Below are 56785 nucleotides of genomic sequence, written 5' to 3' on the forward strand. Positions count from 1 at the left end.
TTGCTGCCATGAATCAATTTAAACCCTGTTATGCTTCTGGATGATTTAGCTTATTTACTACTTGCTTATTCCGGAAAGTGACAGAAGAGGGATAATTACCTTCTAGCAAAGTCCAGAAATAGCCATCTGGCGCAACAAAGGAAAAACTAGTCTCGCCAAACTCATTACTAATGATGTCTGTAACTTTTTGTACATTACTTGCTTTGATGCGATCGCAATACTCCTGTATTCCCTTAACCCGATAGGTATATAAAGACATACCCAAGCTACCTGGTTGGGCTGCCTCAAAGCGCGATTCTAAATTAATATCTTCTGGGAATCGAATGATGTAAAGCCTACCACTGCGTGCAGCCATCAGGTCAGACTTAGAAGAACGGGGATCATCAAAGGTAGTGACAATAAACTTTTCACCAGGGTTAAGGTCAAAAATATCTCGACCGGCTGGCGAAGATTCATAGCTAGTTTCGACATCATCACGCACACGCAGCAAACCCAAAACTTCTTCATAAAACTTCAGGGTTTCTTTGCTGTCATCTTGAACGATGATCCCCATATGGGTAAATTGACTAACCTTGAGAGCAGCATTGTGGTTAACTTGTCCGTAATTTGGTAGTGTATAGCCAAACCGTTGAAATAAAACCTGGCGAGCTAAGGGTTGCAGTAGTAGCATTTCGCGCACACCAACTGCTGGCTCAATAAAAGGACGGCTTTTCCTCTCTTTGTTGTAGATGACTTCCCAATAAGGGTTAGTATGCCGAATAGGCAAACCTGCGGCTTTTGCATCCTCTATATGATTTAATATACTTAACAAATCTGCTGTTAAGCTTGTCGCCCAACGGTTTCCCTTAATTTTCATCGACGCTGTTCCTAAACCTTCATGGGTAGGATTTTGCCAAACCATCAGCCGAATCAAACCATGATCTGCATTTTGGTGGTAGAGGCGGATTGAGCGTAAAGATGAATTCACACCATATAATTGATTGGCTACATCTGCGGTTAATTCACCCACTTGACCAATGCGATAGCCAAATTGCTCCCAATACTGAATTGCAGAAATTGGCTCTGGGATGCCGATACACACTTCATAGATACCTTCTATTGCGGTTTGTTGTTCTTGAGTCATACGAATTTTGGATTTTAGATTTTAGATTTTAGATTGGGTCAAAATTATCAAAATTACTCGTTTCCTCGTTCCTCGTTCCCATGCAAAGCATGGGAATAGCTGATTAGGGGCGCTGCCTCTAGTAATATATTGAGTCAGAGCCTCAATGAATGCATTCCTATGTAGAGCATAGGAACGAGAGAAAGGGTTTACAAAAGTATCTCAGAAAGGATCTGAAAAGCAACAACTTTATTTTGTAGCTTATGATGTACCTACAAAAGTGAGATGCGACTGAATATAGAGTTTTTCTGATTGCACGTCATCAAGAATCGCCATGATGAGTGTCCATCTTTGCTGCATCACCTTCGCTGTGCCAATCTGATGCTCAAAGGGGCACAGAATATCCATCCCCGTGCGACTGCATTAGGGTTTGCTCATGGATTATGGGTGCGATCGCCTTTTTGTGACTTACCTTTAGCTGAGTGGACATTCCGCCTATCTGGAGAACTCTGCTTACAAGGAGCCTGTGAAAAATATATCCTCAAGTGTGCTGTAGAAAATTGGCTCCCGCCGGAAATTGTCTGGCGGCAAAAACGTGGTATGGGGGTTCCCTTAACTTCTTGGTGTTTAAATGATTTTTGGCATCAGCTGGGTATCTGGCTCAATCCAGAGATACTTCGCACTAACAATCACTTTTATCCGCAGATCGCAGCTCAAATCGTTGGAGGCAAACTAGGAGCAGCTATTCAAGGCCGTCGAATTGGTGAAACACTCTGGTTACTTATTATGTGGCAACTTTGGCGATCGCATGTTTTAAATGAAGAGCTAAACAAACAGTCCTGGGATCATCCGTTTTGGTTACCTCGTTGGCTATGGAGGAGTTATAAGCGATGGCAAGGTTAGATAAAAGTGAGGAGTTAGGGAGTAGAGACGCGATTAATCGCGTCTGTACAAGAGATACGATTAATCGCGTCTGTACAGGAGTTGGGAGTGAGCAATTAATCCCCCAATCTTCCTCATCTACCCTATTCTCCAGGGAACTTGCCCAGGAGTTACTAACTATCTACGGTTCTCCGCTTTATGTTTATCAGGGCGATCGCTTGCACGAAATTATTGAACGGATTACCAAAGCAGTCAGCTATCCGCGCACGCAATTTCGTTTTGCGAGTGTTACTAATGGCAACATTGCACTGTTAAAAATTTTTCACTTATTTGGGTGGGGACTTCATGCTAATACGCCAGGAGATATTTACCTGGGATTGCAAGCTGGTTTCGATCCTAGTGAGATTGTTTATAGCGGCAGCAATTTGAATCGGGCTGAGATGGTGCAAATTCTGAATTGGGGAGTTACAACTCTCAATCTTGATAGCCTTGCTCAGTTGCAGTTGTGCTGCGAAGTTTTGCCCAAAGGCACAGAGAAATCTATTCGGCTAGGTTTACGCCTCAATTTGCCGGAAATTAGCGGGGATAGCCGAATTGGTGTGCGTCCTGAAGAATTTTGTGATGCGATCGCTTTAACTGGTGAGGTTGGACTAAAGCTGAGTGGTTTACACTTTTATCGAGGGACTGGAACTAATGCTACAGCCGCTTTCACCCAGGTGATTGATACAGTAATTGCCACAGCACAACAGTTACCAGATTGGGAATATTTAGATTTTGGTGGTGGTTTTGGCTACCCTTATCATCACAACAAAGCAGCCTTTGACTGGGAAATCTTTGGGGCTGAGTTAACTCAGAGATTTACTAGTTTAGGACGGGAAATTGATTTAGTGATTGAACCGGGACGAGCTGCGATCGCCGGATGTGCAACTTTACTTGCTCAAGTTGTTTCTGTGAAATGGCAAGGAAAAAAACAGATTGTCGGAGTTAATACCACCATTGCTAATCTTTCAGTACCCTCAGTCCACGGCGGCTACCGAGAAATTGTCACTTGGAAGCAAGCAGACAAATCCCTAATTCCTCACTCCTGTACAGACGCGATTAATCGCATCTCTTGTACAGACGCGATTAATCGCGTCTCCTTATTTACAACTGATATTTGTGGTAACACCACATATTCACGAGATTATCTGGGGAAAAATTGTCAACTCCCAGTACTAGAAATTGGTGATATCGTTGCTATTTTAGATGTCGGTGCTTATGGTTATGCCATGTCATCTCACTTTTTACACCGCCCCAAACCTGCGGAAGTCTTGCTAGAAAATGGCACACATCGCTTGATTCGCCAACGAGAAGACTACAGTGTTCTATTAGCAAATCAGGTATTAAGTTAAGAACTATTTTATATCTTAAATTTGGGAGAGATAGTTACATGACTTACGCACAGGTAACGGAAAATCGAACCACAGAGTCCGCAGAGGACACGGAGGAATAAGAGTTTGAGAGGTTTTTTGCGTAAGTCCTAAGTTAGATTTAAAGAATAACGAATTACAAAGAAGATAAATAATTTTTTCCTGGCTCTTAATAACTAATATAAAACAACTAATATGAAGTGTATTAACTGCGGAACTGACAATAAACTAAAAGACCGGACAACTAATCAAGGTCGGTGTATAAAATGCAATCATCCCTTTGCATTTGAACCGACCAGTATGAGTAATGTTAAGATTACTGACCCTTTTTTTGTAAAGGCGATCGCTGACATTTCTGCAAACAATACCTTATTTTTTACACCAAAGCAACTGTTGTACTTGTTAGATAATCGTCTGAGAGCTAAATCATTTTCAGGATTTATCTGGTTGGTTCCATTTCTAATCCTTAGCTTTTTTACGGCGATTCCTAGTTCTTTTACAGTACCGTTTATTTTAAGTTTGATTCTGATTCTAATATTTTTAAAATCTAGTAAGTCTAGGAAGCTCAATAACAAAGCTCGTCAGGCAAATGCCAGGGCTTTACAAATTCTTGGAGGAATCATTTTTGTGGGAGAAATTTTATTTAGTATAACAGTAAATTTATTTGCTATATTTGTCATCGGCGTTACTATAGGAATGCTATCGATATACTTAGGAACTCGACAGTTAGGTAGAATTAGATTAATAACACAGGAATTGTTATTTTCTCAATCTCAAGTTAAAGATTGGCTAAACAGCTGGTAGCAAATCAATGGTTCAATTCTCAAAATTCTTCCTTCTTCAAACCAGGAGAATACACCAGCTACGGTTAATCCTGATGTGACTGCTTACAGTTTTGATAGATTAGTCGTTTGTGATAGTGCTGCCATTGCTCAACTATTAATTGCTAATAATTTTCACTTTGAAAATAACTGTGCAATTCTCAGCATTACTGGATATCCTCAAAGTATTTTTGACATTACAATGCAAATGCTGCGCCGTAATCCCGATTTGAAAGTCTATGCATTGCATGATTGCAATTCCCAAGGAATTGGTTTAATTCATAATTTGCGAACTAACGCTAATTGGTTTCTCAATAGTAATATTGTAATTATTGATATTGGACTAACGCCACGTCAAATTATCGCTACTAAGCGCGGAATATTTATTCAATCCTCTCCAGAATCAGCACAAGTAGCTAAACAATTGCCTGAAGAAGTTCGTCAAAGTTTATCCGCTGAAGAATTAGCATGGTTAGAATCAGGAAAGTTTGTGGAATTAGAATCTTGCACTCCCCAAAGAATAATTAAAGTTCTCCAAAAGGGTATTACTGGCAATCTAAATTTAGAAAGTGATGATAGTAGCTTGCTTTTAGTAGGTGATACGGGTAATGATATGTATATTGTTCAAAGTTTTGGTTGATATAGCCCAATACGCTTGGGTTAGCGCCAAAAACCTTAAGCTGTGTAGCTGCGTAGGTTGGGTTGAGGAACGTAGCAAGATCCCGCAGGGTAACCCAACATTTCCGGGGCTTTGTTGGATTGCGCTTTGCTTAATCCAACCTACAATATCAGGCGATGGCGTAGCCCAGAGCAGGCATCACACTTTTGATCTCAATGTCTGAGTCGTCCCCCTTGTTAAGGCTACGGTGTATACACAAGTTTAAAATAGCTTTAAATCTGGGTTTAGACTCTCGTATTACCCCACCCTAACCCTCCCCTTATAAAGGGGAGGGAACTAGATTTTCGGTTTCCCCCAATATATCGGGGGGATTAAGGGGGGTAATTCGACTTGTATATACACGGTAGCTTACCAAAGGGGACTACAGGGGGGTTAAAACGATCTCAAATTCTCACGAATGATTTAAAGACTGCTATATAAGCAACAGATACCTCGAAGTCATGTTGAGGTACTTGATAGTCGTGTTGAAGTACTCCAAAATCGTGTTGAGGTACTCCGAAGTCGTGTTGAGGTACTCCGAAGTCGTGTTGAGGTACTTCAAACTTTGTTGCACCGCGATCAAGTACACAGGTGTAATCGCTTTCATAAATCTCCACAAACAAAGTGATGTCTAAGACGGGTTATGCCTACGTTTGACTTTTAATACAGTTGCTACAATTTTTGACAAAGCCAAGCGTATTGTGATATAGCCAAAATGCGTAGGCGTAGCCCGTCGCAGCGATCGCATCTCAAATGTGCAAAATGCCCCTCAGACTGGAAATTGCTGGCTCACAACAGAAAATCTTATTCCTGTTAGAGAGCATTCGCCTTTGGAGGAAAACTTTTCGATTTACTGAAATTATGCAGAAATTGGAGTTCAGATGTAGTGAGATCGCGCCATTGACCCAATTGTAGGTCATCTAATTGTAGGTGGGCGATGCTGACTCTGACCAGTCGCAAAGTTGGAAACCCTACAGCCGCAGTCATGCGCCGTACTTGGCGATTTTTTCCCTCTGTCAAGCTCATTTCCAGCCAAGCTGTCGGGACATTTTTGCGAAATCTAATCGGCGGGGTGCGTTCAGGTAGCTGTGGCTCTGTTGGTAAGAGCCTAACTTCTGCTGGTTGAGTGCGGTAATCTTGAATTTCTACACCTGTTTGCAACCTTTTTATCGCATCTGCATCTGGAATTCGCTCTACCTGCACCCAGTAAATACGTTTATGACCAAAATGCGGATGGGCGAGGCGATGTTGCAATTGCCCATTGTTCGTTAACAGCAGCAACCCTTCACTATCCCAGTCTAAGCGTCCCACAGGATACACATCAGGTACATCAATATAATCTTTCAGGGTGCTATGTGTGGGAGCATCTTTTGTAAACTGGCTGAGAACGCCATAAGGTTTGTAAAAAATAATATATCGGTAATGATTTGTCATTGGGCATTGGGCATTGGGCATTGTTATTCTTCTGTTACTCTTCTGCTCCTTGCTCCCTGCTTCTATTCTCTAACGGAACTTAAACATTTTTGAGTGGAATAGGACTTACGCAAAATATCTCTGAAACTCTGATTTCTCTGTGTCGCGCCAGTTGCTTTAAGTCGGGGAACCACAAGGGCGCACTGGCTTCTCTGCGCCTCTGCGGTAGCCTGCGGCAAGCCGCTTCTCTACGTTCGCGCAGCGTGTCGCAGACAGACGCTCCGCGAATGCGTCTACGTTATTCGGTAACTGGTGCGTAAGTCCTATGGAAAATAAGCCTTCAAATACGCCCCCACATTAAGATGTGTTTATAGGGGAAAAAGAACGGACGCTCATCTCTAACGATTATTATTGCAGGTTGCTACAATTAATTTCCCTAGCGAGTGGGGAGACGAGCCGATTGTCATTAAAAGCTCTCCTCGCTGCTTGTTTCCATTCAATTAATTTCCCCAGCAAGTGGGAAGCTGAAGATCGGGGCGCTGGATCTGCCGTCAGCAGAATCCTCAGCCGACGAAGCGCGAAGGCGCCGGTCGCTGGCTCGCTGATCGTCGTCGTGCCGTCAATCGGTGCGTAGCACTCGGATGAGCTCTTCGGCCACGAGGTCGGGACGGGACAGAAACGGGTGGTGGCCGGCGGCAAGGTCGATCGAGCGAGTGGCCCGACCGGCGTGGAAGCGCTGCAAGGCGAGGGAGGTGCTACAGTCCTCCGTGCAGACGAAGTACGTCGAGAGCCTGCCCCGCCACGCCGCTCGGGTCGTCGGCGTCCCGAAGGCGCCTACCGATTGTGCAGTGAGACGATCCCACGCCTTGGCTCGGGTCTCCTCGTCTGTCAGGTCCTGCCAGAAGCGATCGCCGAACGATGAAGCAGTGTAGCCGGCGATGCGGACTGTGCCGTCGTCGTCCGGCGCAACCCCGACCGGGTCTTGCTCGCCGCTCATGATGTCGGCCTGCGACTGCCCCACGTCCGGCAGGTACGAGGTGATGTACACCAGGTGGCGAGTGGCAGGGTGGTCGGCGCCCTCCGCGATCACCGTGCCGCCGTAGGAGTGCCCGACGACGACGGCCTCGTCCACGTTATCGAGTGCGGCGCACAGCGCCCGAGCATCTTCGAGCAGATCGGCGGCGCCGGGTATGGCGCCCTCGCCGCAGGACGGCAGCTCGACCGCCCGGCTCACCGTGCCGGTTCGCTCATGGATTCGCTCGGCGACCCGCTGCCACCACCATGCGCCATCCCGGACGAGTGCGCCGTGCACGAACAGGATCTCCACCATCTCCGTCTTCTCTCCTTGCTCCGGCGCGGATCTCCCGGGCGGTGTTGTCAGTTTCCATTCAATTAATTGTAGCAATGCGTCTGAAAGTCCATCAATCAGGTTCTTTAGTACATCTCGCATTGAGTCTTTAGACCACAAACTCATTGCTATTATTAGACAAATTATCAGTTGTGCTGGTAACGACCGATGGCGTTCTTCTTCGACTTTGGTTTTAGCGGTAAGCGTTCGCGGAGCGTCTGTCTGCGACACGCTGCGCGAACGTAGAGAAGCCATGCCGTAGGCTTATCGCTTGTTCGATTGCCTCTGTTGGGATGTCTATCTCTATTGCTTTGAATATCTCAGTAGCTTGTATCTTGGGAGACACGAGTGAGAATTCTTTGAGATGCACTATATTTTATTTCCATTCTTGGTAATACCCTTTAGTCTATATGACTTTGAGGCTTAACTGAACCGTATTGCTCTATGACTAACTACTTTCGCTCCAATGTTAATGCAATGGCTAGCTACATTCCCGGTGAGCAGCCCCAACGCGGTACACAGATTATTAAACTCAACAGCAACGAAAACCCCTATCCTCCTTCCCCTGCTGCATTAGCTGTATTGCAAAATATTGATGGCGAGTGGTTGCGGCGGTATCCAGAACCTTTCGGGGAAGAATTTCGGCAAGCTGCAAGTAAAGTTTTAGGAGTTCCTAGTGATTGGATCATTGTTGGAAATGGCAGTGATGAATTGTTGAGTGTGGTGATTCGAGCCTGTGCAGAACCTGGCAAGAAAGTAGTTTATCCGATGCCAACTTACGTGCTATATCGCACATTGGCAGAAATGCAAGCTGCGGAAATTATTGAGATTCCCTACAGCGAAGAATACAATTTACCTTTAAAAGAACTGGTTGCTGTCGATGGTTCTGTGACATTCATTGCGTCACCTAATAGTCCATCGGGGCATGTGGTAGCAACAAATGATCTGCGAAAATTAGCCAGCCAGTTATCTGGAGTTTTAGTGATTGACGAAGCATATATAGATTTTACCGAAGAGAATGCATTGGCTTTGGTAAAGGAATACGAAAATATCATCGTAATTCGCACACTTTCTAAAGGGTACTCATTGGCAGGATTGCGTCTGGGGTTTGGAGTCGCAAATCCCAAACTGTTGCAAGGATTGTTTAAGGTGAAGGATAGCTATAACATTGATGCGATCGCTTGTGCAATTGGCACGGCTGCGATTACCGATCAAGCTTATAAAAATGCTTGTGTGGCAAAGATTAAAGCATCACGGACTAAGTTAGCAACAGACTTAAAACAATTAGGTTTTTATCTTTGGGATTCTCAAGCTAACTTTTTGTTAGCACAGCCAAGAGAAGAAAATGCAGAATATCTCTATCAAAAACTGAAGGAGCGGAGAATTTTAATCCGCTACTTCAAGCAGCCTGGACTAGATGATAAATTACGCATTACTGTTGGCACCGATGAACAAAATCAGGCTTTAGTGGAGGCGTTGATTTATTTGTTAGAGACTGATACCAATTCTGTATGAAAATGCGCCAAACTATATAAGAAACGAACCGCAAAGGGCGCATACTTCTACGGAGAAGCAAGCTACGCGTAGCGTCTCGTAGAGAAGGACACAAAGAAAGAAAATTTGGCGCAGCCTCACAAAGAAATGCTATGAGAACAAGAGGATCTAAAACCTCGGCTACGCCTTGAATTTTGACTTCTCTGTTTCTGATAAATTGCTTGTTGCATGAAGTTTACTTTCTGAGCGCTGCACAGCATATATATAGTGCGGTATATCACGCCAGAGTGTCTCTTGAACGACCTTGAGACCGTTCTTTTCAGCTACACGCCGAGAGGGAATGTTTTCTGGACGAATCAGGGAAATGACACGATCGCTGCGACCCAGGATGTTAAAGGCGTAGTCCTGGCAAGCATATGCAGCTTCAGTTGCGTAACCCTGCATTTGTTGGTCACGGCGGACGTGGTATCCAATTTCGAGTTCTTGGTGTCCCTCGATTTCCTGCCAAACTAGTCCGCAGTCGCCGATTACCTCGCCCGTCGCCTTGAGAACCATCGCCCACAAGCCCATGCCGTGCTGTGCGTAGTTGCGGCGCTGCCGATCAATCCACTTTTGCACCATCTCGCGGTCAAACGGCTTTGGATAGTAGCGCATCGACTCTGCATCACCGAGGACAAGCAGTAGCGCATCGAGATCAGAAAACGTCATTTCCCGCAATAGTAGGCGATCGGTTTCCAATATCATGAGAGTTCAATCCAATCTAAGTACAGCATTTCATTAATTCGTAGCGAATTAAATTTGGCAATACCCTGCAATGCCAATGCATCGGCTTGCATTGTTAATGCGTCGGCTGCATTGTTAATTTGTTGGAATGCATTGTTAATGTATCCCGATACAATGCCAATGCATTTCAAACAATGTTAATGTGTTCCCCTGCATTCAAAATGCTACGCTTCTGTGCAAAACTGTATTAAGCCCAGTTGCTTACTACAACAATCTTGAACTTACTTTCACCAGACAAATCGTAGTCTAAAGAGCCGTAGTGTTGCAAAGCCCAGTCTTGCAAATCTTGAATTGCACGGGCAAAAATATCATCTGGGATGTGCCAGGTATTGCCATAAACCTTGTTTCTATAATATTCAAGCAATTTACCTACAGTCAGTTCAGATCGCCATTTGGCTGCAACCACTGTTTCCAAATTTGCTCCTTGTTCGTGCAACTCACCTAAAACCTCTTCTTGTGTTGCACCATAGCCAGGTAAAGGGTAATCATAGCTAGCAATAATATCTTGCCAACGTTGCTGAAAATCGAACCTACCCTGATTCACATCTTCATTAACTTTGCTAAAATTCATATTACCGTGAGTGTAGAGGTAAATTCCCCCTGGTTTGAGAACTCGGCGAATTTCTGCTAGTGCTTGCTTCCAAGCAGAAACTAAGTGAAACACATGAACTGTCAACGCCACATCGAAAGAGTTATCAGCAAATGGTAGAGAAGTTGCATCTCCCTTGATTGCTGTAAGTTGGTGAGACACACCCTCTAGCTTTTGGTGCAACTCAGCTAGCATTTTTTCAGAGATATCGACACCAGTGTAAGAATAGCCTCTTTTTGCGATCGGGATAGCAATTCTACCAGTGCCGATACCTGTTTCATAGAATTTGGTTTCTGCTGTTGGTGAAACTAGATTGAGGATAAAATCTGTGATTTGCTCGGAAATACCTGGGGGTAGTGCCCGTGTAGCATCGTAGATATCAGAAACGCGATCAAATGAAATTGTTGCAGTCATATATCTTTTATCCTTTTGTGATGGTTATTGACAAAGGCAAATACAGTCAGAAGACTAAGAAAATTGCACTTTACCAAGTTTTTTTAGAGCAAAGAATAATGAACTAATATGTAATGTTTGCAGCAATATACCATTATCAATATTTTTGATTAGCTTTTCTATAAGTAATAAAACTACATCAATTTGTTCTGTAACGTCTAACTTCAAATCAGCTACACATTCTACATCTGTTGCTAAAAAAAAATGGGTTAGATTAGTATGATTCGCTGGGTTTGGTGATAGTATACCAGTTTCAATAAAATTATTGCTAGTGTAACCTGTTTCTTCCAATAGTTCGCGTTTTGCTGCTGCTAGTGGCGAAATATCTTCTACCTCTAAAGCACCGCTAGGCAATTCTAAAATTGTTTTTTTCAGACCGTGACGATATTGATTTACTAATACAATTTCCTGATTTTTTGTTAAAGCTACAACATTTACCCACGTTGGATATTCCAGAACATAATAGGGGGCAACTATTGTTCCGTTAGGCATTTGGCAAATATCAGACCGGACTGAAATCCATCTGTCTTTCACTACATGCCTAGATTTTAATAAAATCCAATCAAATGAATGCACCATATTTAAACCTATATTTGTCTGCTGATGGCATTAATTATTTCTAATAATTTTAAATCTAGTAAAGGTAGTACTATCGCCACCCACTATTTTTTCTGAAAGCGAATGTTTAACTATAACTAGTCTTTGTACATTTTCCCTTAAAGCCACTGTCATGTTTAATTCATTGAATGCATGTTACTAGAATCACTGGATTTTTTGCTGTCACGCAGATTTTTGTGGCAGCAATACGAGGATTTGAAATTCACACTGGCAATAATGAAACATGGGCTGAAACCACTTTCCATCCTTCGGTAAACCTATACCAAGTCTGGCTTTGTCGCCCGAAACGTTCTACACCATTAATATTGCGGTAAAACTCTAAAGTTACTGTTGCTGCATCTTTCCCAAAGGTTACAACCTTGAGATTTGAGATTTCTCGCTCTATTTTCGGGCTTGGACGAGAGGCGCGAAATTTACGAATTTCATCACCGCCATAGAGGTTTTCTGTGATCCCAAACCGTACCACTTCTGCCCCATCCCAAAACAAGCTATCCATCACCTCCAAATTGTTATTACAAAGAGCTTCTTCATACTTGAGGTACAAATCAGTTACTTCAGTTACAACAGTAGGATCATTTACGGTAGTCATATCGCTTCGCTCTAATTCGTAATTGTTAATTCGTAACACGTAATTGCACTCTGAGCATAAGGGACTTCCAAGAAATAAATTATCCAAATAAACGTAGACGCGCAGCGGCTTGCCGCAGGCTACCACTCCAGACACAGAGAAGCCAGTGCGCCCTTGCGGTTCCCCGACTTGTTCGCGCAGCGTCTCCGATAGGAGAAGCAACTGGCGCAACACAGAGAGAGGAGAAATGAGAAGGTTTTTGCGTCAGTTTTAGGACATTTTTTTATTTGGAAGTCCCTAAATCGATACGCTTGGGTTAAGGCTAAAACAATGAATAGGGGGCGATCATACCTGAATTAATTACGAATTATTTGGTCACGAAAGATGGAGATTTGCTGCATAAAGAAAATTGAGCCTGCAATACAAATACTTGCACCAAGGATGACAGTATTGCCACTAGCAATTTTGCTTGCTAGTGCGCCAGCTATTAAGTTGCCTATAGCTACTGCGCCTGTAGATGCCATAACGTAAAGACCTGTAATTTGCCCACGATTTTCATCGCTCACCAACAATTGAAGTAAAGTGCGTCCGGCAATTAATCTGCAAAATAAAGCCGAAACCAGCTGCCAACAAGGAGAGCAGCGAAAGCCAGAACATACGGGATAGGGCAAAGACAATCAGGCTTACCCCCATAAAGCCTATGCCCAATGCCAGAACTTTACCCAACTCCAGTACATTGTTATGCCTAGTTAAATAGATACCACCAGCTAAGGTTCCCACACTGGAAGCTGTCATCAAGAAGCCGAAGCTGTTAGGCCCGCCCTGCAAAATCTCCTTAGCAAAAATCGGCCCCAAAGCTAAGTAAAATCCCCACACACAGCAGACTAAAGCTGAACCAATCAAGACTGATCGAATTGGCAAAAATCCAAAGGCATAGTTAAAACTAGTTTTTAATTCTTCTAAAGGTTTGCGCTCAGAAATGACGTCTGTTTTGGATGTCAGTTACATTCCCAGGAGGGCAATAATTACGGCAACGTAACTGATAGTATCGATCAGGAAACAAAGCCCCGATCCCACCGCCGCAATTAACAAGCCTGCGTAGCTTGCCGCCGTAGGCATCGCAGGCCCAAGCATTACTGAAACACTAACCAGGGAGGAGTACAAGGCGATCGCATTACCAAGATTTTCCTTACTGACCGTTTCTGGTAGAAATGCCTGTCAGGTAGGAATATCGAAGGCGTTGATTATCCCTTGCAACACACCAAGAAGTGCAATCTGCCAGACGTTAATAGTACCATTCAATGCCAGCCAAGTCAGAGCTGAAGATTGAAGCATCCCTAGAATTTGGGCGACAACCAAAATGTGGTGACGGTTCGTGCGATCGGTGATAATTCCACCCAGAGGAATCAAAACAAGAGTGGGAATTTAGCTAGCAAAGCCCACCAGGCCCAGCAACCAGGCGGAATCGGTGAGGCAATACACCAGCCAACTAGTAGCCACTTGAGTCATTGACGTACCAATCAGAGAAATTGCTTGACCTATGTAGTACAGGCGAAAATTTCTGGAGCCAAAAGCACGAAGCATGACCTGTGATTTTCTTGATGCTTCCATACATCACCCCTCAGTAGTTCCCAGTCCTTAACCGTGAATAAAAAAGTAGGCAGTCATGCTAAAGGCAACAATCATGACAAATTCCGAATTAAGTGCGGTTCAAGTTTACGGGCATAGTGGGCGCTTAAGTAACCACCGAGGGAGCCACCCATGGCCATTAAAATCACTTGATGCCAAGCAATCACACCTGCAAAAATAAATGGAACGATCGCAATACCATTGACACAACTCCCTAAAAATGTCTTAAAAGCATTCATTGGGTGAATACTTTTGATACCTAAAAATGTCAGAGTCGCCAGCATTAAAATCCCTAAACCTGCGCCGAAGAAACCGCCATAAATTGCGATCGCTAGTTGAGCCAGTACCAAATTAAACAAGGGTACAGACTCAGGCGATGACTTCTGGTTTTGACGCTGCAACCACTTTTTGAAAGGTTCACCAAAGGTAAACACCAGGGTTGCTAACAGTAACAGATAGGGAATAAGCTTTTTAAACACATCTGGTGATGTATATAACAAAGCTACGGAGCCGATTATGCCACCAACTAAACTGACACCACATAAAAGTAAAAAATCTCGCCGCTTGATGTCTAAATCTTGACGATATGCTCCAGCACTTGCTAGAGCAGCCACCCAAATCGCGGTATTATTCGTGGCGTTAGCTGCGATCGGGGATACACCTGTAAAGATGAGAGTTGGAAAGGTGATAAAGCTTCCACCACCCGCGACAGCGTTTAACCCGCCTGCAATGAAAGCGGTACTAAACAGAAGTAAACTATGGAAAAGTGTTAAAGATGGCGGCATTATTTACGAATTATAAGTCTGGGAATATCATTTGGAGAATGGGCAATCAAGTCAGCACCATGAGCTTTTAATTCCTCCTCAGTTCCATAGCCATAGGTAACGCCAATTGAAGCAATGTGATGGTGCTTGGCTCCAATGATGTCATGTGAGCGTTAGCGTTCGCGCAGCGTTCCGCAGGAAAGCTTAACAAAGTTATCGCCTACCATCACCACAGTGGAAGGTAAAAGTTTTTCTGTTAATAAAATATGGTGAATTAAGTCGCCTTTAACGCTTCAACTTCCGTCAAGTTCACTACCATAAACATCATCAAAAAGCAACGGCAAGCCAAAATATTCAATAATCCGCATAGCATAAATGTATGGCTTGGAAGTCGCAACAAAAGTTTTATAACCAGCAAAACAAATGGCTTTTAGAATTTCTGGAATCTGGGGATAAAGGGAGTTTTCAAATAATCCAATGGTGGCAAAGCGACGACGATACAGTGAAATAGCCTGTTCAATTACTGTGCCATCTAAGGTCTTCAGTAACTGCGAAAAGCTGTCTTTCAGTGGTGGACTAATACACCAATGCAATTCCTCAGCATCTGGTAGTTTGTAACCGAGTTCAGATAGAGCATACTGAATGCAGCAAGTGATACCAAGCTTAGGATCTGTTAATGTCCCATCTAAATCAAAAAGGACAGCGGAGTCAGGCATATTTTATATAAATTCGTAATTAACAAAGTCAAATTTGTTCTGGATTTACAGGAGAGCATCTGTAGCTTGATTTTGGATAATTGATATTACATAAAATATTCTAAAAGCTCCAATCCCCGCTCTCCAGTCCCAGCTTGATCACAATTTAACTCCTATTTTTGAGCGATTTAACAAAACCTTCGGCACTAAGTAACGCAATCCCCAATGTGACAATACCAATCCCCACGCTCTGAATCACGTTTAAAGTTTCGCTAATAGTTACCCATGCAACTAGTGCCGTCAATGCTGGACTGCTAGAGCCAATTATGGAGGCGGTAGATGCGCCAACCATGCGAATCCCCACATTGTTTAGAGTGTGTCCAATAAAGCTGACCAGACCCGAAAATATGCTGCCAATCCATAGGGGTGTCCAGTCAAGTTGGGCGCTTTTAGCTGGCCAGAACAGTAAGCTAGCACCGGAGAGCAGTAGAGTGCAGGCAAAACTGATCCAGGTAAAGGGAACTGGATGGAATTTTTCTAAACATTTTTGAGCAATGATGCAATAAAAGGCGTAAACGATTCCAGCACTAACACTAGCGAAAATGCCGATCGCAATGGTATGACTGCTGTAGGTGGCAGAAGATTGGGGAATGGTGAGAGCGCTTCCCACTAGAATAATACCGATCACTAGCCAACGGAACAATGTGGGGCGATCGCCAAAAAACCTCCAAGACAGCAACGCTGTAAATACGGGATAGGTGAAGAACAGGGTCAAGGCAATGCCTGTGGGAATTAAGCCAATAGCAATGTAGAGTGAGGCAATATACACAAACATCAGTACCCCACAGCCAAGAGCTTGGATTAGAATATCCCTGCGTTCATGTAGTGCGCCGGAGGCATCGCGATTGAATAAGTATTTTAATTCTTTAAGAGCAGATGGATATAGCTTAAATGATAGAGATGCCATGAGTGGAACCACTAACAGCATTCGCATGAACATCAGCAAGAATGAATTCTGCAAATCCGGTTTAACGTATCCACCAAGTAAAAATAAACCCAGTACAAGATGTTCTGAAAACAAAACTCGGACAGTAACGTTGTGAAACGTCAAAACAAAGGAGGATAGTAGAACCGTTAGGATGCCCAACACGATAAAAAGTTTCCCTAGAGAAGACCTGATTGTATTGTTAAAACCTAACAAATCAGATAAAGTTTGAGGAAATCAAAGCCGTCGCTTCAAAAACACTGCCAGTTATTCAATCAGAACTTCTATCCCATATAGCGAAACCATCTGCGAGGAAAACCATGTCAAATTTGCCTCGTTCAGCCCTCTGTGCCAGCAAAGGGGAGTGGGGAACAGGGAGAGAAGGCAGGGGAGTAGAGTTGAAAGACTCATTAACGGAGTTGAAAGACTCATTCACGGAGTTCAAAGACTCGTGAACGGAGTTGAAAGACTCGTTCACGAGTATCAAAGACTCGTTCACGAGTATCAAAGACTCGTTCACGGAGTTGAAAGACTCGTTCACGGAGTTCAAAGACTCATTCACGAGTATCAAAGACTCATTCACGAGTATTAAACACTCATCTGTGAGTATCAAAGACTCGTCAGCGAATATCAAAGACTTGTCGGCGAGTATCAAAGACTCATCCCCTATTCCCCATGCCCAATGCCCAATACTTCTTTACGAGAGGCTGCGCCAACGACCCCGGCTCCATCGAGCGTACCCCTACGGGGAAGCAAGCTACGCGTAGCGTCTCGTAGAGAAGCCGAGATGCTCAAGTATTACGCAGTCACAGCCTGGTGTCGGTTGTACTGAGAAGCGTCTCCCTTGATAGCTTCACTTTGTTTACCATCGATGCCAACTGGGAGGTCACCGACAATTGTGACTCGTTGAACGTGGCGGGGCTGGTCGCCGTAATCTGCGATCGCATAATGTTGAGTAGCTCGGTTGTCCCAAAAGGCTACATCACCAACTTGCCAACGCCAACGGACTGTGTTCTCAGGACGTGTTACATAGGCTTGTAACAGTCGGAGAATATCATCTGATTCAGTTGTTGATAAGCCACGGAACTGGCGCACAAATCCGCCGATGAATAGCCCCCGCTCTCCAGATTCGGGATGGATGCGTACAACTGGGTGCAGAGTTTCGTATACAGTCGAGGTGAAGACAGCCCGGTAAGCCTTGGCATCTTCAGGTAGGTCGAATGCAGTTGCATAGTCGAATTTGTTGCTGTGTACTGCCCAAAGTTGGTCTGCGAGATTACGCAGATGGGTAGGTAAATCTTGGTAGGCAGTTACTGAGTTTGCCCAGATTGTGTCGCCACCAGTCGGGGGAATGTCAAGCGATCGTAAGATAGAGCCGAGAGGAGGACGGTCTACAAATGTCACATCGGTATGCCAGTTATTGGCGCGGGAAGTGGTGCGACCATAATTCAGGTCTAAGATTTCTGGATTTTCTGGCAGCGCTGGTACAGTGGGGTGGGCTGTAGTGACTTCACCGAAACGACGAGCGAAGGCGACCTGTCCAGCAGCATCAAGTTGTTGCTGACCACGGAAAAAGATCACTTTGTATTTGACTAGAGTCTTGCGAATATCGCTGATGATGTCATCGCTGAGGTTAGAACTCAGATTAACACCAATAATTTCAGCACCGATACGTCCTGCAACTGGTTTGATATCAAAGTATTGAGAACCCATGTTTTTTATCTCCAAGAAGTTTATGTTTGGGACTAGCCTTTTTAAGGTGGGTGAAAATTTGGATCAAAAAACTCCTCTTTAACCTCTTATATCAAGTCCGGGTAATTAGTTATGATTCCCACAATCGTTGCACCCCACCCCCAGCCCCTCCCCGCAAGCGGGGAGGGGAGACAAAGCGTAGCTTTGGCGGGGTGGGGTTCTTGGGGTTTTATAAGTAATCAAGCGGACATGATATTAACTCTGTGTCGCGCCAGTTGCTTCTCCCTACAGCCCTTTGGGCATCCTACGGCAGGCGCTAGCCTCTCCCTTTAGGAGAAGGGGAGACGCTGCGCGTAGCTTGCTTCCCCGTAGGAGTACAAGTCGGGGAACCCGCCCAACGCACTGGCTTCTCTGTGCCTCTGTGGTTAAATAAAAGATTTTTTAACCGCAGAGACGCAGAGGGCGCAGAGAGAAAAAAGAGATTTTATAAGTCACCTTGCAAAGACTAATGTTTTTATTTAGGTAGTCAGCAGCCATTCAATTTTGGATTTTAGATTTTAAATTTTTCCTTCAATCCAAAATTTAAAATTCAAAATCTAAAATTGAATGATTCCTTTGAACTGCTAAACACCAGGGGTAGATCCGCCATCAACGATAATCTCTGTTCCTGTAATCGATGCAGCAAGATCAGACACCAAAAATAATGCCAGCGCAGCAATTTCATCTGGCTGGGCGATTCTTTTTAAAGGAATACTTTGGATATTTTGTGCCTTCACTTCCTCGACAGTGATCCCTTGCGCTTCGGCATTCTGCCGAGCTAAAGTCTCAGCACGCTCAGTAGCTGTAGCACCGGGCGATATGGCATTAATGCGAATCTTGTACTCGGCTAACTCTTTAGAAATGCCCTTTGTGAAGTTGAGCAGAGCTGCATTGCTTGTGCCACCAGCTAGGAAGTTAGGACGAGGTGTCCGTTTTGCACCGCCAACTATATTGACAATCCGCCCATCACCCCGACTTTTTTGATGGGGGACGACGGCTCTAACTAGGCGGATATAGCCCAATAATTTTAAGTTCCAAGCATCCAAAAATAAATCATCAGTTGATTCTAGGAAAGATCCAGCACGGGCTGAACCTGCATTATTAATCAAGATATCAATCTGACTTAACTGGGCCAAGGTAGTTGAAACAACTTTCTCAACATCTTCAGCTTTAGTCAAGTCGGCGCTGATAGCAATTACTTTCGCCCCTAGTGTGGGTAGAGACTGGATGTCAGCTACTGCATTTTCTAGTCTTTCTTGATTGCGGGCTGCGATCACTACATTCACACCCTCACTATAGAGTGCTTTGGCGGTGGCTAAACCAATTCCGGCACTTCCTCCGGTGACGATTGCTGTTTTACCTGATAGTTTTAGCTCTAAACTCATACACAGTTACGCTCAAAAATGTAATTTACTTGCGAACCAATAATATTGCCGATTGAGAGCCTGTATTGTGGATGTCCAAGATGACTTGGCTTTCCCCTGATGTACAACCCAGAAGTATTTTGATTTCTGTATCCCGTTTTTCCAAGTCAACACTACAAATGACGGCGGTGACTTTTTTACCAGACAAACTACTTATCCAGACATCGATATCGGCTTCATCTCCAGAGCGAGTATTTTCCAAGTATCCATAGTCCAGTGGATAAACTAAGGATGGATAATGTGGATGTGATGTCCCTTTTGGGCGATCTATCTTGAGATTACTAGCGGCTACAAGCTGATCTAGTTTGAACCAGAAGTCAGCATAATTCGTAATACTCAATTGGAAATGTGCAACACAGCTTTGCCAGGAAAACGCCTGTCGAGTAGTTGTTGCGCTACATCAGCTATTTGTGTCCAAGAAGCTTCTAAATCAATGTGAGGACGCAACTGACCTGCTTCTACTAGACTCAAAAGCCGTTTTAGACCGACTGCGGCTGATTCAAATCTCAGTTCATCGAACAGACGTAAACCATACAGGCTTACACTACCAGTCCCAAAGAATTGGGCAGCGTTGAATGTCACTTCATCTCCCCCAGACACTCCATACAACACAGTTTTTCCATCCTGTGCCAGTAAGCTAAGGGCTACCCCCAAAGTCTTACCACCCACTGACTCTATAATTAGATGATAGGGGCCATACTCGCTTGCGGGTGAGAGGTCTTCGCTAATCACCACCGATTGTGCCCCTGCTTCCTTGACCAGAGTCTCATAGCCAGCCTGCCGAATGTGTGCCACGACGTGCGCCCCTGACAGCCGCGCCAATTGGATAGCAAAGTAACCAACACCTCCTGATGCACCTGTAACCAGAACTGGGCGACCTAACAACGAACCGCCTTTAAGCACAGCATGATAAGCGGTTAAACCTGCTACAGGCAGTGTGGCAGCTTGAGCAAAGGATACCGATGGTGGCAGTTCTGCTAAGGCGTTGGTGGCAACAGACACGAGTTCTGCCCAAGCACCGGCACGGCGAAAGCCAACTACACGCGCCCCTTGGGGAGGCCCTGAACCATCGGCAGCGGGGGTTTCTACCACACCTGCCAAGTCCCAACCAGGCTGCCAACCAGCCTCAGCAGAAGTTGAACGTTTCACCTCTCCCCGATTCAGGGAAATTGCTGCTACCCGCACTAAAGCTTCATCTGGAGCGGGCTTTGGTGCAGTCACTTCACTCAGTGCCAAACGCCCCGGCACATTGGGATCAACAATCACAGCACGTATTTTGCTCATAAGGTTGCCCTGGCTTAGAGATTAATTTCTAGTTCGTTGGTTCGCAATGTACTGCCTGCAATAGATAAGCTCGATAGATTAACTATTTCTTCTTAACTGCAAATCCTGTAACTAGGTTAACAAAATTTCATAAACTACGGTAACTTAATAGGCTTATAGTATTTTGTAGAATGTAAAAAGAAACCTATCACAGACAGCCGAAAGAATCAAGCACCTTGCAAAAAGATTTGTTTCATGAATGCTTGTATCTATTGGTGTGTTGTAAGCTAGTCGCTGTCAACCTCCTACCTGACTACGAGAAGTCGCCTTTTAAGCGTCTATGGATTCTGGTGTGAAGTATGAGGAATTTAAAATTAATAAATTTTATCTGTCTTATCCGATAAAACTCAAGCGTTATTTATGGATAAATATTTTAGCCCTTACTGTATTATTGGCTATGATTATGCTAGGAAAAACTCTGTAAAATCCGTTATTAAATATCCTATTTTCAACATTTACAATTAGCGCTCTGGCAGGATGAGTTTTTGACGGTAATACTAATTTTAAGCAGTTGAAAAAATCCGCTGGTTTTGGTTTGGGATCAGTAAATTCTCTTGATGGAGAAATGATTAGATTTGATGGCAAGTTTTACTAAGTAAAAGTTGATGGAGTTATCACAATTCCAAAATGCTAAAGTAGAAGTTGATACTCTATCAAAAGTTGAGATAAATTTGGTCGTTTTGGGCAAATTTGACCAAGCTGATTTGGGAGATGGCAAACCTACTAAAATCAACAGAGTTGAACGGTAACTAAATATTTTTGGATTAAAGCTATGTCACTATCAGAAACTATTGCAAAACAAAAGGATACCCGTCCCCCTGTGGCGATTGGTCATGTGAGATTACATGTGAGTAATGTATCGGAGGCTAGCGATTTTTTTATCAAGATAGGGCTGCGGCTAATCACCCAATCAGAACAATTAGCTGTTTTAGAATTACGGGGAGGAACGCACTTAGTTTTGAGAACAACTTCAGAGGCGATCGCTCCTGGAATGAATGCGCCTTTTGATCTGATGGTAGATGATGTTTCTGTCACCAGAGAGACTTTTAGGAAGTGGGGACTGACTGTTTCTGAGATCGAACCAGGCAGAATCCACAGTTCATTTACCTTGACTGGGCCAGACGGCTATCTATTGAAGTTGACTTCTTCACATACAGGTGGTAGAGAAGTTTAACAATGTTAGTCCAGGGTTAGATCACAAGATGAAAATATACTCTCAACGACTCTGTTTAGAACCACTAAAACCGGATCATGCCGAACTGCTTTTTGATGGATTACAAAGTGCGAGTATATACGACTTTATTGAAGATATACCGCCACAAAGTGTTGAATCGCTTCGCGATCGCTACATCGTGTTGGCACGTCGTCAATCACCAGATGGAACAGAAATTTGGTTGAATTGGGCTGTCTGGTCTTTTGTAGAGAAATGCTACGTTGGATATGTTCAAGCAACAATTACTGTAGATAACAGTGCAATCCTTGGATATGTGTTTTTTCCTAATTCATGGGGAAAAGGTTATGCACGCGAAGCGGTGAAGTGGATGATTAATTATTTAGTTGAGACATACCAAAATCTTAATTTTTGCGCTGAAGTTAATGTTCAAAATCACCGTTCTATTGCTTTATTGCATAATCTGGGATTTGTCCGCTCGACATTTTTTCAAAATATTCAGTCTAACCAAGATGAATTTAACCACGAAGTACAGTATCGAAAAGGCTGATAGATAATTAAATTCAAATTAGATAAATCTTAGAGTGTTTTGCATTTTTCAACACCAGGTTTGCACAACATGACCCTTCAACTGTTGTCCTAACCAAGGTGTATTTTGTGAAAGTGTATAAAGGCTTTTCCGTTCGACTTTCCAGATTTTCTGGGGATCAAATAAAGTAAGTTCCCCTGGTTGATCAGGTACGATCGCACTGATTTTCTGCCCCAAACACTCTGCTGCACGGCTACTCAATGCCCGCCATAATTCTAAAGCTGTAAATTCCTCAGTTTCAACGAGATGCTGCCACAGCAAGGGTAATGCTAACTCGAAACCAATTGCCCCAGCCGGTGCTTCGGCAAAAGCTTGGACTTTTTCTTCGTAGCTGTAGGGTGTGTGGTCAATAGCGATCGCATCTATTACACCCGCACGCACCCCTGCACGCAACGCTACAACATCACTGGGATTACCTAAAGGCGGGTCTAAATGCAAGCTGGTGTTATAACTCTTAACTGCTTTTGTATCAAGTAAAAGATGCATCCATGTAGTGCTGGCGGTGATGGGTAAACCAGCAGCCTTAGCTGAGGCAATTAATTCCACGCTGCGAGATGTGGAGACACGCATAATATGGACTGGTGTGCCTATGGTTGCAACCAATTCTAACAAAGCTGCGATCGCAGTAGTTTCAGCGCTGGCGGGTATTGGGGGTAAACCGAAACGCAGAGCATCAGGCCCTTCTCTCATTACACCATTTGCTGCTAATTGGCGATCGCTAGGCCAAAATGCTACTGGTTTACCTAACGGCTGGAGATACTCTAACACTCCCTGCACCAGCGCCAAATTTTCTAAGGGCTTACCATCCGTAAAACCAACAACTCCAGCAGATGCTAAATCTGCCAATTCCGTCATTTGCTTCCCAGCAACATCTAGGGTGATAGCACCCCAGAGATGAAGCAGGGGGAGAGGAGAAGATAAGGGAGAGGGGGGGGACAAGGGAGAGGGGGGAGACAAGGGAGAAAAATTGCCTCCTTGTCCCTCTCTCCTCTGCTGCAACTGTGCCACAAGCGCAGGGTTATCAATAACTGGGGATGTATCGGGTAAAATGTTAACTCTGGTAAAGCCGCCAGCAGCAGCAGCTTGTAAAAAAGATGAGAGGGTTTCCCGTTCTTCAAACCCTGGTTCACCAGAGTGGCTATACAAATCCACTAATCCAGGACCAAGAACTAATCCCTGACAATCTCTGATTTGAGTATCAGAACTGATATCAGAAATGCGCGAAGCCACAGCTTGGATATAACCATCAGCAATCAGCACATCAAAGAGTTCGTCGATTTCAGAAACTGGGTCAATCACCCGTACTTGTTGCAGCAGTTCAGTCATAAAACTTTTTAGTTATGAGTTATGAATTAGGAGTTAGGAGTTAGGAGTTATTTGTTCCTCCCTCATCACTTCTCACTTTATTTGTCACTCCTGTACAGACGCGATTAATCACACTTTTGTACAGACGCGATTAATCGTACTTTTGTACAGACGCGATTAATCGCGTCTCTACTCCTAACTCCTAACTCCTAACTTTATTACAATGCCCCTGCTGCTGTTTTATCTAGTAAGCCTCCACCCAAGTGAGTGGTGATGTTCATCGCTTGCAATACTGGTAAACCATCGATTCCAGAAGGGTAGTCGATAACACTGACTGCGCCATTACCTTGGCGAAAATTCCAGAAATTTTCCAGCGATAAACCCAGAATATAACAAAGCAACGTTTTGTTAGTAGCGTCATGAGCTACTACTAATACAGTTTTAAATTGATTACTTGATGCAGCTTGCACAATTGATTGCCAAGCTGCAACGCTGCGCTCCCACACTTGTTGCAAATTTTCCCCTTCAGGCATTTGCACTTGGGCCGGTACTATCCGCCAGCGCTGCAATTCTCCCGGAAACTCTTGCTCTATCTCTGTTTCTAATTTCCCTTCCCAGAGTCCGTGGCTGATTTCTCTCAAATCATTTTGCAAGTCTAACTTTACATTAGGATGGTGTTTTAGAATAATCTCTGCTGTTTCTTTAGGACGTAGCATTGTGCTACTTACGGCAAAATCAATCGCTACCTCTTGAAGAAATGCGCCTGCTTTTTGCGACTGTTGTCTGCCGTTGTCGTTGAGGGGGACATCAATTTGCCCTTGAAACCTGGTTTGGCGATTCCAGTCGGTTTCGCCGTGACGCACCAGTAATAACCGTATTCCTTGATGATCCGGTCGTAATGAGGGTAAAGATTCTCCGGTGTGTTGCGTCTGATTTAACGACTCTAGCTGGACTGGTTCGCCCAATCCCCCAGCAAAATTTAGTACGGTGATGCCACAGTTAGATTGCTGTATTGAATGGTACCGACTTGCAGGGATGGATAGCGCTGTGCTAATCAGGGCGCGATTAATGCCGTTATGTCCCACAATGAGAATAGTTTCGCCTTGATGGTGGGATAAAGTTTCTTGCCAAAATTGCCGTGCTTGTTCGTATAAAGCAAGAACGGGAAAATGTTCTCTTGTCCCTTGTGCATCATTAAGCAGCATCCGTAGTTCGTCGGGGCGTTCGTGCCAAGTGCGGTAGTCTTCGGCAAATTTATGTTTAACTTCAGCAGTCAGCAGTGCTTCCCATAAAGGTAGATCAATTTCCAGCAGCAAATCAGAAACTTGGAGTACAGCAGACTGTCCAGAATGAGTAACTAACTCACTATAGATAATATCTGCTGTGTGTTTGGCTCGTTGCAAGGGACTGCTGTAAATGGCATTAAATAAAATATTGCTGAGGGCTTTGCCTACTTTACTGGCATCGTTACGACCTTTTTCGGTTAATATTGACGCATCAGTGCGCCCTTGGATACGCCGCTCGGTGTTATAACCACTTTGACCGTGGCGCACAATGATGACACGAGTCATCTCAAAGCCCTCCTGTATTTAGACGATTAATTCTACTGCAAAATGATTGCAGAATTATCGACTCAGGAACGCGGATTGAGTCAGTTGCAAAACTTTATTCTCGTAGGGGAAGCAGAATCAGCAGCAATAACCGCCGTTGTATTAACGATTTTCCCTAATAAAGGTGTTTTTAGTCAAGCATAAATATTGACTCTAATACCATTAACAAAAATCTTTACAACAGATGAATGGCTGTAGGGGCGTACATTTGTCATGCGTGTCAACTTAAGGTTAAAACTCCTTTAAAATCTCGTTTCCAGTCTCTGGCTGGAAATGTACCTCATAGCGGCTCTGCCGCAAGTCTTGAGGCAGCAGCCCCCGATTAGGCATTAAGAGTCGGAGACTTCTTCTCGAGGCAATTTCTGAAGGACTTATATCATGTCCGCATAATTTAGTTATGCTAACCACAGTCATTGCACCCACCTCCAACCCCTGCCCCCTAGTATCACACAAGTCAAATTACCCCCCTTAATCCCCCCTTATAAAGGAGGGAAATAGGAAATTTGGTTCCCTCCCCTTTATAAGGGGAAGGTTAGGGTGGGGTAAAACCTTGGTTAATCAGCTATTTCAGACTTGTGTGTAAACCGTAGCCTTAATAAAGAGAGGGATTAAAGTTAGGATAGGGTGAGGTTTTGGAGGACTTTTGGGTAATTAGATAACTTGTGTACACTACCGTAGCCATGAGCGACTGGCGTGGGTTAGGAGGGATCAATTACACTCAAAACTACAGCGTCAACCTTTATACCTGATTATTTTCTTTGTATATCTAACTGCACTTGTAATCCATCATTGTCATTCCCAGACTGAGCCGGTGTTAAAAAAACAGAAGTGTCTGGCTGTGATAATGATTCGTTAAAGCGGAGTTTGACTGGAGTTTTATTGCCTGTTCTATTATTGTTTGAGATGCTTGCTGGATTAGTTCGCTCAAAAAAGCTTCCAAAGTCATCTTGGGCTGTTCTCCGATCAATTCCAACTAGAGAATCACCAGTTAATCTGTATTGTTCTCGATTTGAGCTTGATACTGGTGACTGGGCGTATACTTGGCTTCCTAAGCTTGCAAAGGCTGCCGTAATTCCCAACAAAGCAATAATTTTGGTGTTCATTTGTTTTATCCAAATTATCTTTAATATTGCTTGTCTTTATTCTCTGGGTAAATTATTTTAATTAACTCTATCTTAGGTTCTATTACAAATAATTGTATTGCGTATACACTTAGCTTGTCAATGATTCCTGCTCTATACAAACCTACTTACACTGTCTTCAGATTGTTAAATTTATACAAGTTGAACAGTAAGTTTATCTGGTTTAGTTTCCAAGCGATCGCAGTTAAGTTCGTTGAGATATGCCAGCATTAAATCAAGGATGTTATCAGGTAAATCAATGGCATTCCCTTCTTTGGTGGTAATCATTGTCTGATGACAAGCTGCTTCTCTACGCAAAGCGTAGAAAAGCTTGTGTACTGGCGTGCTTCACGTTCATCTAGCAAAACTTGCCATTCTCCAGTTTCTAGCGCTAAGGCAATTGCTTTGCGTTCAGCATTATCTAATTCTGGTGGGATATTGAATGTTATTGTTGAAACTGAGATAACTTGCAACCATCAAGCAGCGATCGCTGGCAATATAGCAGTCCTAAATCATTTATAAAAAGTTAGATCCCCGACAACTTTTACGAAGTCAGGGATCTGGACAACGCAAATTTTCACAAATTAGATAGGATTGCAAGGTTAGTAGATTGCAAACTTTCCTCAAAAGTAGAATCACTTCATAAAATCTAGAATCCAGTTGAGGCAAAAAAGCGATCGCTTTATCTTGTTGGTGGTAGGAATCTTTGCTACTTTTAGAGGACTTACGCAGAAGAGATCCCCCAACCCCCTTAAAAAGGGGGCTTTTAAGATTCCCCCCTTTTTAAGGGGGGCTAGGGGGGATTAAGCTTTCAAGTTTTCAGTGCGTAAGTCCTGTTTTAGAATAAAAGGATGTCTAGCCAATGCCTAACGTTGAGAAAATCAGTGTTGCTCTCACACCAGAAATGGCTGCTTTTGTCCGTGATGTAGTGGAATCTGGCGAATATGCCAGCAGCAGTGAAGTTATCCGGGAAGCATTAAGGGACTGGAAGCAGAAACGTCTATTGCAGTTACAGAATATTAATGAAGTACGCCGTCTTTGGCAAGAAGGAATTGACAGTGGTGCTGGGCAGTATACAAATATTGAAGTTATTAAACAGGAAGCCCGTAGGCGTTTAGGTCAAGTTTCTCAATAAGGATGCGTGATTCGTGGGACGTTTTATCCGCACTGCTAAAACCGAAGAAGACCTGATTGAAATATGGATTTACATTGCGGCTGATAATCCAACAGCATCTGACAGGTTACTTTACCAAATTGATACAAAATGTCAAATGCTAGCTGACAACCCAGAACGTGGTCAAGCACGTCCTGATATTGCGCCAGGGTTAAGGTATTTCTCGGTTGGTCGCTATCTGATTTTCTACCAGAATATCAGCAAAGGTATTGAAATTGTGCGCGTTGTGCATGGTGCAAAGTATTTGCCCGGTATTATTTACTGATAAACTAATTGTTTTCTCCAATCTCAATCGCCATCACCAATCTTTTAATTACGAATTAGTTGTTTAATTAATCGCCATAGCACAGAAAGCGATGAAATTGCGACGCCGAATAGCCCGTCATAGTGCTGTTGTTATATTAATACCTCGTGCTAATAGTAAGGTGGCAATTAAAATATCTACATCTTCATCAACATAAACCTGAGCAAAAATCGTCATTTTTGATTGAGTCTGGCTTTGATAGCTGGATGGACTAATTCATCAGGAACATGATTGCGCTCGATATATTCATTGATTTCTACTTGATTGTCTAGATAAAAACTCAGAGCATCAAAGACTTGGGCTAAAGTTAAATGAGGTAAATGTAGCGGAATTTCTTCTGGTCTAATCCCTAAACGCCAATTTTCCACGATCGCTCTCACAGGTGTTCTCGTGTTTGCAATAATTGGTTCACCAGACAAAATTTCAGTTTGCCGAGTGACCTAGCGAGAGGTGGTTGTACTGGTCATACTGATTAAGTTTTTGCAGTATTTTTCTTAAACTAGCACAGTATTAATTGAACAGCGATCGCTCAAGGTTAGTAGATCGCAAACTTTCCTCAAAAGTGCGATCGCCTGAGAAAATCTAGAATACAGTTGAGGCAAATAAACGTAGATGCTTCCTTAGCCAATACGCTTGGGATAAGATCCCCCCGCCTGCGGCGACCCCCTTAAAAAGGGGGTAAATAGGAGACAAAGCCCCCCTTTTTTAAGGGGGGTTGGGGGGATCTCCGAGAGCCAAACATACATATTAACCGAACCGTATTGCTTCCTCGGCTTGTCGTTAGACATCGCGCAAAGCCAATGTTTTAATTACGAATTAATTTTTTAGCCAATCGCCACAGCAGAGAAAAGGGTAAAATTAGTATCGCTCTTAATATTTGCACAAACTGAGCTAATCGACGTTTCCTAATAGCAGGGGGAGTAGATTGGCGTTGCAGTATTGCTAGATTTTCTTGAACCGTTACCGTACTAGGATGATTAACGCCTAACACCCGTTGGCACATTGCCAAAGCTTTTGTGTACAGAGGTTCGGCTTCGCTGTAGCGTCCTTGGTTATTGTAGAGCAAAGCTAAATTGTTCAAGCTAGTAGCCACATTGGGATGGTCACCAGCAAACAGGCGCTTTCTCATTGCCAAAGCTTTTGTGTACAGAGGTTCGGCTTCGCTGTAGCGTCCTTGGTTATTGTAAAGGAAAGCTAAATTGTTCAAGCTAGTAGCCACATCCGGATGGTCGCCAGCAAACAAGGACTGGCAAACATTTAGGCATTCTTCACCCCAAGGTTCTGCTAATTGATATAATGTTTGTCCCTCGTAAAATCTTTTTATCCCTACAAATATCCAAATTACTTCATCGCTGGGAACTGATGCCAGAGAAATTATCTGTGCCTGTTTTGCTTCTTTTCTCTCTGCAATTAAACGGTTTCCCAGGTCTTCGAGATGGGGAACGATATCTTTGATGCTTTCAATCTGCTCAGAAGTGGCAGAATAAGGAAGGATTTGAGCTTTGGCTATCATAGCACTGGCGAAGGTTGTTTCCAAAACTGATTTCATCTCGCCAGCATCGGCTAACTGCGCTTGCAAAAACCACCGCACTAACGCATGAATTTTATAATATCCTGCTCTTTCTTCTACCAGTTGCAGCAAGTTGCGCCCGTAAAGTTGCTTTTTAGCTGCGTTTAATTCATTTTCTGACCAAGTTAGCTGTCTTTCTTCCTGATTTTCTGCTTCCCCTCCACCTATCGCTACCCAAATAACCAAATCCCAAAGAATCAGTGTAGGAGAAAATAAACTCAAAAATATTCCTAGTTGTTGCGCCAGTGGGTCGAGTTCTGACCAAGTTAAAGCAAAGGCAGCTTTGACTCCCAGTTGAGTTGAGTTGAGAGTTTCCCGGTCTTGTAAAGCTGACTCTGCTAATTTATATTCTTGCAATCGTCCAAACATGATATTTAAAGATATGTTCGGGTCGCCTAATAAATAACCTCCTACTAACTCTATGCCCAAAGGCAAATATTCCAGACATTCACATATTGCTGTTGCGGCTTCTGGTTCGTTTTCAACTCGCCTATCTGTTACCCCCAACAGTCGTTTTAACAGTTCTAAAGCTTTGCCTGGTTCTTTTTGAGGCGAGAGAACATCTAAAGAAATCTCTTGAATAAAATTCGGGTCTAAATGCCGCAGTCGAGTAGTAATTAAAACTCGGAAACGGTTATCTTGGGGAACGACTTGGCGGAGGTTGTCTAAATCAGTTACATCATCGAAGACAATTAAAATCGGCAAGTTAGAGTTAGGATATCTAGACCAACACCAGGCGACTTGTTCTTTAAGGCTTAAAAGTGTTCCTCCTAATTCTTGGGGAATTTCAAAACTAAACTGCAACCGGAAAACCTCTAAAACTTCGGCGGCGAGATTGGTTTCTCTATCGTTAAACCAGGTAATGCCACCATAATATTCTTGATATCGTTTTGCATATTGGGTGGCTAATTCAGTTTTGCCCACGCCACCCATTCCCGCTATTGCTACATAGTCTTTGCGCTGCAAGCCTTCATGCAGCATTGTCAGTTCCGTTTCTCGCCCAACGAAATGAACAGAACCGCGATAAGGAATAGATTTTGTGGGAGTTAGCTGTTTCTGCCCGTTAATAATTTGAGTGCCAATATTAACTTGAGCACCAGGGGCAGCAAAAGCACCAATTTTTTCGGCGAACTTCCCGGAGTCTTCAGGCATACATAGTTAAATCTTGCTGTTCACAAGAATTGAAAAACCTCTCTCCGAAACGGAGCTATCGTGTATACACAAGTCGTATTACCCCCCTTAATCCCCCCTTATAAAGGGGGGAAACCGAAAATCTAGTTCCTTGTTTGGAGCCAGATGAACAGGCTCAAAGCCGAAACTTCCCTTATAAAGGGGAGAAACCGAAAATCTAGTTCCTTGTTTGGAGCGAGATGAACAGGCTTAAAGCCGAAGTTTCCCTTATAAAGGGGGGAAACCGAAAATCTAGTTCCCTGTTTGGAGCGAGATGAACAGGCTCAAAGCCGAAGCTTCCCTTATAAAGGGGAGAAACCGAAAATCAGTTCCTTGTTTGGAGCGAGATGAACAGGCTCAAAGCCAAAGCTTCCCTTATAAAGGGGAGAAACCGAAAATCTAGTTCCCTCCCCTTTATAAGGGGAGGGTTAGGGTGGGGTAATACGAGAGTCTCAACCCAGATTTCAAGCTATTTCAGACTTGTGTATACACCGTAGCCGAAACAGAGAAAGGCTTTGAATCTTACTCCTCTTCCCTTGTAGGGAAGGGGCTGGGGGTTAGGTCACACGATAACTTTTGCTAATAATTTAAAAAGACATATTTTGAATATTTCCTGTTCCACCTGGCATTACTACCTGACCAATTTTGTCTGCCAGTTTTTCTAAGTTCGGCATAGCTAGAATTTCAGCTAATTTAGGATTTGGTTCCGCTTTAGCTGCATCTGCCAATTCCTGTGCAGCTTGAGCCACTTCAGGATTAGCTTGAGCGGCAGATTGCACCTCTAGTACAGCTTTGCCATAATCAAGTGGTTGTTCTGGTGCTTTCTCTATCGCAACTACAGTATGGGGAGAGTGTTTTTTGAGGGTGACGAGAAACTTACTAGTCTTATCCAATAAAGTTTCTGTTACTTTTTCGGTTGTTTTTTCTAAAGCTTTAGTGGCAATTATAGTGCCGATCGCGATCGCCGCAGTTTCAAGTATCATAATCTTGCTTTGACTATGTGTATCCTATTTACTTCTTAACACACCGCCTTTATTTTAAATTCCGCAACTAAGTTAATAAATTTAGATTTAGCTGAAGTCTTTCGGGTATTTAGATATTCCAGTATTGCTTTTTCTACACACTGCGTGTAATGTCTACTCTTTTTGAGTGTCTGGCGGTGCATTAGACTAAAGCTGTAACGCATCCTACTGGCTCTAAGAGGTTGTTTGAAAAGTGTTTCGCTGTGACTTTAGATTCTTATTGATCCCCCCAACCCCCTTAAAAAGCTACGGTGTACACACAAGTCGAATTACCCCCCTTAATCCCCCCGATGAATTGGGGGGAAACAAGAGATTCTCGTTCCCTCCCCTTTACAAGGGGAGGGTTAGGGTGGGGTAATTCGAGGACTGGTAGTGATTCGATAACTTGTGTGTACACCATAGCCTTAAAAAAGGGGGAACCAGAATCAAAGTCCCCCTTTTTAAGGGGGATTTAGAGGGATCTATAACTTTTGATACCGACAAGAGGACTTTTCAAACATCCTCTAAGTATAAAATTACGATTTTCATCAACAAAATCGTGATTTTCATCAACAAAATCACGATTTTCATCAACAAAATCATGATTTTCATCAACAAAATCACGATTTTCATCAACAAAATCACGATTTTCATCAACAAAATCATGATTTTCATCAACAAAATCATAAATTTTGTGATAAATACTGACGCTTACGTCATCTTAGATACTATTTTATGAGGATTTTACTGAACTAAGATCCAGCTTTAGTAAGGCAAACTAGCTTTAAAGCAGAATGAAAGGGATACATTTATGCCTCGTCAAAAACGTACATACCGCGTTCTAGAAAAAGCTGAATTCAGAGCGGCGGGACTCAAAGCAATCGATCCCAGTATGGATTTTGGAAATGCTCGCAACTTGCAAAGCATGACAGAACTAATTGAGCACTACCGTAACAAAATAGATGCTTATAATACTGCTCTAGCCGTGATAGACTCTTCTAGAACTGAGATGGACGAATTGGACAAAACCTTAAGTGACCTCACTGAGAAAATGCTGATTGGAGTTGCTTTTAAATACGGCAAAGATAGCCGTGAATATGAAATGGCGGGTGCTGTTCGGAAAAGCGATCGCATCCGTAAAAGTACAGCAACACGCTTAAAGGCGACTCCAGAGGAACCAGTTAGTAATAACTCTAAAACTGCATAATCTTGTCTGTATTTAAAGTATATTCTTTGATGCCAACTTAATAGCAATTTTCAGGTAATTAAAGTATATGGTAGGGTTACACAACTAGCAGTGCAACCCTACAGGAGATTGTGTTTCAAATAGATCAAAAGACAATTCTGCTCATTGGCGATCGTATACTTCCAAAGTCAACGCCACAAAGTCAACCTCAGAAACTTTCTCTGGTTGTGAGTGGAACAATAAATGCTAATCGCTGTCATTCTTGAATTTTGCATCTTTTTGTTGTTTAGAGCCGCAATGAACATAAAACTCAATGATTTTTGCTGCTTTGTACTTAACTTTAGTCATCAGAATGTTTACGGAACTATATTAATTTAAATCTAAATAAAATCGGTAATTTTCATGAGGTATTACAGATAAAAGCTAATTAAAATCAACTGTAAATATGCTCAGATTTTTGTTAAATCAAGCAACAATAATCAGGTAAGCATAAAACTTTTGCTTGAATTAGATGCTATAAGATAATAGTATTCCAATCTCTTTTGCAGTTTACCTTATATCAATGCCAAAATATCAATATATATTTTCAACAAAAATAATAGTAAGCAACCATGAAAGTGAGCCTAACAGTACTACAATTATCGGGAATTTTAGATAGAACTAGAGGTAATGAACTACGTCGGGAAATTAGTGGACTTCTGGCAAATGGAACCAATATTTTTTTGCTTGATATGAAAGAAATAAAGTTGATCGATAGCACTGGTTTAGGTGCTTTAGTCTCAGTAATGCAAATGGTACACAATACTAATGGTAAACTTTTCCTCTGTTCTATTAGCGATCAAGTCAGGATGTTGTTTGAAATGACTAAAGTGGATAGAATTTTTAAAATCTTCACTGACCAAGAGGAATTCAATCGCAAAGTATTGGTAATCTTGAGTGGGGACAAAAAGGGCTAGTACCACAAGGCGGAAGTTACAGCGTATTTCAGGTAAGTGAAGTACACGGGGGTAGGGGCACAACATGTTGTGCCCCTACGATTATCTGTACCTCACCTTGGCGTAGCCTAAGAGGATGTCTGAGAAGTATCAAATATTTGTTGATCCCCCCTAACCCCCCTTAAAAAAGGGGGATTTAGGGGGATCTCCAAGGGTTAGATGTATACAAAAAAACTTTTCAGACATCCTCTAAGAAGAGAAGTTGCAATCTGCTGTATCATGAGGTGTAGGAACACGGCAATGCCCATTGGTGTCAACTTAAAAAGATTTTGCCCATATTTGTTGGGTGTAAGCGTCAATCTCAAGGGTGGCACTTACGCTTAGTTTTAACTAATCCAAACAGCTTTTGATGTTCCAGAAGATAAAGAACCGCCTCACTAGCATCACCACGGAGAACAGTTTGGAAAAAATGGTATAAACTGCGAAAAACTATCTCTGTAGAAATCAGGTCTAGGGTTGATTCAATGCAAGAGTGCTTCCCTTCGGGAGGCTGCGCCAATGCGATCGCTGCCATCCTGGCTTTCTACACAAGTAAAATCATCACCCATCCCATTAACACGGTGATGAATATTGCCCAAAGAGTTACCTAAGAAGCTAATTTTGATTTGCAAGCACCTGTCATTGTAGTAGAAAAACATCAGGGTAAAATTACTTGCCAATCTGAGTTAAATCGAGGTACAGAGTTTGCGTTGGCTCTACCGATTTCTCATCCTTAAGCTAGTAGCTTTTAAAATTTTATTTGTTCATGATGAAGCTTGCGTGTTTTAATCTTTTAGTAGACTTACGAAAGTCCGCCTACACAAAAGACTTCAAGTCAGTTTTGGCAAGCTTTTTGAGAACAAAGAGAGAAACAAACTTATGGGACTTTTCGATCAAATTCTTGGTGCCGTCGCTAATCCTAATCAACAGGGCAGCTTAGGGCAACTTGGAGGTATCATTAACACTGTACAGCAGTTGAGCGATCGCACTGGTGCAGACCCTTCTACCATCCAATCAGTCTTGTCTATTGTCGGTGGTCAAGTGCGTTCTGCTTTACAACAAAAGCAAGCCACAGATGGTAATGAAGCTGCACAAACTCTAGTGAATCAATATGCTGGGACTTCACCTAACCCCGAAGCTGTCGATTCGCTGTTTTCTCCTCAGATACAACAGCAGGTAGCTGAAGTTGCTGCCCAGCGCACTGGATTGGATGCTGGTATAGTTCAACAATTGCTGCCTTTAGCAGTACCTTTGGTGCTGAATTTTTTGCAATCAGGTGCTAATGCTCAGAATCCCCAAGCTGGCGGGAATCCTGTACTGAATTCTTTTTTAGATGCTGATGGTGATGGTGATGTCGATATCGCTGATGCCATCCAAATGGCTAGTCGCTATATGAGACGGTAACAATTCCTAACTCCCTTAGATGTCATTTATAAAGTAAAAAGAAAATTACTGTCGGGTGTATTAGGCGCATATTTTGATATGCTTGATCACAAAAAACATTACTCTCGGCGATCATGCACTGCTATAGAAAATGGTGCGTTAGGCTAAAGCCGTAACCCACCCTAACTTTTGATTTACTTTATAAATGGTCTCTTAGACATTGGCAATTAGACCTTGCTAGATATTTAGCTAAGACATAGGCTGAGAAGATAGGAAATTTGCAAATATAAATCAGACAATCTATGTCTAAATTTTTTGACTCTATCACTGACGAACTGCAAGACTTTATTGCTGCCCAACACCTTTTCTTTGTTGGCTCTGCACCCTTAAGTCCTACGGGTCATATTAACATGTCTCCTAAAGGTTTAGGCTGCTTTCGCATCCTCTCTCCCAACCGAGTTGGTTACTTAGACCTCACAGGCAGCGCTAACGAAACATCAGCCCATTTGCAAGAAAATGGGCGGATAACCTTCATGTTTTGTGCCTTTGAGGAACCCGCCTGTATCCTGCGTCTTTACGGTCAAGGAAACACGATTTTACCGAATTCTCCAGACTGGAATTCCCTGTACTCTTTGTTTTTGCCGATACCTGGAACTCGTCAAATTATCGTCGCTGACATTGAACAAGTACAGACTTCCTGTGGTTTTGGCGTACCACTCTATGAATATCGAGGTGAGCGCCAGACTCTAGTAAACTGGGCTAGTAAAAAAGGTGAAGAGGGAGTTCGAGAATATCAACAGCAGAAAAATATCGTCAGCATTGACGGTTTAGCAACACCACTGAGTAAATTACCCTAAATTTGACAAAAGCGGACTTTAGGGCAGTGAGACAATCAACTGAGTTGGTGGCATCTCTTTCAAAATGAAAATTGATTTTTAAGCTCATAGCCCTTCGCTTGTAGGGTGCATTATGGCGTTAAGCCTAACGCATCGCCTAAGAGTTAACAATTCAAAATTCAAAATTCAATTTGAAATTGTTAACAAGTTTTGGGGGTTTAATTTAATATGCTTGGGTTAAAAAGAATAGTAGGTTGGGTTTCGCTGTTGCTCAACCCAACAAAATTTTGATAATGTTGGGTTTCGTTCCTCAACCCAACCTACAGATATTATAAGTGTTTAACCGAACCTAATATAAATCCCCGTCACCAAACGTAATTGCGAATTAGTTTATGACCCTTTTGGGTTGGTGTCACCACCAATTATTACTTGGAACAAGTTTCCTAGTAAAGAGAAAAACGCTGAAACTAACACTACCAGCATTAAACTAGCAAGGGCAGCAAACGGAGAGATGATGAATAAGAGTAAGAGTGCAAGCATCAAAATCGTTAGTAATGTCTTATTCATCTTTTTTCACCTTTAATAGTTTCTATTCTCAAGCTAACCAACTAAGCCATGAACTTAACCACAGTCTACAGAAAGAATTAGTCTTAGTTCTCAGGTTAGATTTTGCAACAAAATTTAGTGCCATAGTTTAATTTCTAAATCAAGCATCTGTCACCTGCCCTCTGTTCGACTTAACCTGTCCGCGCTTACTTTTGTAATCAAGGCGCTTTCTTTGAGAACTGCGAGTTGGTTTGGTGGGTTTGCGTTTTCTCGTCACTACAACTGCGCTTTGAATGAGTTCTTGAAGTCGTTTCAACGCTGACTCCCGATTGTTCTCTTGGCTTCGGTGTTCCTGCGCCTTGATTACGATAACTCCTTCTTGGGTGATGCGTCGGTCATTCAGCTTTAAAAGCTGTTGTTTATAATAATCTGGTAATGATGAAGCCATAATATCGAAGCGCAAGTGAATCGCAGTGGAAACCTTATTCACATTTTGGCCTCCCGCTCCTTGCGAATGAATCGCACTAATTTCAATATCACTCTGTGGGATAATAACTTTGTTGGAAATTTGCAGCATTACTCACAAGGCAAAAGAGGAACTTTGAAATTTGGGATAAAAATCCTTTACTCAGTTTGTTCGGGAAAATCTATTACTACGTCTTGGTCTTCATTGTTGTTCAAATTCACCTCTAAAGTCTGTCCTTCTATTGTCACTTTATCACCTGGTACTAATCGCCGTCCTCGTCGGGTTTCCAGCATACCATTTACTTGGACATCGCCACCTTGAATCATCAGCTTGGCTTGCCCTCCAGTTGGCACTATACCCATCAACTTTAAAAATTGATTTAACTTAATTGTGTTATCTCTGATTTTCTTCATAGTAAATAAAACTACATCACCTTAATTGTATCGTGGCGTTATCAAGGCAAAGCGTAAATCTGTTGCACCATATAATCAGCTAAGTACAGCATTTCATTAATTTTAGGACTTATGCATTAAGAACGTAAAAACAAAGTTTGAAACTGCTTCTCTACGAGACGCTACGCGATCACTATCGTTGCGTATGCCTTTCAGGCACGCTACGCGATCGCAATGATATAATTTCGTCACGGTGTGTAAGTTCTAAATTCGTAGTGAATTAAATTCGGCGATACTCTATAATGCCAATGCGTCCCTTTAGAATGCCTTAGCGAGTCTTCTTACAAGCGGAGACGCCAAAGGCGATAGCGTAGCGAAAAGCCTGCGGCATGGCAACTCTTAGAGACGCTACGCGTAGCTTGCTTCCCCGTTCGCAAAGCGTCCCGTAGGGAAGGGGTACGCTTAGAGCGAGTCATCGTCATCGTTCGCGCAGCGTCTCGCAGAGAGCGTCACGAACGTCATAGCCCGTCGTAGACATCGCTATAACGACAAAAACAGTAATACCAGTTTATTATCTATAATGTTGATCGACAAAACTGTCAGATATAGGTTAAAAAACTAGTCTGGAAAGTTCTTTTAGTGTGTTCAGGGGACTGGATCTATGATTAAGCTTGGTTTATTAGTACAGTCCCAGAATAACTCTTTGGGTATAGGAAAAGTTACGGAAATATCTGATCCCAATGCGAACGTTGAGTATTTCTGCTCAATAGGGCAACGTCTCCAAAAAACTTTACCTTTAAATTCGCTATCTGAAGTCAGGCTTGAACCCCAGGCTCGATGCTATATCAAGTCCCAAACCCAGGATAAATGGATAGTTGGCAGGATTTTTATCTGGGATGAAGACACAGAAATGTATCAAATTGATTTACCAGATAAGAAAACTGCGATCGCTTGTGAAGAAGAAATTTACGTTCGTTGCAATTTACCCAACACAGACCCCATCGAAACTCTAGCAATGAAGGGTCACGAAACGCCTTACTTCCACGACAAAAGACTGGCTTTTGTGAAATCCTTGATTCAGCAACGCGCTGTCAGTCGGGGGATGACGGGACTGATTTCGGCAAATATTAATCTTTATCCTCACCAAGTTGAAGTTGTGCGGCGGGTACTGGAAGACCCAATTCAACGCTATTTGCTAGCAGACGAGGTGGGACTAGGAAAAACCATCGAAGCAGGTGCGATTCTGCGTCAATTCCTCCTCGATGAACCAAAAAAAGGTGCGGTGGTCATAGTTCCGCAATATTTGCTCAAACAATGGCGGCTGGAGTTAGAAAACAAGTTTTACATTTCCCATTCTGGCAAACGGGTAGCGGTGCTAGCGGTTGAAGATATTCATAAAATCAACCTGAAAGCGAGGATAGGCTGCTTAATTTTAGATGAAGCCCATCATATCGCAGCAATGGCAACCTCTAAGGATGCAGCAGTACGCCAGCGTTTTGAGACTTGCAAAGATATTGCTCATAAAAGCGATCGCTTACTTTTATTATCTGCCACTCCTGTTCTCAATCATGAGCAGGATTTTCTGGCGATGTTGCACTTGCTCGACCCGACAACCTATAAACTTGGCGATTTAGCAGGTTTTCGTGCCAAGGTCGAAAGCCGTCAGCAAATTGGTAAAGTTCTGCTTTCTTTTAATCAAGGTGCAGAACCTCTTGTTCTCAAAAACAACTTGCAGCACCTGCGAAACCTGTTTGCTGAGGATAAGTATTTACTGAAGCTGGCAGATGATTTAGAAAATTTACCAGCAAATTCTACTGAGCAAGACCAAATAGTCCAAGCGATTCGCATCCATGTCAGCGATACCTATCGACTACATCGGCGAATGCTTCGCAACCGTCGCGCTGCGGTGGAAGATGTCATATTTGACCGCAATTTTACGCCGAAACAAGAGTATGATTTAGACGAGCGATCGCCTGATATCCACGAACTGCTCAATCAATGGCGTAGTGTTGCTCCTGGTGAAAAGCAATATCAGCGAATTTTTCTGCTGTTATTCCTCGCTTCTGGTACTTGGTTAGGCATTTTAGAACAGGTAATTACTGCGCGTTTAACTGGTAAACCTGATTCTAAACTCATCCAGGAGTTTAATGAAGATGATGTTCGCCTATTAACTACAGCCCCTAAATTCTCAGGGGAAGAAGAGATTCTGCAATCCTTACTAAAAATTATTCGTCAACCTCAAGAAGACGGAGAACGGACGGAAAGTTTGAAAACAGTGCTGCTGAATCAGCTAGGTACGCACTTCAAAATTCCCGCAAACGTTCGGAAGAATCAAAACGAATTCATCACGAGAATACAGCAGAGAATTCTAAGACCAATTACTGGCGATATTCTGCCCAAATTTATTGTATTTACGAGTTTTGTCCAAACTTGTGCAGAAATTGTCCGGTATTTGTCTGATACCTTTGGTGCTCAGACAGTAGCCAGCCATCAATTTGGGGAATCACCAGATAAGGTTGAGGAAGGCTTAAATAGGTTCAAGAATAACCCAAACTGCTTTATTTTAGTATGCGATCGCTCTGGAGAAGAAGGACGTAACCTCCAATTTGCCGATTGGTTGATTCATTTTGACCTTCCTTGGTCGCCTAATCAATTAGAACAGAGAATTGGCAGACTTGACCGCATTGGCAGCAAAATTGGCGTCCAATCCTGTGCCTTGATTGGCCCCTATTTAGAAGATAGCCCTCACAATGCTTGGTATCAAGTATTGAAAGATGGGTTTGGTATTTTCCAACAATCAATTGCCAGTCTCCAGTTTTATGTGGATGAGAAACTTGCAGAGTTAGAAACAGTTTTGTTTCAATCAGGTGCTGCTGGATTGTTAGAAATGATTTTGCCGATTCAAAAACAAATTGAAGCTGAAATAGCAAAAATTAGCGAACAGAATGCTCTAAATGAAATTGACGCTAACGACGAAATTGCAACCCAATATTTTCAAGATTTAGATAATTACGATGCTTGTCATCTAGAAATTAAGCGAGCAATTGAAGGCTGGATTTGTGACGCACTAGGATTCAGGGCACTCAATAACCCAGATTCATCGGAAATCCGACGTTATCAACCGACAACGCGGACATTGGTTCCCATAAATGAGTTAAAAAATCGTTTTGCTGAGAGTTCTTTAGACCAATTTGGTACTTATAATCGCAGGGTAGCAAATCAGAATTCTGGTATTAAACTCTTTCGGATTGGGGAAGGATTTGTCGAAGCCCTCTTGAACTATATAAACTGGGATGACCGAGGTGAAGCCTTTGCGATGTGGCGCACTGATACATCTTGGGATGCTAAAGAAGGGAAGGAGTGGTTTGGTTTCCAATGCAATTATGTAGTCGAGGCAAATTTAAAAATTGCCAAACAAGTTTTAATCAATAACAAACTAGATAATTCTCAATTCAAAAACTTGCAGCGACGTGTTGATGCTCTATTTCCACCAATTATAGAAACTATCTATGTTGATGGTCGCAAGCAGCCAATACGTGTTGTTGAGGATAAAGCCCTCTTAAGCATCCTGCAACGTCCATATAAAGATAAAAACAATAATCAAGGACGAGATTACAATCTGGCAAAAGAGCGCTTAGGAATTATTGACGATTTTGTTGACCCTAGTAAATGGCAAAATTTTTGTTATCAAGTGCGGAACACTTCTTCAGAATTACTCTCCAATCGCCCCGATTTTATTGACTTATGTCAAAGTTGTGCTCAGGTTGCCGAAAATAAATTAGCCAATAGAGTAGAACAATTACACCTGCGCCTGAACCAGCAAAGTTGGGATAATGCATTAGCTGAAGAATTGAAGATAGAAACTGCTTTAAATGCAGCCATTCTAGAGGGAATTCGCCAACCTCAGATTAGACTTGATTCTGTCGGTTTTATTATTGTATCGGGGCGATCGCTTGTGCAATTTGAGTGATATGGTCTCTGGTTAGATAGCCATAATACCCGCATTAACCCCGCCTGCAAAGAGGGGTTAATGCGGGTTTATATTATCGTTATCGTTAGCATTATGTGTTCGCACCAGTAATTTACTACGGAATATAGAATTGGTTAGATTTGATCAAAGAACAAACAGAATCGTAGTTTTGATCGGTGAAACAATTCAGGTAGAGATTCTTAGGAATGGAGAGGAGATTATCGGATGAGCGACTATTTAAATTTGTCAGAAAAAGAACTGCGGGAATACGTCAAAGCCAACCCCCAAGATGAAGAAGCATTTCAACATTTCCTCAGTATTATCAGAGCCAAGCCAGGGCGAGTAGTGGTCAGCACTGATGAATAGCTAGAGGCAGAGCTTAAAAAAAGACTGGCATCCTAAAATCGCTAAAAAACTCCTACAAGGTACGATCAAGCCCTAGAGAGTACATCTGTAGGGTTTTTTTGGTTTTAAAGGGTGTGGTCACTAACCTGGAATGGTCTACTACGGTGATGGCAGTGGGGAATTGAATTTTGTTATTTTTGACTTTACCTGAAAAATAAGTAAGTATTAACACTAGTGATACTGAAATGAAGTGATTATAGTAAAAGTCAAAAATGAAACGTTCAAATCGCCTTGCTTGGATAGGAGCGATCGCACTAGCAGCGATCGTTTTACTTAGTTTGCTCGCGGCTCCCAATAATACTAAACTTAACACTGGCTCTACCTATAATCGTGCCTCTGATGGCTATGGTGCTTGGTATGCTTTTATGCAACAGCAGGGTGTTTCTATCAAGCGCTGGCAAAAGCCTTTTAGTGATATTCAGCCAGAGAACAGCCCAGTTACTGTTCTACAAGTAAGCGGCTATCCAAGGGAGACGATACTGGATAGTCAAGAGCGTGAATGGGTAGAAAAAGGGAATACTTTGGTAATTTTGGGTGCAGGGGCGCGGGTTACAGAAGCAGAGTTTAGCACCATGCAGAAATCTCCCCAAGGTGATATCAAAATTGATACACATAGACGATATAAGAAAGCTAACTCCCAGCAAGTTGATTTAGGCGATCGCTTTGGTGCTGTTGTCTGGGAAGAAAATTACAAAAAGGGAAAGGTGATTTTTTCTACCACTCCTTATTTAGCTGCCAACGCTTATCAAGATTATTTAAGTAATTTCAAGTATCTGGCTAATTTGGTTACTGAAAAAGGTAACACAGTATTTGTCGATGAATACATCCACGGCTATAAAGATGCCGATGTTAGGAAGAAAGAAAGCGAAGGAGATTTATCTAGTTTTTTTGCTAAAACTCCTTTATTTCCAATATTAGTGCAAGTAGGTATCCTACTATTGATCCTAATTTGGGCGCAGAATCGCCGCTTTGGCAAGCCAGTAGCTTTAGATACACCCGTTGTAGATAACAGTGAGGCATACATTCAAGCTTTAGCTGGAGTCTTGCAGAAAGCTGATACCACCGACTTTGTTGTACAGATGGTGGGTAAACAAGAACAACTACAACTCCAAAAAGCTTTGGGATTAGGACAAGTACTTTTAGAACGTGAAGCCTTGATCAATTTCTGGATAGAAAAAACAGGTGCAAGTGCAGCAGAACTAGATGCAGTTTTAAAGCTACAATCTGGCAAACAACCCATCAGTGAACGAGACCTGTTAAGCTGGTTGGGGAAATGGCGAAGCCTGCGGGAAATTCAAAATTCAAAATGACGCTCTCTACGAGACGCTGCGCGAACGCAGACTCTCGTAGAGAAGCCATGCCGCAGGCTTTACGCAGCACTAACAAAATTCAAAATTAATTTTTGGAATTATGCATAATATTTCTGCATTAGTTATTTATCAATAAAAAAATATGAGCGAAACTCATCCTATCTTAATTCGTCTTGGTCAAGGTCTTAATCAAGTAATTGTCGGACAATCTAGCCTAATACAGCAACTTTTAGTAGCACTGCTAGCGGGTGGACACGTAATTTTGGAAGGAGTACCGGGAACTGGTAAAACCCTCCTAGTAAAAGTGTTAGCGCAGTTAATCCAAGGGGAGTTTCGCCGGATTCAACTAACACCAGATGTTTTACCTTCAGATATTACAGGTACAAATATTTTTGACTTGAATAGCCGCAATTTCACTTTGAAAAAAGGGCCAATATTTACTGAAGTGCTACTAGCAGACGAAATCAACCGTACTCCTCCTAAGACACAAGCGGCGCTACTGGAAGCCATGGAAGAGATGCAGGTAACGTTGGATGGTGAAAGTTTGCCTTTACCAGATTTATTTTGGGTGATTGCAACCCAAAATCCCCTGGAATTTGAGGGGACTTATCCCTTACCAGAGGCGCAGTTGGACAGATTTTTATTTAAGCTAGTGGTAGATTACCCCGATCAAGCTGCTGAAAAGCAAATGTTACTTAATCGTCAGGCGGGTTTTGCAGCACGGCGTTTGGATATTAGCCGTTTGAAACCAATAGCAACAGTAGCCGATATTTTGCAAGCACGACTTGCAGTCAAAGAAGTTAAAGTATCAGAAGCGATCGTTGATTATTTGTTGGCGTTGGTTAGAACATCGCGTCAATATCCTGATTTAACTTTGGGTGCATCGCCTCGCGCCGCCGGTGCATGGTTGCAGACATCTCAAGCCCTAGCGTGGTTAGCTAAAAGAGATTTTGTGACGCCAGATGATGTTAAAGCAGTTGCATCGCCGCTGCTACGTCATCGCCTCATTTTGAAACCAGAAGCGATGCTGGATGGTTTACAAATGGATGCGGTAATTGCGTCGGTAATTAATCAAGTACCAGTTCCAAGGTGAAAAAATTCTTTGTAAGCCTATACAAGTATTTGGGTAAAACGGGTGTGAGCAAAACGAGCGGGTATGGTGCTGTTGAGCAAACCTATAATCAAATTATCGTTTCAGCGATCGCCTTATGCGACAATTGGTGCTTTACAGCGATCAAATTATCGCAGCAAATCAGCAGGTGGATTGGTATCTGCTTCAACTATTAGGCACGACTACCGCACGCATTGGCTATATTTCCTCGTCAAGCGATCCAAAACGTCAGTACTTTACGGTAAAACAACAGTACTATCAACAGTATGATCTCGAACTCGCGCTCTACGTTGAACTCGATGTGGCATACAAAGCTGACCTTCTTGAACCCTTGTTCGCCTGTGATGCAATTCATTTATCTGGCGGTAATACCTATTACTTCTTATACTGGCTCCAGCAACGCAGTTTGATGGAACGGCTCCGGCACTATGCTCTCCATCAAGGCATATTAATTGGCATTTCAGCTGGAGCAATTATGGTCACACCGCAGGTATCCTCGGCGCGGCTGTGTGGTGATGCACCGTATGCACCGCTTGCTACCTACCAGGGATTAGGTTTAGTAGACTTTGCGTTTGTGCCGCATGTGCAGGATACATCAGAGGATTATGCCCGTATGCAGGCATATGCCAACCACCAGCAACGAGTGCTATACGGTTGTCATGATGGGGATGGGATTGTAGTCACTGGTGAAACGGTTACGTTGGTTGGTAATGTTGTAAGCATGACACCAAAAAGTGCATGAGTTCGGTGACTATGCCTAAAATCTGTTCAATTTCTGGCGCTATCTGAAGTTACCTGAAATACTCTGTAAATAAGCTTTTTGATCGGAAGTTCATTAGCGATCGCAGCCCCACACTTTGGGCATTTGGAAAGTAGCCGCAAAAGGAAGCTCAAACTAACTGCGTCCACAAGTTATAAAGTATGTGTAAATAAAACAGCGAGTATGTTGAGAAGAAAATCTGTATGACAAGCTCCCAAGAAACCGTAACTAGTAACGAATCCATTAATGAGCTAATCGCCGAGACGACAAGCATCAACCATCTGGAGGTAATTGAAAATGTCATTGATTCTTTGGAACAAGACGACAGTGCAATGGTTAGCCGCACTCCAGAGGGTGGTTATCTCTGGAAGTTTAAGTACGGAAGTGTGCAAGTCTTTGTCCAACTCAACGGCACAACCGATGAAGACACCATAACTGTTTGGTCTGCGGTGCTAAATTTACCTGCTAAAGATGAACCCAAGTTGATGCGGTATCTTTTGGAATTAAACTGCTCCAGTACTTTTGAAGCGCGTTTTGGTATTATTGAAAACCGAGTGGTTGTGATCTCAACACGCACTTTAGCGGAATTATCTCCTGGCGAAGTGTCTCGGCTGATTACCATTGTGGCAACGATCGCTGATAATAATGATGAAGCTTTACAAACTGAATTTGGTGCTACTTGACTAATCGCTTCAGTTAGTAGTTTTGAGTGGTAAGTTATATAAACTTTTTAATTCAAAACTCCTAACTCCAAATTCCTAACTCCTAACTTTTAACTCCCAACTCCTAATACCAATTTTAAAAAAGAGTGCGACACATAGTTAGGTGAAAGTCAGTCTGGGTAGGACTTTCTCAATCCAAAATCTAAAATCTAAAATCCAAAATGGTATAACTTTTGAATTCTAAAGTGTGGCGACTAATTCCTTTGCTAGAGGCGGCTGGCAATGTGCAGATGGCGATTGACCGCTGGTTACTAGAACAGCACCAGTCGGGAAAACATCCGCCAACTCTGCGCTTTTATACCTGGTCGCCACCTGCCATTTCTCTCGGCTATCATCAACGCCAATACCCTGAATATTGGCAACATTTAACTTGGCTTGGGCAAAAACTGGATTTAGTGCGGCGTCCTACTGGTGGACGGGCGGTGCTACACCAAGGTGATTTAACTTACGCTATAGTCACATCTGGACTGACGGGTAGTCGCGTCCAGGTGTACGAAAAAATTTGTGAGTTTTTGATTCAAGGGTGGCGATCGCTCGGCGTAGAATTAAATTACGGTACGGCTGGGCGAGGTTATATCCACAACCCTAACTGTTTTAGTACCGCGACCAGTGCAGATTTAGTTTTGCCAGATGGTGCCAAACTCATTGGTAGCGCTCAACTGCGACGTAATGGCGTAATTTTACAACATGGTTCAATCCGTTTACAACCGGATGCTGAACTGTTTGCTCAAGTATTTGGTACAGAATCTTTTACGACGGTACTACTGCCTCAAAGTCTGAGTATGGAAAAGATTATTGCAGCTTTAATTACCGCAGCTAGTAATTGTTTTGATATGCAGATAGAGGTGAAACCCCTCTCACAATCTGAGTGGGAGGAAATTTTGGCGAAACCGATTTCAGAGGCTAATTCTCAGCTCATTTGATCGGATAGAAAGAGAACATAATTTAAAAATGAGCACAAATTCAGTTCCTAAACAAATCATTGCAATGGGCGGTGGAGGCTTTTCAATGGAACCTGAAAACCCTCTGCTGGATCGATATATCCTGGGAATTATCCAAAAAGAAAAGACCAAAGATTTGTTTTATTCCTACAGCAAGTGGTGATTCTGACAAATATATTGTAAAATTCTACTCGGCTTTTGTGCAGCTTTTATGTCAGCCATCTCATTTGTCCTTGTTTAACCCATTTACATCCGACTTTAGGTCTTTTGTTCTTGAGCAGGACATTTTGGGGCATATTCTGCTAATACAATTGCCATCACTGCTAAATGCCAAGAGTGTTCGGCATTATTTTTTTGGCATGAACCATCAGTGAGTAGAGTTTGCCAGATCACCTGTTTGAGTCGATCAATCTTGATGATCAACTGAATTTGTTGAGTCAGCCGATTGATTTGCACCTAAATTTCTAGTTTTGATTGTGGGTGGGGTTGACTGGATTTTGAACTTTAGGTGATTATCTCAATCATTCCAGGGAATCTGCAAAGACTTTTTTCTGCATACCAATTAAAAAGCGCCTGGGAGTGTTGCCGTGTTTCCACCCCAAACGCTTTTTATTTCTAACTTGCTCCTCACACAAATAAATAGTATCACTGCTTCTATCAAAAGGTGAGTATAGTGAGTGACACTTTCAAAACTGCACCTCTAATTTAATTTCTGATCCCATTTCACTAAATTCCTGCAACAAATACCTTGGAAACGCTATGACAAGCAATCTAATCTTTATTTTTCTATATATAAATTAAAAAATGCCTGGGAGTGTTGCCGTGTTTCCACCCCAGGCATTTTTTATTCTCAACTTGCTCCTCACACACAAATAAATAATATCACTACATCTATCAAATGGCAAGTATTTTGAGTGACACTTCTAAAATTGCCCAAGTAATCCAATTTCTGAAAAATTAAAAAGCGCTTGGGAGTGTTGCCGTGTTTCCACCCCAGGCACTTCTTAATTTTTAACTTGCTCCTCACACACGACTCTACGATATCACTGCCTCTATCAAAGGGCAAGTATTTTGTGTGACACTTTAAAAACTGCACACTTTACGGTCAATAATTTAGTGTAAAAAGTGACGTACACCAGTTAAGACCATCACCAAACCCAGTTCGTTAGCAGCTTTAATTGAATCTTTATCGCGCAAGCTTCCCCCTGGTTGGACAATGGCTGTAATTCCAGCTGCTGATGCTGTTCTGACTGAATCATCAAAGGGGAAGAATCCATCACTGGCGAGAATTGCACCTTTGGCTTTTTCTCCAGCTTGTTCTAGGGCAATTTTAACTGAGCCAACGCGGTTCATTTGACCAGCACCCACTCCTAGTGTAGTGCGATCGCCTGTGACAACAATGGCATTAGATTTAACATGTTTGCAAACTTTCCAAGCAAACAGCAATTCTGCTAATTCGTTGGTGGTGGGTTGACGTTCGGTGACTACTTGCCATTGACTGGTATCAGCAATGATGTCATCACTAGCTTGGACAAGGAAACCACCTGCGATCGCTTTCACTGTATCCTTAGGGCCACTGCTCAAATCAGGTAGAGTTAAAACCCGCACGTTAGATTTCTTGGCAAGGATTTTTTGAGCTTCTGCATCACAACTTGGTGCAACCACACATTCTAAAAATGTTTTAGTTAACTCGCTAGCTGTAGCCGCATCAATCGGATGGTTGAGTGCGACAATCCCACCGAAGGCAGAAGTAGAATCAGCATTAAAAGCTTTTTGGTACGCTTCTGAAATAGTACTTCCTAGTGCCGTACCACAGGGATTTGTATGTTTGATAATCGTTGCTACTGGGGTATCAGCGAATTCAGCAATAATTCGGCGTGCGGCTTCTAAATCAACTAAGTTATTGTAACTAAGTTCTTTGCCTTGTAGTTTCGTAGCAGCTGCCCATCCCGTCGGGGTAGTACCAATTTGATACCAGGCAGCAGGTTGATGGGGATTCTCGCCGTAACGCAGAGATTGCAATTGTGTGCCGCTAAAGATGTACTGCTGTGACTCTGCGAGGTAAGATGCGAACTGACAAGTCAGCGCTTGCGCTATCGCTTGATCATAACTAGCAGTGTGCGAAAATCCTTTTAATGCCGCCTTTTGGCGAAACTCTAGGGATGCTTCCCCGTTATTTTGGCGCAATTCCTCCAAATACTCGTCATATTGTGCTGGATCGGATAATACTGTCAGATGGGCGAAGTTTTTCGATGATGCCCGTAGCATAGCAGGGCCACCAATATCAATTTGCTCAACCGCTTGGGATAATGTCACCCCTGGTTTAGCAATAGTTTCCTCAAAAGGATATAAATTCACCACCACTAAATCAATCGGGCGAATTTGGTTATTTTCTAAATCTGTAATATCTTGGGGAACATCTCGCCGGGCCAAAATCCCACCATGAATCCGGGGATGCAGCGTTTTGACTCGGCCACCTAAAATTTCTGGAGAACCTGTGTAATCTGCAACTTTGGTAACTGGGAGTCCCGCATCTTTGAGGGCTTGGGCTGTTCCCCCACTGCTGATTAAATCAAAGTCAAATTCTTCAACCAAGCTACGGGCTAGATCAATTAAACCAGTTTTGTTAGATACACTCAGCAGGGCTAGACGCGCCATTGATAAATTCCTTAAAAGTAGGCTCAAAGCGAAGGATCTCAAGTTTTGCATAACCCTTGCTTAACTTCAAGGCCATTAGTAATGATAACCTTAATAACTAAATCTCCACTCGAAAGGTATATAATCATGAGATATAAATCTTTCATTACTCGCTACGCCCGTTACATTGAATCACGGGGGGTTTTCTCTAAAGTTTGTGCAGAGGTTAAAGGTGAAGAATTTTCACTCTCTAAAAGGTTGGAAAATTTTCTTTCAGCATTTAGTGGTCAAGATAAACCATTATTCAAGCTCTGTCAGGCATCATCTTATACCGATCATCTGATTAAAGTGTTACGCGCACGTAAGCGATTAGAAGGAAGTTGTAATGCTAGAGCGATCGCTGTCACATCTAATGGTATTGAAAGTCTTGCTGCTCAATTCTTCGGTGTGGAACCTGAACCAGATACTAGAGCCAAGTTAATAAAATCATTGGGACAAGCATATTGCAAGGCTAAACATTCAAAGGATGATGAGCCACTCGATCTAGATGCAGAAATTCGTTTGGTGTTCAAGAAACTCTTGGGAGGACTACCGTCTGCTTTTAAAGAACAAGCACAACATCTAGCTGAAAAACCAACTCTAGGTCAATACTCCCATTTTCTTTTTCAGGAGAATGTGACGGACTTCTACAACCCAATGGGTGAAATTAGCAAGGCTGAGGCGATTGCATCTATTGAAGATAACGACGTATTACTTGAGTTCTTTGGAGGCAACCCTGTTACACGAATTGCCGATTGTATTAATGAAATCAATCCCGATAAGGCAACAATTCCTCTGCGACAAGTACACGAGGCAGCAGTATTTGCTGGTATAACTGCTGCTCAAGTCGGTAAAATTAACGTCCTAGCTTTGGAAGGGAATCCGGGTATTGGTAAAACCACTGCTGTGATGAAATTTCTCAAACAGCAGACTCAAGGTTTCTTATTTTTGTATCTCAGTCCGCGAGTTGTCATTAATCGAGATGTCACCGACAAACTTGCTAGAGACAACAATCGTCCCACTGGGATATTAACCATCACTAGTAATAAAAATTTGATTGTTGCAGCTCCTGAATGGTATAAAAAACAGGTTGAGGAAAACAATTTTCCATCTCACTGTATCGACAGTGCTGTTGTTGTCGATGGTATTGAAAAACTCACACTTCCTGATAGCAATATCTTCTTTCTCAATCCAGAACAAGAACATGATATTGATTGCAATATAGTCGGCTCGACTCGGTTTAAACGCCGTCTTAACGAAAGGGATTACAGCGTAGAATCCCTTAACAGTCCAGGTGTATTGGGTACTATAGCAAAGTCAGCCCAAATATTGCTCGAAGCCAATCCCAAGGTTAATCAACTGGTGATGACTGCTGCTATCCAAGGTTATCGGACGCTCAACGATCAATCAACCACAGTTAACGCCTTCAGCAATTTGTTTGCAAAAAAAGCTGATACTAAGCCTGGAAAAAAGGAACGTTCAGAATTTGCAGCGCGGATTCCCACTAAAGTTGTCATGGTAGATGAACTCGCTGGTGATGGTGCAGGAGCGCCCTTTGTCCGTAAGTTAGCAGAATAGTTGGAACAGCAATTTATTAAACCTTTTGATACAAATCCATCTCCGTTTAAAATTGTGCTGATTCTTGCCGATGCCTCACTCAGCAATGAAGTTGTGTTGGATAGATTCTTGAATTCAGGCGATCGCGCTCCTGATAAAGTACTAATAAGTCAGAGTCGAGGTGAAGCACCGTTTCGGGTGACAGGCACTTGTACAAAAATTGGCCTCAAAAAACACCCAACGCTACACGTCATGACAAATAGCTATCCCGCCAGTCAACTCAGTATTGATTATAGTATTAGGCTGTCGCCCATTAAACCAGGTCAAAACAGTGACGGCACAGAGCAGACAATTAGACAAGCAATTCGAGAAAAATCAGAAGAGGAATCGCTAACAAATGCCTACTTATAAATCAAAGGTGGGTTACAACATGGAGCAGAGTAGTTAATTTTCTTTGCTCAGAATAAAGCTTTTCTACGTCAGTTGCAGGAAAAATTAACCACTGGTAAAGAAGCTCTCCTACACAGAGAACAGGTGGAGGTTTTGGATCAAAGTGTATCACCCGATCAGCGATTGAAATTAGTAAAGCCGCCACGACGAGATGAAGTCCGAGTTTTTCTCATGACTTCTTCAGGCACAAGAGGTATTTCTTTCCCCAAAACAGATTGGATTATAGCTGCAATTCCCCGATTTAATATCGAAGCCGCTTTAATGGAAGTCGCGCAATTAATTTACCGGGGTCGAGGAATGTATACAAATCCAGAAACCGGAATAGAAGTTTCTGGAGATAACAAAGATAGACGGTTAGTTATGCTAATCAATGATTTCATCATTGAAAGAGAGGATATTGACTCCAAAAGATTATGGCTGCGTCAGTCCAGCGATTTATTGACTTTGCTGGTAATGTTACGCTCCACAATTTACACTCGCATCAAAGGTGATGCAGGACTTAATAAAAATCGAATTGCATTTGTACCCGTTGGCTCTGTTGGGGATGAAGAATTATTGCGTTTGATGTCTGATGATTTATTAGACTTCTTGCGTGAAGCCAAAGTTTTTATCAGTGATAGTCACCCTCAAGAAGCAAAAGCAATTGTGAAAAGGGCGGAGCAGTTAACTGCAAACATCTTTAAACATTTTGACTTAAGAGGTCAATCATTAGACAAAAATACTAAGTCGTATGCAAATTATCAAACTTTACAAGCTTTGGTCAAAGCTGTCTCTAGGATTTCGAGCCGATTATTGCCATCTTTAGACAATGATGCGCTACAGATACCAGATAGTCTAACTTGTATAGGCCCTTACTGGATTGAAGACTGGAGCGATCGCCAAACTGAAGAAATATTTAGCTTTGAAGCATGGAAAGATGATATTAAAGAAAATAGCCGTCGTCTTTTAGGATCACTAAAAGAAATTGCCGAAAGCAACAAGTTCAAATTTCCCTCAAAACTCAAACGTCCTGCCAACGAACTGTATAAACTATTGAGTCGGGAACAAGAGGGATTTGTTATTGAATCTTCCACACGTCAAGCATTGAAAACTAAAAACATAGTTATTGGCTTACCTCTGGATTATCCCCATTTCTGGAATGAACAATCAGAAGATGACATCCGCCAACAGGTATTAGAAGATCCGCAAACTTGGAGAAGTGCGTTAGGACGTTCTTTAACTCCTCAAGGCTTAATCATACCTGTAGTACCTCACTATCGAACATTTCCTTGGGTAGCTGTGGCAGGTAGACGGATTTTTACACAATTAGAAACAGTTTTTAGCGATCGCTACTTCATGGCATCCAATGAATTGAATCTTCTGAATACCATCCTGCTTGAAGATGAAGCAGATAAGTAGTAAGACAAAATTAATTACACAAATTTCAACCTGAAACCCTTATGTAGCCTAAAACCTGATGTGTAAATATTTCTGTCCAATTACTTAACAAATAGTTAATGTACGCTTAGAAATTACTTAGCGCTCATAGAGTTTTTACTGTAATCTTTAATAGCATAAGCTTTCATAGTTTTGAGCCATTGGAGAGTTTTTTCGTCTCTTTCTAAGATTCGCATTGCGGTGATAAATGACTGACAAGAGCCGTTATATCATGTCTGGTAAATCACCCATAATATAAATCTAGGTGCATTATTGGTGCAATCGCAATGCCAAAACGAGTAACAATCGAGCCACATCTGAGCTTAGAAGAGTTGGAGAACGGTTATCGCCAAGCCAAAGAGCAAGTAAAGCGTATACATCACCAAATAATCTGGTTGTTAGCTAAAGGCATACGGACTCAAGAGGTGGTAGCAATTAGATGCTATAGCCGTAGTTGGATTTATGAGTTGGTTTGGGGCTACAATTGTATTGGAGCGCAAACTTTAGGAGACCAATGTATCTCAAATCAAGGAAGTAGCGAACCACTTTTAGATAATATGATGTACAACAAGCGTTATTGTGGCAGGCATTACAAGCGGCTCCAGCACTTATGAGGGCACTGGAATGGTAGAAAGGTAGCAGACTGGATTGCTGATTTAATTGGTCGTACCGTTAGTCGTCAACGAGGATGGGAATCTCTTAAACAATGCGTTTTCGTCTAAGAGTACCTCGACCAGAGCATAGAGAGTCCAGCCTTGAAGAACAGGCTGAGTGGAAAAAAAATTTGGTAACCAAAGTCGAATATATGAAAAGTATGCAAAGATATTTGTTTAAATATAGACATCTAAGTAAATATTCGGTATTGTAGTGGTTATCGGGTTATTTAGATATTTCCTATTTTCAAGCTAAATATCCACGAGCAATAACCCACAACTAGGATATAAAGATTCCTTCTCCTCTGATCTGTCAAGTGTTCCCTCTTTTCAAGCTACTTAAGACTTACGCATTGACAAACCAAATAAATTATGAGCTGTGGTTTTCAGGCATTCAAGCTTGATTTTTATACTATTTTTCAGCGGTACTTACGGTTTTAACTGCCCTACGTTACTGATGAAGGATGATTGAAATACTCCTGAAACTAGTTGTTTTTGTGAATCCACATGCTCAGGAAATTGTACAGTGCCTAAGACTTAGATAGTCCGAGATAGTTAGAGAAGTGCTACGTAAAAGCCAATCAAAGGGGGAATCTTCAAAGAAAAATTCCTAACCTCAAGAGTCACATGAAAGAATGTCGAAACGTCAACATTTGGCGAATTTTTGTGTGCTCAAACAGCATTAACTGCAACTTGAGAACTTAATTTACTCAAAACAATCGATTTAGGTAGGAAAAAGTTATGGCAAATATCATTGGAACCAACGGGAATGATACCCTACTGGGCACTAACGGCGCCGATACAATTAATGGTAATAGTGATATTACTGCTCCAGTTAATGAGGACAACGATATTCTGACTGGTGGCGGTGGCAAGGATACATTTGTCTACGGCTTTAACTATTACTATGGTGGTAGCAACACTGATACTATTACTGATTTTGGTGGCGTAAGTAAGGGCATAAATCCCTCAGCAGCAGTCATTGCCGAAGTGGATACCATCCAATTCCAAGGCTATAATTTGACTGCCCAAAATCTTCTGCTTACTCAAAACGGCAGCAATCTGGAAATCACCTTTGAAGAAGTGGTTAATGCAAAAGTCATCCTTAAAAACTTCAAATTAGAAAACCTAGATAATCTGCCAGCAACTTCTTCACGGCCTGCTATTGGCAATATCCTGTTTGATGGACAAACCAGCATCACCAAAAGTTTTGATGTATTTGATGCCAACTCTACTCAAACTAACCTGTCCAACAATAACACAGTGACATTCCTCAATGACCTATCCAACAACATTACAGGTTTAGACAACTCTAATGATGTGGTGAATGGTCAGGGAGGTAATGATAAAATCGACGGCTTGAGTGGTAACGACCTGCTACGCGGTAGTACAGGCAATGATACTCTCATTGGTGGTAAAGGGGATGACTCCCTCAACGGTGGTGAAGGGAATGACTTACTTAAGGGTGGTGAAGGGGATGATTCACTTGAGGGTGGTGAAGGGGATGACCTATTGTCGGGTGATGCAGGCAATGACACCCTTCTTGGTGGTACGGACAATGACACCCTTCTTGGTGGTACTGGCGACGATCGCTTAATTGTTGGTTCTTCAAATCTTGATTTTCTAGGAGGCAATCAGCTGCTCTCTGGGGATGATGGTAACGATACTCTCTCTGCCTCAGGCTATGAAACTCGCAGCAGTGGGAACAACTATTACTCCTCTGGTAACAACACCCTCAACGGTGGCGCTGGTGACGATTACTTGATTGTTAACTTTTCAAAAGGCAATAACCTGCTGAATGGTGGTGACGGTAACGATACGTTCTTCAAGAACTACAGTGGCAATGATACGATTGATGGAGGTAAAGGTGACGATTTGCTGTCCTATGACACCAGCGATGGTTTCTACGATATTACCGGGGGAATCACTTCGACTTTTAATCCTACTACTAACATTGGCTCAATTAAGCTAGGCACGAACCGGGTTAGCTACAAAAATATCGAACGATTAAATATCTCAGGTACATCCTACGATGACAATATTGTGGGGAGCAACGGCAATGATACGCTTGGTGCAGGCAGTAATGGCAATGATACTATATATGGGGGAATAGGTGACGATTTGTTGCTCGTCGCTTACAGCAATGCTACCGGGGGAATTGCTTCGACAGATGGGGGAATAGGTGATGATTTGTTGCTCGTCGATGACAGCTCTGCTAGCGGGGGAATTACAACGACATTTAATTCTACTACTAATATTGGCTCAATTAAGGCAGGCAAGAGTCAGGTTAACTACAAGAATATCGAGCGATTAAATATTTCAGGTACATTCTATGATGACTTGATTGTGGGCAACAATGGCAACGATACGCTCGATCCGGGCAGGAGTGGAAATGATACGATAGATGGGGGAAAAGGTGACGATTTGTTGAGGTTTTATAACTATGCTGACGAGGGAATCAAAACGACATTCAATGCTATTACTAATACTGGAACAATTACGGCAGGCACGAGTCGGGTTAGCTACAAGAATATCGAGCGATTAAATATCTCAGGTACATCCTACAATGACAATCTTGTGGGGAGCAATGGCAATGATACGCTCGATCCGGGCGACAATGGCAATGATACGATAGATGGAGGCACAGGTGACGATTTGTTGTCCTATACCCCCAATGGTATCGAGGGAATCACTTCAACTTTCGATGCTACCACTAATACTGGCTTAATTACAGAGGGGATAAATCGGATTAGCTACAAGAATATTGAACGATTAAATATCTCAGGTACAGAGTCCAATGACAATATTGTGGGGAGCAGTGGCAACGATACGATAATAGGAAACTATAGTTTCGTTGTCGGGTATCGTGAACTTGAAACCATTGAGGTTATTAGTGGCAATGACACAATAGATGGAGGTAAAGGTGAAGATTTGTTGATCGTCCATGACGGGGGTGGTAGCAAAGGAATCACTTCAACTTTCAATGCCACCACTAACTCTGGCTCAATTACGGATGGCACGAATCGGGTTAGCTACAAAAATATCGAACGATTAGATATCATAGGTACAAATTTCGATGACTTGATAGTGGGGAGCAATGGGGATGATACTATCAACGGTGGTAGTGGCAATGATATCCTCATAGGTGGCAAGGGTAATGATAGCCTAATTGGAGGATCTGGTATTGATACCTTTGCTTTCAATAGTTTCAATCAAGGTATTGATAGACTTGATGACTTCAACACTACTAATGAACTGATTCGGGTAACGGCTGCTGGTTTTGGTGGCGGATTATCAATCGGTTCACTTCAGACAAATCAGTTTACC

Annotated in this window: 61 protein-coding genes and 7 pseudogenes (1 of these 68 cut by a window edge); 33 read left to right on the forward strand and 35 right to left on the reverse strand. The window is 42.5% G+C overall.

The window, feature by feature from the left end; all coding sequences use genetic code 11:
• Positions 1-28: 28 nt before the first annotated feature.
• Positions 29-1123 (reverse strand): VOC family protein, encoded by a 1095-nt coding sequence (locus V7K48_RS06020; RefSeq protein WP_335070532.1) that lies wholly within the window; start codon positions 1121-1123, stop codon positions 29-31.
• A gap of 291 nt (positions 1124-1414) precedes the next feature.
• On the opposite strand from V7K48_RS06020, the gene V7K48_RS06025 reads away from it, so the two are divergent.
• From V7K48_RS06025 to V7K48_RS06040, 4 genes are all read left to right on the forward strand, one after another.
• Positions 1415-2005: an asparagine synthase C-terminal domain-containing protein gene (locus tag V7K48_RS06025; protein ID WP_335070534.1), complete on the forward strand. Its 591-nt coding sequence runs from the start codon at positions 1415-1417 to the stop codon at positions 2003-2005.
• The gene (locus V7K48_RS06030; RefSeq protein WP_335070536.1) at positions 1993-3375 is read left to right on the forward strand and encodes a diaminopimelate decarboxylase family protein; all 1383 of its coding nucleotides are present in this window, start codon (positions 1993-1995) and stop codon (positions 3373-3375) included. Before V7K48_RS06025 ends, V7K48_RS06030 begins: the two co-directional genes overlap by 13 nt.
• Before the next feature lie 318 nt (positions 3376-3693).
• Positions 3694-4197, forward strand: a complete 504-nt coding sequence (locus V7K48_RS06035) for a hypothetical protein (RefSeq protein ID WP_335070538.1) — start codon at positions 3694-3696, stop codon at positions 4195-4197.
• A gap of 75 nt (positions 4198-4272) precedes the next feature.
• Positions 4273-4854 (forward strand): hypothetical protein, encoded by a 582-nt coding sequence (locus V7K48_RS06040; protein WP_335070540.1) that lies wholly within the window; start codon positions 4273-4275, stop codon positions 4852-4854.
• A gap of 422 nt (positions 4855-5276) precedes the next feature.
• On the opposite strand, the gene V7K48_RS06045 is transcribed toward V7K48_RS06040, so the two are convergent.
• Positions 5277-5489, reverse strand: a complete 213-nt coding sequence (locus tag V7K48_RS06045; RefSeq protein ID WP_335070542.1) for a hypothetical protein — start codon at positions 5487-5489, stop codon at positions 5277-5279.
• Positions 5490-5685: 196 nt separating this feature from the next.
• Positions 5686-6306, reverse strand: coding sequence for an rRNA large subunit pseudouridine synthase E (locus V7K48_RS06050; RefSeq protein WP_335070544.1), 621 nt, complete (start codon positions 6304-6306; stop codon positions 5686-5688).
• Positions 6307-6395: 89 nt separating this feature from the next.
• On the opposite strand from V7K48_RS06050, the gene V7K48_RS06055 reads away from it, so the two are divergent.
• Entirely contained in the window at positions 6396-6605 is a 210-nt protein-coding gene (locus tag V7K48_RS06055; RefSeq protein ID WP_335070546.1) for a hypothetical protein, read from the forward strand.
• Between the two features lie 299 nt (positions 6606-6904).
• Here the strand turns inward: V7K48_RS06055 and V7K48_RS06060 are convergent, their stop codons facing one another.
• Together V7K48_RS06060 and V7K48_RS06065 are read right to left on the reverse strand one after the other, a co-directional pair.
• Positions 6905-7615 carry an alpha/beta hydrolase gene (locus tag V7K48_RS06060; RefSeq protein WP_335070672.1) on the reverse strand — a complete coding sequence of 237 codons (711 nt, stop codon included), beginning with the start codon at positions 7613-7615 and terminating at the stop codon, positions 6905-6907.
• A 57-nt stretch (positions 7616-7672) separates the two neighbouring features.
• Positions 7673-7888 (reverse strand): annotated as a pseudogene (locus V7K48_RS06065) (transposase domain-containing protein); the annotation flags it as partial.
• Positions 7889-8077: 189 nt separating this feature from the next.
• Here V7K48_RS06065 and hisC point away from each other — a divergent pair.
• Positions 8078-9148, forward strand: a complete 1071-nt coding sequence (gene hisC, locus V7K48_RS06070) for a histidinol-phosphate transaminase (RefSeq protein WP_335070548.1) — start codon at positions 8078-8080, stop codon at positions 9146-9148.
• A 159-nt stretch (positions 9149-9307) separates the two neighbouring features.
• Here the strand turns inward: hisC and V7K48_RS06075 are convergent, their stop codons facing one another.
• The 15 genes and pseudogenes from V7K48_RS06075 to V7K48_RS06145 all read right to left on the reverse strand — a co-directional run bounded on the left by V7K48_RS06075 (position 9308) and on the right by V7K48_RS06145 (position 20650).
• Positions 9308-9871, reverse strand: a complete 564-nt coding sequence (locus tag V7K48_RS06075; protein ID WP_335070550.1) for a GNAT family N-acetyltransferase — start codon at positions 9869-9871, stop codon at positions 9308-9310.
• On the reverse strand, positions 9868-10041 hold the full coding sequence (locus V7K48_RS06080; RefSeq protein WP_335070552.1) for a hypothetical protein: 174 nt from the start codon (positions 10039-10041) through the stop codon (positions 9868-9870). Before V7K48_RS06080 ends, V7K48_RS06075 begins: the two co-directional genes overlap by 4 nt.
• A 56-nt stretch (positions 10042-10097) precedes the next feature.
• The gene (locus V7K48_RS06085) at positions 10098-10913 is read right to left on the reverse strand and encodes a class I SAM-dependent methyltransferase (protein ID WP_335070554.1); all 816 of its coding nucleotides are present in this window, start codon (positions 10911-10913) and stop codon (positions 10098-10100) included.
• Between the two features lie 54 nt (positions 10914-10967).
• Positions 10968-11531, reverse strand: coding sequence for an NUDIX hydrolase (locus V7K48_RS06090; RefSeq protein WP_335070556.1), 564 nt, complete (start codon positions 11529-11531; stop codon positions 10968-10970).
• Positions 11532-11772: 241 nt separating this feature from the next.
• Positions 11773-12369, reverse strand: a complete 597-nt coding sequence (gene hpxZ / locus V7K48_RS06095; protein WP_335070558.1) for an oxalurate catabolism protein HpxZ — start codon at positions 12367-12369, stop codon at positions 11773-11775.
• A gap of 125 nt (positions 12370-12494) precedes the next feature.
• A complete protein-coding gene (locus tag V7K48_RS06100; RefSeq protein WP_335070560.1) occupies positions 12495-12704 on the reverse strand; it encodes a hypothetical protein in 210 nt (69 codons plus the stop codon).
• A pseudogene (locus V7K48_RS06105) lies at positions 12694-13548 on the reverse strand (MFS transporter). Before V7K48_RS06105 ends, V7K48_RS06100 begins: the two are co-directional and overlap by 11 nt.
• A gap of 15 nt (positions 13549-13563) precedes the next feature.
• Positions 13564-13722 carry a hypothetical protein gene (locus V7K48_RS06110; RefSeq protein WP_335070562.1) on the reverse strand — a complete coding sequence of 53 codons (159 nt, stop codon included), beginning with the start codon at positions 13720-13722 and terminating at the stop codon, positions 13564-13566.
• Between the two features lie 98 nt (positions 13723-13820).
• Positions 13821-14552, reverse strand: coding sequence for a sulfite exporter TauE/SafE family protein (locus tag V7K48_RS06115; protein ID WP_335070564.1), 732 nt, complete (start codon positions 14550-14552; stop codon positions 13821-13823).
• A gap of 272 nt (positions 14553-14824) precedes the next feature.
• A complete protein-coding gene (locus V7K48_RS06120; protein WP_335070567.1) occupies positions 14825-15247 on the reverse strand; it encodes an HAD hydrolase-like protein in 423 nt (140 codons plus the stop codon).
• Positions 15248-15392: 145 nt separating this feature from the next.
• On the reverse strand, positions 15393-16337 hold the full coding sequence (locus V7K48_RS06125) for a DMT family transporter (protein WP_335070569.1): 945 nt from the start codon (positions 16335-16337) through the stop codon (positions 15393-15395).
• Between the two features lie 672 nt (positions 16338-17009).
• Positions 17010-17924 (reverse strand): TauD/TfdA dioxygenase family protein, encoded by a 915-nt coding sequence (locus tag V7K48_RS06130; protein WP_335070571.1) that lies wholly within the window; start codon positions 17922-17924, stop codon positions 17010-17012.
• Positions 17925-18526: 602 nt separating this feature from the next.
• Positions 18527-19327, reverse strand: a complete 801-nt coding sequence (locus V7K48_RS06135) for an SDR family oxidoreductase (protein WP_335070573.1) — start codon at positions 19325-19327, stop codon at positions 18527-18529.
• 25 nt (positions 19328-19352) lie between these two features.
• Positions 19353-19706: a hypothetical protein gene (locus V7K48_RS06140; RefSeq protein ID WP_335070575.1), complete on the reverse strand. Its 354-nt coding sequence runs from the start codon at positions 19704-19706 to the stop codon at positions 19353-19355.
• A complete protein-coding gene (locus V7K48_RS06145; RefSeq protein ID WP_335070577.1) occupies positions 19703-20650 on the reverse strand; it encodes a zinc-binding dehydrogenase in 948 nt (315 codons plus the stop codon). Before V7K48_RS06145 ends, V7K48_RS06140 begins: the two co-directional genes overlap by 4 nt.
• A 532-nt stretch (positions 20651-21182) precedes the next feature.
• Here V7K48_RS06145 and V7K48_RS34880 point away from each other — a divergent pair.
• The 4 genes and pseudogenes from V7K48_RS34880 to V7K48_RS06160 all read left to right on the forward strand — a co-directional run.
• A pseudogene (locus V7K48_RS34880) lies at positions 21183-21284 on the forward strand (acetolactate decarboxylase); the annotation flags it as partial.
• A 10-nt stretch (positions 21285-21294) separates the two neighbouring features.
• A complete protein-coding gene (locus tag V7K48_RS06150) occupies positions 21295-21438 on the forward strand; it encodes a hypothetical protein (RefSeq protein ID WP_335070579.1) in 144 nt (47 codons plus the stop codon).
• A gap of 23 nt (positions 21439-21461) precedes the next feature.
• Positions 21462-21863 (forward strand): VOC family protein, encoded by a 402-nt coding sequence (locus tag V7K48_RS06155; RefSeq protein WP_335070581.1) that lies wholly within the window; start codon positions 21462-21464, stop codon positions 21861-21863.
• Between the two features lie 28 nt (positions 21864-21891).
• Complete coding sequence (locus V7K48_RS06160) at positions 21892-22410, forward strand: GNAT family N-acetyltransferase (protein WP_335070583.1); 519 nt, start codon at positions 21892-21894, stop codon at positions 22408-22410.
• Between the two features lie 48 nt (positions 22411-22458).
• On the opposite strand, the gene V7K48_RS06165 is transcribed toward V7K48_RS06160, so the two are convergent.
• Positions 22459-23775 carry a dihydroorotase gene (locus V7K48_RS06165; RefSeq protein ID WP_335070585.1) on the reverse strand — a complete coding sequence of 439 codons (1317 nt, stop codon included), beginning with the start codon at positions 23773-23775 and terminating at the stop codon, positions 22459-22461.
• A gap of 197 nt (positions 23776-23972) precedes the next feature.
• Complete coding sequence (locus V7K48_RS06170; protein WP_335070587.1) at positions 23973-25325, reverse strand: histidine phosphatase family protein; 1353 nt, start codon at positions 25323-25325, stop codon at positions 23973-23975.
• A gap of 42 nt (positions 25326-25367) precedes the next feature.
• Between V7K48_RS06170 and V7K48_RS06175 the strand changes: the two genes are divergently transcribed.
• A complete protein-coding gene (locus V7K48_RS06175; RefSeq protein WP_335070589.1) occupies positions 25368-25508 on the forward strand; it encodes a hypothetical protein in 141 nt (46 codons plus the stop codon).
• A gap of 605 nt (positions 25509-26113) precedes the next feature.
• On the opposite strand, the gene V7K48_RS06180 is transcribed toward V7K48_RS06175, so the two are convergent.
• Positions 26114-26467, reverse strand: coding sequence for a hypothetical protein (locus V7K48_RS06180; RefSeq protein WP_335070591.1), 354 nt, complete (start codon positions 26465-26467; stop codon positions 26114-26116).
• A 171-nt stretch (positions 26468-26638) separates the two neighbouring features.
• Positions 26639-26773 carry a hypothetical protein gene (locus tag V7K48_RS06185; protein WP_335070593.1) on the reverse strand — a complete coding sequence of 45 codons (135 nt, stop codon included), beginning with the start codon at positions 26771-26773 and terminating at the stop codon, positions 26639-26641.
• Between the two features lie 6 nt (positions 26774-26779).
• On the opposite strand from V7K48_RS06185, the gene V7K48_RS06190 reads away from it, so the two are divergent.
• The 3 genes from V7K48_RS06190 (at position 26780) to V7K48_RS06200 (ending at position 27924) form a co-directional block, all read left to right on the forward strand.
• A complete protein-coding gene (locus V7K48_RS06190; protein WP_335070595.1) occupies positions 26780-27007 on the forward strand; it encodes a hypothetical protein in 228 nt (75 codons plus the stop codon).
• Between the two features lie 340 nt (positions 27008-27347).
• Positions 27348-27620 carry a type II toxin-antitoxin system ParD family antitoxin gene (locus tag V7K48_RS06195; protein WP_335070597.1) on the forward strand — a complete coding sequence of 91 codons (273 nt, stop codon included), beginning with the start codon at positions 27348-27350 and terminating at the stop codon, positions 27618-27620.
• Positions 27621-27633: 13 nt separating this feature from the next.
• Positions 27634-27924 (forward strand): type II toxin-antitoxin system RelE/ParE family toxin, encoded by a 291-nt coding sequence (locus tag V7K48_RS06200; protein WP_335070599.1) that lies wholly within the window; start codon positions 27634-27636, stop codon positions 27922-27924.
• A 212-nt stretch (positions 27925-28136) separates the two neighbouring features.
• Here the strand turns inward: V7K48_RS06200 and V7K48_RS06205 are convergent.
• The 4 genes and pseudogenes from V7K48_RS06205 to V7K48_RS06220 all read right to left on the reverse strand — a co-directional run.
• Positions 28137-28391, reverse strand: a pseudogene (locus V7K48_RS06205) (DUF433 domain-containing protein); the annotation flags it as partial.
• A gap of 377 nt (positions 28392-28768) precedes the next feature.
• Entirely contained in the window at positions 28769-30685 is a 1917-nt protein-coding gene (locus V7K48_RS06210; RefSeq protein ID WP_335070601.1) for a tetratricopeptide repeat protein, read from the reverse strand.
• 605 nt (positions 30686-31290) lie between these two features.
• Positions 31291-31686, reverse strand: a complete 396-nt coding sequence (locus tag V7K48_RS06215; protein ID WP_442949411.1) for a hypothetical protein — start codon at positions 31684-31686, stop codon at positions 31291-31293.
• 531 nt (positions 31687-32217) lie between these two features.
• Positions 32218-32379, reverse strand: a complete 162-nt coding sequence (locus V7K48_RS06220; protein WP_335070603.1) for a hypothetical protein — start codon at positions 32377-32379, stop codon at positions 32218-32220.
• Between the two features lie 136 nt (positions 32380-32515).
• Between V7K48_RS06220 and V7K48_RS06225 the strand changes: the two genes are divergently transcribed.
• Together V7K48_RS06225 and V7K48_RS06230 are read left to right on the forward strand one after the other, a co-directional pair.
• Positions 32516-32911 carry a hypothetical protein gene (locus V7K48_RS06225; RefSeq protein WP_335070605.1) on the forward strand — a complete coding sequence of 132 codons (396 nt, stop codon included), beginning with the start codon at positions 32516-32518 and terminating at the stop codon, positions 32909-32911.
• Positions 32912-33501: 590 nt separating this feature from the next.
• Positions 33502-33846 (forward strand): STAS domain-containing protein, encoded by a 345-nt coding sequence (locus V7K48_RS06230; protein ID WP_335070607.1) that lies wholly within the window; start codon positions 33502-33504, stop codon positions 33844-33846.
• 297 nt (positions 33847-34143) lie between these two features.
• Here the strand turns inward: V7K48_RS06230 and V7K48_RS06235 are convergent.
• Both V7K48_RS06235 and V7K48_RS06240 read right to left on the reverse strand, forming a co-directional pair.
• Positions 34144-34393: pseudogene (locus tag V7K48_RS06235) on the reverse strand (hypothetical protein); the annotation flags it as partial.
• Positions 34347-34544, reverse strand: a complete 198-nt coding sequence (locus tag V7K48_RS06240; protein ID WP_335070609.1) for a hypothetical protein — start codon at positions 34542-34544, stop codon at positions 34347-34349. The gene V7K48_RS06240 and the pseudogene V7K48_RS06235, both read right to left, overlap by 47 nt.
• 199 nt (positions 34545-34743) lie before the next feature.
• Here V7K48_RS06240 and V7K48_RS06245 point away from each other — a divergent pair, with 199 nt between their 5' ends.
• Together V7K48_RS06245 and V7K48_RS06250 are read left to right on the forward strand one after the other, a co-directional pair.
• A complete protein-coding gene (locus tag V7K48_RS06245) occupies positions 34744-35268 on the forward strand; it encodes a DUF937 domain-containing protein (protein ID WP_335070611.1) in 525 nt (174 codons plus the stop codon).
• 281 nt (positions 35269-35549) lie between these two features.
• A complete protein-coding gene (locus V7K48_RS06250; RefSeq protein WP_335070613.1) occupies positions 35550-36104 on the forward strand; it encodes a pyridoxamine 5'-phosphate oxidase family protein in 555 nt (184 codons plus the stop codon).
• A 369-nt stretch (positions 36105-36473) separates the two neighbouring features.
• Here V7K48_RS06250 and V7K48_RS06255 read toward each other — a convergent pair whose 3' ends face one another.
• The 3 genes from V7K48_RS06255 to V7K48_RS06265 all read right to left on the reverse strand — a co-directional run bounded on the left by V7K48_RS06255 (position 36474) and on the right by V7K48_RS06265 (position 37508).
• The gene (locus V7K48_RS06255; protein ID WP_335070615.1) at positions 36474-36650 is read right to left on the reverse strand and encodes a hypothetical protein; all 177 of its coding nucleotides are present in this window, start codon (positions 36648-36650) and stop codon (positions 36474-36476) included.
• 139 nt (positions 36651-36789) lie between these two features.
• Positions 36790-37206: an alternative ribosome rescue aminoacyl-tRNA hydrolase ArfB gene (arfB, locus tag V7K48_RS06260; RefSeq protein ID WP_335070617.1), complete on the reverse strand. Its 417-nt coding sequence runs from the start codon at positions 37204-37206 to the stop codon at positions 36790-36792.
• A gap of 47 nt (positions 37207-37253) precedes the next feature.
• Entirely contained in the window at positions 37254-37508 is a 255-nt protein-coding gene (locus V7K48_RS06265; protein ID WP_334973661.1) for an RNA-binding S4 domain-containing protein, read from the reverse strand.
• A gap of 640 nt (positions 37509-38148) precedes the next feature.
• On the opposite strand from V7K48_RS06265, the gene dpdE reads away from it, so the two are divergent.
• The 10 genes and pseudogenes from dpdE to V7K48_RS34890 form a co-directional block, all read left to right on the forward strand.
• The gene (gene dpdE / locus V7K48_RS06270; RefSeq protein WP_335070619.1) at positions 38149-41457 is read left to right on the forward strand and encodes a protein DpdE; all 3309 of its coding nucleotides are present in this window, start codon (positions 38149-38151) and stop codon (positions 41455-41457) included.
• Between the two features lie 70 nt (positions 41458-41527).
• The gene (locus V7K48_RS34885) at positions 41528-41686 is read left to right on the forward strand and encodes a DUF6888 family protein (RefSeq protein WP_442949412.1); all 159 of its coding nucleotides are present in this window, start codon (positions 41528-41530) and stop codon (positions 41684-41686) included.
• Positions 41683-41823 carry a DUF6887 family protein gene (locus V7K48_RS06275; protein WP_335070621.1) on the forward strand — a complete coding sequence of 47 codons (141 nt, stop codon included), beginning with the start codon at positions 41683-41685 and terminating at the stop codon, positions 41821-41823. The genes V7K48_RS34885 and V7K48_RS06275 overlap by 4 nt, the downstream gene beginning before the upstream one ends.
• Positions 41824-42074: 251 nt before the next feature.
• The gene (locus V7K48_RS06280; protein ID WP_335070623.1) at positions 42075-43172 is read left to right on the forward strand and encodes a DUF4350 domain-containing protein; all 1098 of its coding nucleotides are present in this window, start codon (positions 42075-42077) and stop codon (positions 43170-43172) included.
• Between the two features lie 142 nt (positions 43173-43314).
• Positions 43315-44265, forward strand: coding sequence for an AAA family ATPase (locus V7K48_RS06285; RefSeq protein ID WP_335070625.1), 951 nt, complete (start codon positions 43315-43317; stop codon positions 44263-44265).
• A gap of 115 nt (positions 44266-44380) precedes the next feature.
• Positions 44381-45025: a Type 1 glutamine amidotransferase-like domain-containing protein gene (locus V7K48_RS06290; RefSeq protein WP_335070627.1), complete on the forward strand. Its 645-nt coding sequence runs from the start codon at positions 44381-44383 to the stop codon at positions 45023-45025.
• Between the two features lie 221 nt (positions 45026-45246).
• Positions 45247-45726 (forward strand): YbjN domain-containing protein, encoded by a 480-nt coding sequence (locus tag V7K48_RS06295; RefSeq protein WP_335070629.1) that lies wholly within the window; start codon positions 45247-45249, stop codon positions 45724-45726.
• 269 nt (positions 45727-45995) lie between these two features.
• Positions 45996-46688, forward strand: a complete 693-nt coding sequence (locus tag V7K48_RS06300; RefSeq protein WP_335070676.1) for a lipoate--protein ligase family protein — start codon at positions 45996-45998, stop codon at positions 46686-46688.
• A gap of 28 nt (positions 46689-46716) precedes the next feature.
• Positions 46717-46869: a hypothetical protein gene (locus V7K48_RS06305; RefSeq protein ID WP_335070631.1), complete on the forward strand. Its 153-nt coding sequence runs from the start codon at positions 46717-46719 to the stop codon at positions 46867-46869.
• Positions 46850-46936, forward strand: a pseudogene (locus tag V7K48_RS34890) (hypothetical protein); the annotation flags it as partial. The gene V7K48_RS06305 and the pseudogene V7K48_RS34890, both read left to right, overlap by 20 nt.
• Positions 46937-46964: 28 nt before the next feature.
• Here the strand turns inward: V7K48_RS34890 and V7K48_RS06310 are convergent.
• Positions 46965-47162, reverse strand: coding sequence for an HD domain-containing protein (locus V7K48_RS06310; RefSeq protein WP_335070633.1), 198 nt, complete (start codon positions 47160-47162; stop codon positions 46965-46967).
• A gap of 657 nt (positions 47163-47819) precedes the next feature.
• On the reverse strand, positions 47820-49364 hold the full coding sequence (gene purH / locus V7K48_RS06315) for a bifunctional phosphoribosylaminoimidazolecarboxamide formyltransferase/IMP cyclohydrolase (RefSeq protein WP_335070635.1): 1545 nt from the start codon (positions 49362-49364) through the stop codon (positions 47820-47822).
• A 126-nt stretch (positions 49365-49490) separates the two neighbouring features.
• Here purH and V7K48_RS06320 point away from each other — a divergent pair, with 126 nt between their 5' ends.
• From V7K48_RS06320 to V7K48_RS06340, 5 genes and pseudogenes are all read left to right on the forward strand, one after another.
• The gene (locus V7K48_RS06320) at positions 49491-50960 is read left to right on the forward strand and encodes a hypothetical protein (RefSeq protein ID WP_335070637.1); all 1470 of its coding nucleotides are present in this window, start codon (positions 49491-49493) and stop codon (positions 50958-50960) included.
• Positions 50961-51350, forward strand: a complete 390-nt coding sequence (locus V7K48_RS06325) for a hypothetical protein (protein ID WP_335070639.1) — start codon at positions 50961-50963, stop codon at positions 51348-51350.
• A 36-nt stretch (positions 51351-51386) separates the two neighbouring features.
• Positions 51387-52787 carry a helicase-related protein gene (locus V7K48_RS06330; RefSeq protein WP_335070678.1) on the forward strand — a complete coding sequence of 467 codons (1401 nt, stop codon included), beginning with the start codon at positions 51387-51389 and terminating at the stop codon, positions 52785-52787.
• A gap of 305 nt (positions 52788-53092) precedes the next feature.
• The gene (locus V7K48_RS06335; protein ID WP_335070641.1) at positions 53093-53419 is read left to right on the forward strand and encodes a hypothetical protein; all 327 of its coding nucleotides are present in this window, start codon (positions 53093-53095) and stop codon (positions 53417-53419) included.
• 780 nt (positions 53420-54199) lie between these two features.
• Positions 54200-56785, forward strand: a pseudogene (locus V7K48_RS06340) (beta strand repeat-containing protein); its annotated part runs 165 nt beyond the window's last position; the annotation flags it as partial.

Origin of the sequence: Nostoc sp. (assembly GCF_036919615.1) — a bacterium.
Lineage (GTDB): Bacteria > Cyanobacteriota > Cyanobacteriia > Cyanobacteriales > Nostocaceae > Nostoc.

What these genes read in the sequence shown, in the direction of transcription:
- V7K48_RS06150 (WP_335070579.1), top strand. Translation starts at nt 21,295, where the DNA reads ATGGAGTTATCACAATTCCAAAATGCTAAAGTAGAAGTTGATACTCTA.
- V7K48_RS06075 (WP_335070550.1), bottom strand. Translation starts at nt 9,871, where the DNA reads ATGATATTGGAAACCGATCGCCTACTATTGCGGGAAATGACGTTTTCT.
- V7K48_RS06175 (WP_335070589.1), top strand. Translation starts at nt 25,368, where the DNA reads ATGATTGCAGAATTATCGACTCAGGAACGCGGATTGAGTCAGTTGCAA.
- V7K48_RS06300 (WP_335070676.1), top strand. Translation starts at nt 45,996, where the DNA reads ATGGCGATTGACCGCTGGTTACTAGAACAGCACCAGTCGGGAAAACAT.
- purH (WP_335070635.1), bottom strand. Translation starts at nt 49,364, where the DNA reads ATGGCGCGTCTAGCCCTGCTGAGTGTATCTAACAAAACTGGTTTAATT.
- V7K48_RS06120 (WP_335070567.1), bottom strand. Translation starts at nt 15,247, where the DNA reads ATGCCTGACTCCGCTGTCCTTTTTGATTTAGATGGGACATTAACAGAT.
- V7K48_RS06155 (WP_335070581.1), top strand. Translation starts at nt 21,462, where the DNA reads ATGTCACTATCAGAAACTATTGCAAAACAAAAGGATACCCGTCCCCCT.
- dpdE (WP_335070619.1), top strand. Translation starts at nt 38,149, where the DNA reads ATGATTAAGCTTGGTTTATTAGTACAGTCCCAGAATAACTCTTTGGGT.
- arfB (WP_335070617.1), bottom strand. Translation starts at nt 37,206, where the DNA reads ATGCTGCAAATTTCCAACAAAGTTATTATCCCACAGAGTGATATTGAA.
- V7K48_RS06190 (WP_335070595.1), top strand. Translation starts at nt 26,780, where the DNA reads ATGACAAGCTGCTTCTCTACGCAAAGCGTAGAAAAGCTTGTGTACTGG.
- V7K48_RS06090 (WP_335070556.1), bottom strand. Translation starts at nt 11,531, where the DNA reads ATGGTGCATTCATTTGATTGGATTTTATTAAAATCTAGGCATGTAGTG.
- V7K48_RS06165 (WP_335070585.1), bottom strand. Translation starts at nt 23,775, where the DNA reads ATGACTGAACTGCTGCAACAAGTACGGGTGATTGACCCAGTTTCTGAA.
- V7K48_RS06130 (WP_335070571.1), bottom strand. Translation starts at nt 17,924, where the DNA reads ATGGGTTCTCAATACTTTGATATCAAACCAGTTGCAGGACGTATCGGT.
- V7K48_RS06115 (WP_335070564.1), bottom strand. Translation starts at nt 14,552, where the DNA reads ATGCCGCCATCTTTAACACTTTTCCATAGTTTACTTCTGTTTAGTACC.
- hisC (WP_335070548.1), top strand. Translation starts at nt 8,078, where the DNA reads ATGACTAACTACTTTCGCTCCAATGTTAATGCAATGGCTAGCTACATT.
- V7K48_RS06280 (WP_335070623.1), top strand. Translation starts at nt 42,075, where the DNA reads ATGAAACGTTCAAATCGCCTTGCTTGGATAGGAGCGATCGCACTAGCA.
- V7K48_RS06225 (WP_335070605.1), top strand. Translation starts at nt 32,516, where the DNA reads ATGCCTCGTCAAAAACGTACATACCGCGTTCTAGAAAAAGCTGAATTC.
- V7K48_RS06245 (WP_335070611.1), top strand. Translation starts at nt 34,744, where the DNA reads ATGGGACTTTTCGATCAAATTCTTGGTGCCGTCGCTAATCCTAATCAA.
- V7K48_RS06275 (WP_335070621.1), top strand. Translation starts at nt 41,683, where the DNA reads ATGAGCGACTATTTAAATTTGTCAGAAAAAGAACTGCGGGAATACGTC.
- V7K48_RS06295 (WP_335070629.1), top strand. Translation starts at nt 45,247, where the DNA reads ATGACAAGCTCCCAAGAAACCGTAACTAGTAACGAATCCATTAATGAG.
- V7K48_RS06020 (WP_335070532.1), bottom strand. Translation starts at nt 1,123, where the DNA reads ATGACTCAAGAACAACAAACCGCAATAGAAGGTATCTATGAAGTGTGT.
- V7K48_RS06215 (WP_442949411.1), bottom strand. Translation starts at nt 31,686, where the DNA reads ATGATACTTGAAACTGCGGCGATCGCGATCGGCACTATAATTGCCACT.
- V7K48_RS06085 (WP_335070554.1), bottom strand. Translation starts at nt 10,913, where the DNA reads ATGACTGCAACAATTTCATTTGATCGCGTTTCTGATATCTACGATGCT.
- V7K48_RS06290 (WP_335070627.1), top strand. Translation starts at nt 44,381, where the DNA reads ATGCGACAATTGGTGCTTTACAGCGATCAAATTATCGCAGCAAATCAG.
- V7K48_RS06050 (WP_335070544.1), bottom strand. Translation starts at nt 6,306, where the DNA reads ATGACAAATCATTACCGATATATTATTTTTTACAAACCTTATGGCGTT.
- V7K48_RS06285 (WP_335070625.1), top strand. Translation starts at nt 43,315, where the DNA reads ATGAGCGAAACTCATCCTATCTTAATTCGTCTTGGTCAAGGTCTTAAT.
- V7K48_RS06220 (WP_335070603.1), bottom strand. Translation starts at nt 32,379, where the DNA reads ATGAAAATCATGATTTTGTTGATGAAAATCGTGATTTTGTTGATGAAA.
- V7K48_RS06305 (WP_335070631.1), top strand. Translation starts at nt 46,717, where the DNA reads ATGAGCACAAATTCAGTTCCTAAACAAATCATTGCAATGGGCGGTGGA.
- V7K48_RS06335 (WP_335070641.1), top strand. Translation starts at nt 53,093, where the DNA reads ATGCCAAAACGAGTAACAATCGAGCCACATCTGAGCTTAGAAGAGTTG.
- V7K48_RS06160 (WP_335070583.1), top strand. Translation starts at nt 21,892, where the DNA reads ATGAAAATATACTCTCAACGACTCTGTTTAGAACCACTAAAACCGGAT.
- V7K48_RS06060 (WP_335070672.1), bottom strand. Translation starts at nt 7,615, where the DNA reads ATGGTGGAGATCCTGTTCGTGCACGGCGCACTCGTCCGGGATGGCGCA.
- V7K48_RS06255 (WP_335070615.1), bottom strand. Translation starts at nt 36,650, where the DNA reads ATGAATAAGACATTACTAACGATTTTGATGCTTGCACTCTTACTCTTA.
- V7K48_RS06110 (WP_335070562.1), bottom strand. Translation starts at nt 13,722, where the DNA reads ATGCTTCGTGCTTTTGGCTCCAGAAATTTTCGCCTGTACTACATAGGT.
- V7K48_RS06180 (WP_335070591.1), bottom strand. Translation starts at nt 26,467, where the DNA reads ATGAACACCAAAATTATTGCTTTGTTGGGAATTACGGCAGCCTTTGCA.
- V7K48_RS06135 (WP_335070573.1), bottom strand. Translation starts at nt 19,327, where the DNA reads ATGAGTTTAGAGCTAAAACTATCAGGTAAAACAGCAATCGTCACCGGA.
- V7K48_RS06035 (WP_335070538.1), top strand. Translation starts at nt 3,694, where the DNA reads ATGAGTAATGTTAAGATTACTGACCCTTTTTTTGTAAAGGCGATCGCT.
- V7K48_RS06185 (WP_335070593.1), bottom strand. Translation starts at nt 26,773, where the DNA reads ATGATTACCACCAAAGAAGGGAATGCCATTGATTTACCTGATAACATC.
- V7K48_RS06320 (WP_335070637.1), top strand. Translation starts at nt 49,491, where the DNA reads ATGAGATATAAATCTTTCATTACTCGCTACGCCCGTTACATTGAATCA.
- V7K48_RS06265 (WP_334973661.1), bottom strand. Translation starts at nt 37,508, where the DNA reads ATGAAGAAAATCAGAGATAACACAATTAAGTTAAATCAATTTTTAAAG.
- V7K48_RS06170 (WP_335070587.1), bottom strand. Translation starts at nt 25,325, where the DNA reads ATGACTCGTGTCATCATTGTGCGCCACGGTCAAAGTGGTTATAACACC.
- V7K48_RS06210 (WP_335070601.1), bottom strand. Translation starts at nt 30,685, where the DNA reads ATGCCTGAAGACTCCGGGAAGTTCGCCGAAAAAATTGGTGCTTTTGCT.
- V7K48_RS06230 (WP_335070607.1), top strand. Translation starts at nt 33,502, where the DNA reads ATGAAAGTGAGCCTAACAGTACTACAATTATCGGGAATTTTAGATAGA.
- V7K48_RS06145 (WP_335070577.1), bottom strand. Translation starts at nt 20,650, where the DNA reads ATGAGCAAAATACGTGCTGTGATTGTTGATCCCAATGTGCCGGGGCGT.
- V7K48_RS06250 (WP_335070613.1), top strand. Translation starts at nt 35,550, where the DNA reads ATGTCTAAATTTTTTGACTCTATCACTGACGAACTGCAAGACTTTATT.
- V7K48_RS06030 (WP_335070536.1), top strand. Translation starts at nt 1,993, where the DNA reads ATGGCAAGGTTAGATAAAAGTGAGGAGTTAGGGAGTAGAGACGCGATT.
- V7K48_RS06195 (WP_335070597.1), top strand. Translation starts at nt 27,348, where the DNA reads ATGCCTAACGTTGAGAAAATCAGTGTTGCTCTCACACCAGAAATGGCT.